Source organism: Phycisphaeraceae bacterium, from assembly GCA_015709595.1.
Taxonomy (GTDB): domain Bacteria; phylum Planctomycetota; class Phycisphaerae; order Phycisphaerales; family SM1A02; genus CAADGA01.
Window position 1 is genome coordinate 2,015,713 of sequence record CP054178.1, and the last position, 57,671, is coordinate 2,073,383.

Annotated in this window: 47 protein-coding genes and 1 tRNA gene (2 of these 48 only partly in view); 21 read left to right on the forward strand and 27 right to left on the reverse strand. The window is 67.5% G+C overall.

Going from position 1 to position 57,671, the window contains the following annotated elements; all coding sequences use genetic code 11:
- Together HRU76_08465 and HRU76_08470 are read right to left on the reverse strand one after the other, a co-directional pair.
- Positions 1-862, reverse strand: partial view of a TolC family protein gene (locus HRU76_08465; protein ID QOJ17614.1) — the 5' portion only. Its footprint begins 536 nt before the window's first position; only the first 862 of its 1,398 coding nucleotides appear in the window; it begins with the start codon at positions 860-862; the stop codon falls past the left edge of the window.
- Positions 863-996: 134 nt separating this feature from the next.
- The gene (locus tag HRU76_08470) at positions 997-1,428 is read right to left on the reverse strand and encodes a hypothetical protein (GenBank protein QOJ17615.1); all 432 of its coding nucleotides are present in this window, start codon (positions 1,426-1,428) and stop codon (positions 997-999) included.
- 240 nt (positions 1,429-1,668) lie between these two features.
- Here HRU76_08470 and bamD point away from each other — a divergent pair, with 240 nt between their 5' ends.
- The 4 genes from bamD (at position 1,669) to HRU76_08490 (ending at position 13,629) form a co-directional block, all read left to right on the forward strand.
- Positions 1,669-9,780, forward strand: a complete 8,112-nt coding sequence (bamD, locus tag HRU76_08475; GenBank protein QOJ17616.1) for an outer membrane protein assembly factor BamD — start codon at positions 1,669-1,671, stop codon at positions 9,778-9,780.
- Positions 9,781-10,035: 255 nt separating this feature from the next.
- Positions 10,036-11,145 carry a pyridoxal-phosphate dependent enzyme gene (locus HRU76_08480; GenBank protein ID QOJ17617.1) on the forward strand — a complete coding sequence of 370 codons (1,110 nt, stop codon included), beginning with the start codon at positions 10,036-10,038 and terminating at the stop codon, positions 11,143-11,145.
- A 45-nt stretch (positions 11,146-11,190) separates the two neighbouring features.
- Positions 11,191-12,966 carry a DUF885 family protein gene (locus tag HRU76_08485; protein QOJ17618.1) on the forward strand — a complete coding sequence of 592 codons (1,776 nt, stop codon included), beginning with the start codon at positions 11,191-11,193 and terminating at the stop codon, positions 12,964-12,966.
- A 75-nt stretch (positions 12,967-13,041) separates the two neighbouring features.
- Positions 13,042-13,629, forward strand: coding sequence for a nucleotidyltransferase family protein (locus HRU76_08490; GenBank protein QOJ17619.1), 588 nt, complete (start codon positions 13,042-13,044; stop codon positions 13,627-13,629).
- Positions 13,630-13,733: 104 nt separating this feature from the next.
- On the opposite strand, the gene odhB is transcribed toward HRU76_08490, so the two are convergent.
- The 3 genes from odhB to priA all read right to left on the reverse strand — a co-directional run bounded on the left by odhB (position 13,734) and on the right by priA (position 20,489).
- Positions 13,734-15,035: a 2-oxoglutarate dehydrogenase complex dihydrolipoyllysine-residue succinyltransferase gene (gene odhB, locus HRU76_08495; protein ID QOJ17620.1), complete on the reverse strand. Its 1,302-nt coding sequence runs from the start codon at positions 15,033-15,035 to the stop codon at positions 13,734-13,736.
- 48 nt (positions 15,036-15,083) lie between these two features.
- Positions 15,084-17,909 carry a 2-oxoglutarate dehydrogenase E1 component gene (locus tag HRU76_08500; GenBank protein ID QOJ19143.1) on the reverse strand — a complete coding sequence of 942 codons (2,826 nt, stop codon included), beginning with the start codon at positions 17,907-17,909 and terminating at the stop codon, positions 15,084-15,086.
- A gap of 198 nt (positions 17,910-18,107) precedes the next feature.
- Complete coding sequence (gene priA / locus HRU76_08505; GenBank protein ID QOJ17621.1) at positions 18,108-20,489, reverse strand: primosomal protein N'; 2,382 nt, start codon at positions 20,487-20,489, stop codon at positions 18,108-18,110.
- A 70-nt stretch (positions 20,490-20,559) separates the two neighbouring features.
- Here priA and carA point away from each other — a divergent pair, with 70 nt between their 5' ends.
- From carA to HRU76_08525, 4 genes are all read left to right on the forward strand, one after another.
- Entirely contained in the window at positions 20,560-21,762 is a 1,203-nt protein-coding gene (carA, locus tag HRU76_08510) for a glutamine-hydrolyzing carbamoyl-phosphate synthase small subunit (GenBank protein ID QOJ17622.1), read from the forward strand.
- 356 nt (positions 21,763-22,118) lie between these two features.
- On the forward strand, positions 22,119-24,992 hold the full coding sequence (locus HRU76_08515; protein QOJ17623.1) for a hypothetical protein: 2,874 nt from the start codon (positions 22,119-22,121) through the stop codon (positions 24,990-24,992).
- Positions 24,993-25,155: 163 nt separating this feature from the next.
- Positions 25,156-25,515 (forward strand): STAS domain-containing protein, encoded by a 360-nt coding sequence (locus HRU76_08520; protein ID QOJ17624.1) that lies wholly within the window; start codon positions 25,156-25,158, stop codon positions 25,513-25,515.
- A 47-nt stretch (positions 25,516-25,562) separates the two neighbouring features.
- The gene (locus HRU76_08525; protein ID QOJ17625.1) at positions 25,563-25,973 is read left to right on the forward strand and encodes an ATP-binding protein; all 411 of its coding nucleotides are present in this window, start codon (positions 25,563-25,565) and stop codon (positions 25,971-25,973) included.
- 92 nt (positions 25,974-26,065) lie between these two features.
- Here the strand turns inward: HRU76_08525 and HRU76_08530 are convergent, their stop codons facing one another.
- The 8 genes from HRU76_08530 to HRU76_08565 form a co-directional block, all read right to left on the reverse strand.
- On the reverse strand, positions 26,066-26,365 hold the full coding sequence (locus HRU76_08530) for an FHA domain-containing protein (GenBank protein ID QOJ17626.1): 300 nt from the start codon (positions 26,363-26,365) through the stop codon (positions 26,066-26,068).
- Positions 26,366-26,508: 143 nt separating this feature from the next.
- Positions 26,509-26,940, reverse strand: coding sequence for an FHA domain-containing protein (locus tag HRU76_08535; protein ID QOJ17627.1), 432 nt, complete (start codon positions 26,938-26,940; stop codon positions 26,509-26,511).
- 19 nt (positions 26,941-26,959) lie between these two features.
- The gene (locus HRU76_08540; GenBank protein QOJ17628.1) at positions 26,960-27,346 is read right to left on the reverse strand and encodes an FHA domain-containing protein; all 387 of its coding nucleotides are present in this window, start codon (positions 27,344-27,346) and stop codon (positions 26,960-26,962) included.
- Positions 27,347-27,626: 280 nt separating this feature from the next.
- The gene (locus HRU76_08545) at positions 27,627-28,166 is read right to left on the reverse strand and encodes an MGMT family protein (GenBank protein ID QOJ17629.1); all 540 of its coding nucleotides are present in this window, start codon (positions 28,164-28,166) and stop codon (positions 27,627-27,629) included.
- 33 nt (positions 28,167-28,199) lie between these two features.
- Complete coding sequence (locus HRU76_08550) at positions 28,200-28,838, reverse strand: hypothetical protein (GenBank protein ID QOJ17630.1); 639 nt, start codon at positions 28,836-28,838, stop codon at positions 28,200-28,202.
- A 78-nt stretch (positions 28,839-28,916) separates the two neighbouring features.
- Positions 28,917-30,176 carry a serine hydroxymethyltransferase gene (locus tag HRU76_08555; protein ID QOJ19144.1) on the reverse strand — a complete coding sequence of 420 codons (1,260 nt, stop codon included), beginning with the start codon at positions 30,174-30,176 and terminating at the stop codon, positions 28,917-28,919.
- Between the two features lie 310 nt (positions 30,177-30,486).
- Positions 30,487-31,635, reverse strand: coding sequence for a hypothetical protein (locus tag HRU76_08560; GenBank protein QOJ17631.1), 1,149 nt, complete (start codon positions 31,633-31,635; stop codon positions 30,487-30,489).
- A 246-nt stretch (positions 31,636-31,881) separates the two neighbouring features.
- Positions 31,882-32,379 carry a DoxX family membrane protein gene (locus HRU76_08565; GenBank protein QOJ17632.1) on the reverse strand — a complete coding sequence of 166 codons (498 nt, stop codon included), beginning with the start codon at positions 32,377-32,379 and terminating at the stop codon, positions 31,882-31,884.
- A gap of 183 nt (positions 32,380-32,562) precedes the next feature.
- Here HRU76_08565 and HRU76_08570 point away from each other — a divergent pair, with 183 nt between their 5' ends.
- From HRU76_08570 to HRU76_08580, 3 genes are all read left to right on the forward strand, one after another.
- Entirely contained in the window at positions 32,563-33,411 is an 849-nt protein-coding gene (locus HRU76_08570; protein QOJ17633.1) for a hypothetical protein, read from the forward strand.
- An 81-nt stretch (positions 33,412-33,492) separates the two neighbouring features.
- Complete coding sequence (locus HRU76_08575; protein QOJ17634.1) at positions 33,493-34,314, forward strand: DUF1579 family protein; 822 nt, start codon at positions 33,493-33,495, stop codon at positions 34,312-34,314.
- Between the two features lie 38 nt (positions 34,315-34,352).
- Positions 34,353-34,440, forward strand: a tRNA-Leu gene (locus HRU76_08580).
- Between the two features lie 108 nt (positions 34,441-34,548).
- On the opposite strand, the gene HRU76_08585 is transcribed toward HRU76_08580, so the two are convergent.
- Entirely contained in the window at positions 34,549-34,929 is a 381-nt protein-coding gene (locus tag HRU76_08585; GenBank protein ID QOJ17635.1) for a hypothetical protein, read from the reverse strand.
- 168 nt (positions 34,930-35,097) lie between these two features.
- On the opposite strand from HRU76_08585, the gene HRU76_08590 reads away from it, so the two are divergent.
- Positions 35,098-35,913 carry a YggS family pyridoxal phosphate-dependent enzyme gene (locus tag HRU76_08590; protein ID QOJ19145.1) on the forward strand — a complete coding sequence of 272 codons (816 nt, stop codon included), beginning with the start codon at positions 35,098-35,100 and terminating at the stop codon, positions 35,911-35,913.
- 63 nt (positions 35,914-35,976) lie between these two features.
- On the opposite strand, the gene HRU76_08595 is transcribed toward HRU76_08590, so the two are convergent.
- From HRU76_08595 to nosZ, 7 genes are all read right to left on the reverse strand, one after another.
- Positions 35,977-37,365 (reverse strand): cytochrome c oxidase subunit 3, encoded by a 1,389-nt coding sequence (locus HRU76_08595; GenBank protein QOJ17636.1) that lies wholly within the window; start codon positions 37,363-37,365, stop codon positions 35,977-35,979.
- A gap of 22 nt (positions 37,366-37,387) precedes the next feature.
- Positions 37,388-37,936 (reverse strand): nitrous oxide reductase accessory protein NosL, encoded by a 549-nt coding sequence (locus tag HRU76_08600; GenBank protein ID QOJ17637.1) that lies wholly within the window; start codon positions 37,934-37,936, stop codon positions 37,388-37,390.
- Positions 37,933-38,811, reverse strand: coding sequence for an ABC transporter permease subunit (locus tag HRU76_08605; protein QOJ17638.1), 879 nt, complete (start codon positions 38,809-38,811; stop codon positions 37,933-37,935). The genes HRU76_08600 and HRU76_08605 overlap by 4 nt, the downstream gene beginning before the upstream one ends.
- A complete protein-coding gene (locus tag HRU76_08610; protein QOJ17639.1) occupies positions 38,804-39,727 on the reverse strand; it encodes an ABC transporter ATP-binding protein in 924 nt (307 codons plus the stop codon). The genes HRU76_08605 and HRU76_08610 overlap by 8 nt, the downstream gene beginning before the upstream one ends.
- Complete coding sequence (locus tag HRU76_08615) at positions 39,724-41,076, reverse strand: nitrous oxide reductase family maturation protein NosD (GenBank protein ID QOJ17640.1); 1,353 nt, start codon at positions 41,074-41,076, stop codon at positions 39,724-39,726. Before HRU76_08615 ends, HRU76_08610 begins: the two co-directional genes overlap by 4 nt.
- 8 nt (positions 41,077-41,084) lie before the next feature.
- The gene (locus HRU76_08620) at positions 41,085-41,813 is read right to left on the reverse strand and encodes a cytochrome C (protein ID QOJ17641.1); all 729 of its coding nucleotides are present in this window, start codon (positions 41,811-41,813) and stop codon (positions 41,085-41,087) included.
- A gap of 75 nt (positions 41,814-41,888) precedes the next feature.
- Entirely contained in the window at positions 41,889-43,922 is a 2,034-nt protein-coding gene (nosZ, locus tag HRU76_08625; protein ID QOJ17642.1) for a Sec-dependent nitrous-oxide reductase, read from the reverse strand.
- 371 nt (positions 43,923-44,293) lie between these two features.
- Between nosZ and HRU76_08630 the strand changes: the two genes are divergently transcribed.
- A complete protein-coding gene (locus HRU76_08630; GenBank protein QOJ17643.1) occupies positions 44,294-45,748 on the forward strand; it encodes a tyrosine phenol-lyase in 1,455 nt (484 codons plus the stop codon).
- Positions 45,749-45,805: 57 nt separating this feature from the next.
- Complete coding sequence (locus HRU76_08635; protein ID QOJ17644.1) at positions 45,806-46,282, forward strand: Rrf2 family transcriptional regulator; 477 nt, start codon at positions 45,806-45,808, stop codon at positions 46,280-46,282.
- Positions 46,283-46,321: 39 nt separating this feature from the next.
- Here the strand turns inward: HRU76_08635 and nrfD are convergent, their stop codons facing one another.
- From nrfD to HRU76_08655, 4 genes are all read right to left on the reverse strand, one after another.
- Complete coding sequence (gene nrfD / locus HRU76_08640; GenBank protein ID QOJ19146.1) at positions 46,322-47,536, reverse strand: polysulfide reductase NrfD; 1,215 nt, start codon at positions 47,534-47,536, stop codon at positions 46,322-46,324.
- 86 nt (positions 47,537-47,622) lie between these two features.
- Positions 47,623-47,964: a cupin domain-containing protein gene (locus tag HRU76_08645; protein QOJ17645.1), complete on the reverse strand. Its 342-nt coding sequence runs from the start codon at positions 47,962-47,964 to the stop codon at positions 47,623-47,625.
- A gap of 15 nt (positions 47,965-47,979) precedes the next feature.
- Positions 47,980-48,981: a 4Fe-4S dicluster domain-containing protein gene (locus HRU76_08650; GenBank protein ID QOJ17646.1), complete on the reverse strand. Its 1,002-nt coding sequence runs from the start codon at positions 48,979-48,981 to the stop codon at positions 47,980-47,982.
- Entirely contained in the window at positions 48,974-49,597 is a 624-nt protein-coding gene (locus tag HRU76_08655) for a hypothetical protein (protein ID QOJ17647.1), read from the reverse strand. Before HRU76_08655 ends, HRU76_08650 begins: the two co-directional genes overlap by 8 nt.
- A gap of 165 nt (positions 49,598-49,762) precedes the next feature.
- Here HRU76_08655 and HRU76_08660 point away from each other — a divergent pair, with 165 nt between their 5' ends.
- The 5 genes from HRU76_08660 to HRU76_08680 all read left to right on the forward strand — a co-directional run bounded on the left by HRU76_08660 (position 49,763) and on the right by HRU76_08680 (position 54,537).
- Positions 49,763-50,095, forward strand: coding sequence for a hypothetical protein (locus HRU76_08660; protein QOJ17648.1), 333 nt, complete (start codon positions 49,763-49,765; stop codon positions 50,093-50,095).
- Between the two features lie 50 nt (positions 50,096-50,145).
- A complete protein-coding gene (locus HRU76_08665; GenBank protein QOJ19147.1) occupies positions 50,146-52,539 on the forward strand; it encodes a molybdopterin-dependent oxidoreductase in 2,394 nt (797 codons plus the stop codon).
- 267 nt (positions 52,540-52,806) lie between these two features.
- Positions 52,807-53,406 carry a nitrate reductase cytochrome c-type subunit gene (locus HRU76_08670; protein QOJ19148.1) on the forward strand — a complete coding sequence of 200 codons (600 nt, stop codon included), beginning with the start codon at positions 52,807-52,809 and terminating at the stop codon, positions 53,404-53,406.
- Between the two features lie 122 nt (positions 53,407-53,528).
- On the forward strand, positions 53,529-54,062 hold the full coding sequence (locus HRU76_08675) for a 4Fe-4S binding protein (protein ID QOJ17649.1): 534 nt from the start codon (positions 53,529-53,531) through the stop codon (positions 54,060-54,062).
- Between the two features lie 154 nt (positions 54,063-54,216).
- On the forward strand, positions 54,217-54,537 hold the full coding sequence (locus HRU76_08680) for a hypothetical protein (GenBank protein QOJ17650.1): 321 nt from the start codon (positions 54,217-54,219) through the stop codon (positions 54,535-54,537).
- A 76-nt stretch (positions 54,538-54,613) separates the two neighbouring features.
- Here HRU76_08680 and HRU76_08685 read toward each other — a convergent pair whose 3' ends face one another.
- Complete coding sequence (locus HRU76_08685) at positions 54,614-55,441, reverse strand: hypothetical protein (GenBank protein ID QOJ17651.1); 828 nt, start codon at positions 55,439-55,441, stop codon at positions 54,614-54,616.
- A 332-nt stretch (positions 55,442-55,773) separates the two neighbouring features.
- On the opposite strand from HRU76_08685, the gene HRU76_08690 reads away from it, so the two are divergent.
- Together HRU76_08690 and HRU76_08695 are read left to right on the forward strand one after the other, a co-directional pair.
- Entirely contained in the window at positions 55,774-56,511 is a 738-nt protein-coding gene (locus HRU76_08690; GenBank protein QOJ17652.1) for a hypothetical protein, read from the forward strand.
- 36 nt (positions 56,512-56,547) lie between these two features.
- On the forward strand, positions 56,548-57,012 hold the full coding sequence (locus tag HRU76_08695; protein QOJ17653.1) for a hypothetical protein: 465 nt from the start codon (positions 56,548-56,550) through the stop codon (positions 57,010-57,012).
- Between the two features lie 6 nt (positions 57,013-57,018).
- Here HRU76_08695 and HRU76_08700 read toward each other — a convergent pair whose 3' ends face one another.
- Positions 57,019-57,671 carry the 3' portion of a PrsW family intramembrane metalloprotease gene (locus tag HRU76_08700; protein QOJ17654.1) on the reverse strand. 112 nt of this gene lie beyond the right edge of the window, so 653 of the gene's 765 nt are visible here — the last part of the coding sequence; its start codon lies beyond the right edge, outside the window; the stop codon is at positions 57,019-57,021.

Here is a 57,671-nt window from a genome sequence, read left to right on the forward strand (position 1 = left end):
CCTTCAACGTCTGCAGCGTGGGGTGTTCGATGAGCGAGCGCGTCGCGTCCATCGGGAGCGACTCCGGCGCCGGCGGCTTCGGCAGGTCGCGCGCCGGGGACAACGTCACGTGCGGCGCCAGCCCCATCAACTGGCGCAGGCGCAGGGCTGCGAGGGTCAGCGACTCTTCCATCGCGTTCAGGTCGTTGACGAGCTTCATTCGTTCGATGTGGAACAGCCGTGCCGCGGTGCGAGTCATTTCGCCCGCCTGCTCGATGCGGTCCACGATGGCGATGAGGGCGTCGAGTTCCGCCTGATACGCACGGGCCGTCTCCACCTGGTGCTCCATCGCGGCCCGCTCCACCCACGTCTCGCGGACCATCATGCGCGTCTCCCACTCGCGCTCGGCGATGCGGTGGAGTTCAACGGCGTGCCCGGCGTCAGCCAGGGCGATCTCCGTCTTGAGCCGGCCGGAAACGGGCAGTGTGAAGGAGATCGAAGTCATGAACATCCACGGGTTCGCCATCCCGCTCACGATGCGGGTGACGTCCATGGCGAGCACCGGGTCGTCCCACAGTCCGGCGTGGGCGGCGCTTGCGGCGGTCACTCCCGCGCGGGAGCGCGCCACGCGCAACTCCGCGTTGCCGAACAGCGCCAGGGCTTCGGCCTCGGCCAGGTTCAGGCCGTCATCAAGCGTCCACGCCGCAGGGGTGTCGGCCGTCGCGGCGATGCGCGCCGCGAATGACGCCAGCGTGTCGTTCGTGGGAACCGAGTTCAACCAGGCGGCATAGTGGCGCTCCAGCTCCGGCGGGCTGGGCTGGTACGTCTGGCAGCCGGTCAGGGCCGCCGACAGCAGCGGAATGAGAAACCAGCGAATGGACACGGTCGCACTCCCAAGGGGTTCGAGCACATCAACTGCCTGCCTTGTTGTCCGTCGAACGCGCGGGTCCGAGCGCACGATGGCGGCGCATCGACAGCGTCGTCCGAACAGGCGAGGGTCTCGCGTGGGAGTGAGAGCTAGATGAGCAGGCGCGTGGCGCGCACGATGGGCGCGTGCAGGCAGCCGGCGTGACTCGTCTCGCGGATCAGGCGAGATGCCGCCGGCGACTGGGGCGGCGACGCGACAAGCACCCAGGCCGGCAGGCAGGAGGCGTCGGCCTTGACCAGCCGGGGGGCGTCGATGGCGCCATCCGCCCGCATGGGTTCATGCGGCAGATCGACATTCAGGCAGCCGTTGCAGTCATCGTGACAGGGCGTGGCGCAGGCCAGCGAGACCACCGGGGCCGCGACCTCGCGGGGGCAGCACGCTTCGTGGCCGGTCGTCGCCGTTCCGACGTGGCACGATTCCGCCTGCGGGATGCACAGGACGCCGCCGGGATGCAGCATCACCGCCACCGCTCGCATCGAGAGCGTCGTGAGCAGCAGGATGGCCGCGAGTGTCCTGCTCATGGTCCTTCAATGATACATCGGATGACGAGGTCGGGTTATTCCGTGTCGGGGTCTTCGGGCACGTGATGGACCAGCGAGGGGCTTGATGGATGGGACAGGCGGTCCCATCACCGACGGCCTTCATTGACTTTATCGGCGGTTCTTACACGGTTGTGACTCAGAAGAGGCGGTTTCGGTCGTAATGATGGTGGATGCCGCGCCTTCGTGGCTGGTTGTCGGTTTCTCCGCAGGAGAGGTGTCATGGCGACTTCCCCGAGTCGATTGGTCATCGTTCTGGCGGCCTTGCTTTCGTTTTTGTTCTGCGCACAAGTGCTTGCAGCACAAGAGTTTCAGGATTCCGCCGAGATCATCCATCTGCGCCAGACGATGCGTCAGGGCGATCTGGAGCAGGCCGTGACGGCCGCCGACGCCGCTCTTGCCGCCCGTGTGCGCGAGCAGGATGAGGCCCTGCATCTCAAGGCGACCGCCCTGTTCCACCTCGGTCGATTCGCGGATGTGGTCGCCGCTTGTGATGAGCTCCTGACCACACACCCCCGGTCGACGTGGATGCGAAAATCGCTGTTCCTCAAGGCCCAGGCGCTGACGCAGCTGCGCCGCCACGAGGAGGCGGAGCGTCTCTATGAGCAGGAGGCCGAGCGGCTGCTTTCCGCCTCGCGCAAGGAAGAGATCGCCGCGATTCTCACGCGGTTCGCCGATGACCTGGCGATTGATCCCGACGCCAACGACCCCGGCGCGCCGCCTGCCGACCGGGCGAAGTCCATCAAACTGTATCGGCGCGTGCTGGGCATGGAGATCGGCCGGGGGCTGCGCGACGAGGTGCTCTTCAAACTCGCCTCCACGCAGTACGACGCGTCGGACTTCGGCGGCGCGGTCAACTCGCTGCACCAGTATCTTGACGAGTTCGATCCCCAGTGGGCCGGTCCGGTCGGCTCGGTCCAGCGGGCGCGGGGTCAGAAGCGGGAGAATCCACCCCCGGCCGGCGCGCACGTGCTGGAAGCACGCTATGTCCTCGGCAAGTCGCTCCTGGCGTCGGGCGCCAACGCCAACGCGCGTCAGGAGTTCGAGGATCTTCTCTCACTCGCACGTGCGGTAGAGGTCGAGAAGGTCGGCGACGTGGACTCAACCACCTTCCTCGCCAACGTCTCGTGGCAGATCGTGCGCACCCACGACCTGGCGCAGGCGACGGGCGATGACCTGGAGCGCGGGCTCAAGGCGGCGCGGGAGTTCCTGGCGGTCTACCCGGCCCACCCCTACGGCGTCGAGGCGGCGTGGCTGATCCCCCTTGCCCTGCAGCGCCACGGGCGGCTCGATGACGCCTGCAGGGGGTACGAGGCGTTCATCACCAGGACCAGCCACCGCCTGCCGGACGGCGCGGCGGCGACCGACGTGCTGCCCCGGCATGGCAAATCGCCGGCGCAGCTTCAATCGGAGTGGGAGCAGCAGGCCACCTTCCTGCTGGGCGAGATCCGCCTGCAGCAGCGGCAGTTTGAACCGGCGTCGCAGTGGTATCAGCAGTATGTCACGCGATTCCCCAACGGGCCCCGGTGGTCCGACGCCCAGCGACGGCTGATCGATGTGGAGTATCAGGTGGCGCTGGACCGCATCGAGAAGCGTCAGTACGCCGAGGCCGAGGAACTGCTTGGAGCGTTCCTGTCTCGGCATCCGCTGGATGACCGCGCGCCCCAGGCGGTGTTCATCATCGGCCAGATGCACGCGACGGAAGGCGATCGACTTCACGCCATCGACTCGGTCGGACCGATCGGCGTCGACGCCGGGCCCGATGACACAACCTCGCGCGCCGCGGCCCGAGCCGAGTACCAGCGGGCCATCGCGGAGTGGGGACGGCTGGTCAGCAAGTATCCGGAACGCGAGGAGTCCGGCCTGGCGCTCTACCGCACGGGCGTGCTGCTGGAGGAGAAACTGGGCGACCTGGAGGGCGCACTGGACGCCTACCGCCGGCTGACGTGGAGTTCGTGGGTCGGCGAGGCCCGCGCCCGCATCGCGCGCATGACTGAGAAGCAACTCACCCTCGCCACGCCGCGCACCTGGCGCACCACCGAAAAGCCGATGGTTTCGCTGCGTACCCGCAACATCGAGAAGGTGACAGTGCGCCAGTACTTCCTCGACGCCGAGGCGTACTTCCGCAAGACGCACTCCACCACGGGCGTGGAAGCCCTGGACATCGCGCTCATCGAGCCGGATCGCACCTGGGAGGTCGCCATCGACGGCTACGCCAAGTACCGCCCGCTGGAGCGTCTGATCGAGGTTCCCTTCGACGGTTCAAGGCCGGGCGTGTGCGTGATCAACGTGTCCGAGGAGGACTTCGAGGCCACCACGCTGGTGATTCGTTCGGATATCGACTTCGTGGTGCGCGGCGGTCGGCGCGAGGCGATTGTCTTCGCCCAGAACATGGTGACAGGCAGGCCCGTCGAGCAGGCGCGGGTGCTGCTCTCGGACGGGTCGCGCGTCTTCGCCTCGGGCGAAACCGGCGCGGACGGCGTGTGGCTGGCGAGGCACGACGACCTGGGCGGGGTGCAGGATCTGCGCGTGTTCGCCGCGCGGGAGGGGCACATTGCGTCCAACGCGCTTGATCTGCGAAATCTGCGCGTCGCCAGCGGGCTTTCGCCGCGCGGCTTCATTCACACCAGTCAGCCGGCGTACAGGCCGGGGCAGGTGGTGCAGGCGCGGGGTGTGATCCGCGAGGTGCGCGACGGCGCCTACCACGCGCCGCACGGCGCCGAGTGGGTGGTGGCCGTCATGGATTCCGCCGGACGGCTCATCCACGAGCAGGTGGTCACGCTGTCGAAGTTCGGCTCCTTCAGCATCGAGGCGCCCATCAGCCCCGCTGCGCCGGTGGGGGAGTACACCATCACCGCTCGTCAGAAGGAAAAGGGCGAGTGGACGGCCTCCGTCGCCTTCCAGGTGCAGCAGTTCCAGTTGCCCAAGGTGCTTCTGAGCGCGGAGATCGACAAGCCCGTGGCGTACCGGGGCGACATGGTCACCGCGACGTTCGTCGCCCGCTACCCGTGGGGTGAACCGGCGAGCGATCGGCCCATCACGATCCATCTGCCCGACGGCCGGGTTCTGGCCGATCGAACGAATGCCGAAGGCCGGGCGAGCGTGCGCTTCGACACGACGGGGATGAGCGGCGACCGCGCGCTCGTGTTCCAGGCCACGCTGGATGGCGAGAACGTCGCCGCGTCGGGGTACGTCATGATGGCGACGTATGGATTCCGCATGGCGGTGAAGCCGCGCGTCGAGGAAAGCGTCATCGGCGAGCCGTTCGACGTTTCGATCGAAACGGTCTCGCCGGACGGCAAGCCGATGAGCCGATCGGGCACGCTCTTCGTGCTGCGGCGCGTGACGCCGCCGGTGAACCCGGTGCTGGCGGGCGTGCCGTGGCTGAGCCCGCCGGGCATCGTGCCGGCGGAGATCACGGTGGAGGAGCATCGCTTCACCACCGACGCCGCCACCGGCAAGGCCACGGTGCGGCTGTCGGTCCGGGAGGCCGGTGAGCACGTGCTGCGCGCCTCCGGCGAGGACCAGTTCAGGCAGATGGTGACGACGGAGGCGTCGATCCGCGTCGCCGGGTCGGATGATGCAACCCGTCTGCGCTTCTTCGCGGAGTCCGACGCGATGTCGGCGGGTGGTTCGCCCGTGGTGCGGCTGCACAGCATGATCGACAAGGGGCTGGCCCTGCTGACGTGGGAGGGTGAGTCCATTCTGTCCTACCGCGTCGTGCCCGTGCAGGCCGGGCACAACGAGGTGCGTTTCGATGTCGGCCACGACCTCTACCCCAACTTCGCACTGACCGCCAGCGTGATGGATGGAGCGCGGCTGCACTCGGCGCGCAAGACCTTCACGGTGGAGCGCGGGCTGCGCGTGAAGGTGCAGCCGAAGCTGGGCATGTACCCCCCCGGATCGACGGGACAGGTGGAGATCACGGTCACCGATCAACAGGGGCGTCCCGTGGAGGCGGAACTGGCCATGGCGCTGTTGGATGAGACGCTGCTGGCGGTGCATCCCGACGGCACGCCGCCGATTCAGGCCTTCTTCCAGAGCGGGGTCACGCGATTCGCGGACTTCCGCGCGGCGTCAAGCAACGGTTTCCGCTACGACGCGATCACCACGCGGGTCATCAAGGCGTACCTCGAGGAGGCCGACCGCCTTGTGCAGACGGAGCGACGACAGGAGGAGCTGGCGCGCGCGGGGGAGTCGCTGGAAGCGCTCAAGAGCGCGGCGCCGGCCGCCCCGCCAGCGGGACGGCCCGCGCGAGGCGGCGTCACGGGCGGCGGCTCCGGCGCCCCCGGAGCCCCCGGCGCCGCGGATGTGCTGCTCGTCGGTCGGGCGTCTGACGCGCGCCTGGGAGAGCGAGAGGCCAGCCGTCTCCTGCGGCTCGATGTCAACGCGGAAGGCGGACCACCGATGATCGGCGGGTTCGCGGGCGCCGACGATGCCGGCGGCATCGTCGCGCGACGCGACGTGGACGCCGCCGGCTGGTGGAATCCCTCGATCATCACGGACGCGCAGGGCATGGCGGTGATCGACTTGGCGCTGCCGGAGCGCGCCTCGTCGTGGCGGCTCATCGCCCGAGGCGTCACCGTCGAGACGCTGGTGGGCGAGGCGACCGGCCAGATCGTCACGCGCAAGGATTTCTTCGTGGAGATCAAGACGCCCCGTGCCGTGCGTGAGGGCGATCGTCCGCGCGTGCTGGCCCGCGTCCACAACCTGACCGAGTACGCCGGTCGCGTGGAACTGACGATGACCGTCGCCAGCGGGACGCGCACCATCGCGGAGCAGCGACGGTCGATCGAGATCACCAAGGGACAGGGGGGCGAGGCGCTCTTCGAGCCGTTCGAGACTCCCGCGGCCGGCGAGTTGGAGATCACGGTGGCCGCCCGCGCCGGGGCGCATGGTGACGCGGTCAGGCGAGCGCTCGCCGTGCTTCCGTGGGGCGTGGAGTACGCCTCGCACGGAGGCGGCGTGACCACGGGTAGCACCTCGGTGGCAGTGACCTTGCCGCCGGGGCTGCCGTACGCCTCGCGCTGGCTGATGGTGCAGGTCGGCCCTGATCTGGATCGCATGCTGCTCGACCTGGTGCTGGGCGGATCGTTCACACCCGCGCCTCGTCGTGAGGCGGAGCATGCGGGCGTGGCGTTTCCGCGATCCATGCCGATCTGGGGCGGCTTCGAGGGCTCTGAACTGCTCGCCGCCATCGCCGGTCTGGAGTACGCGCGGGCGGTGGAGGCGCCGGCAACGGACCTCGACCGACTGAACGCCCGCGTGCGCGCCCTGGTGGGGGCTGTGGTGGTCAGTCAGCAGGGCGACGGCGGCTGGGCGCTCACGCCCGGCGCCAGTTCCGACTGGTACGCCAGCAGCATCACGTACTGGGCGCTGTCGCGGGCGATGCGCGCGGGCGTGACGGTGCATCTCGACACGCTGGCCAGAGCCGAGGCGTACCTGCTCTCCGCCTACCAGCGCTCCGAGGCGGCTGACAACGAGTCGAAGGCCGTCATCCTGCACGCTCTTTCCGCAGGCGGCAAGGCGGACTTCAACCTCGCCAACGCGCTCTACCGCGAGCGGCAGACCCTGCCCCCGATGGCGCAGGCCTACGCGGCGCTCGTCTTCGCCAATCTCGACCGGCTGGAAATCGCGGCGGAGATTCTTCAGTTGATCGAGGCCTCGGGGCGGACGGTCGCCGAGCAGGGGCGCACGCTGCGATCGTGGTCGGCGCCCCGGGGACGTTATCCGTGGCTCCATCAGGAGGTGGAGACGACCGCCATCGTGCTGGCGGCGCTGATGCGCGTGAAGCCCGGCTCGCCGCAGGTGCATGAGGCGGCGCAGTTCCTGCTGCATCGGGCCGGGTGCGATGGACTCATGGGCGGGCGCGAGCGCGGCGTGGTGCTCAGCGCGCTGGGGGGCTACTTCCAGGCGGGCCGCTTCGCCTCCGATGATTATGTGCTCACGGTGACCGTGAACGATCAGCCGGTCGGCACGATCGCGCGGCGAGGCGCGGGCGGTATGGTCACGATCGACGTGCCCGCGCAGGTCCTGCGCGACGGGGCCAACACCGTGCGCTTTGACCTCAACGGCCGGGGCCGGTACGCCTACGCGGCGACGTTGCGCGGGTTCTCGTCAGAGTTCCGCGACAACCCCGGCGCGGGGCTTCCGCAGGTGGAATCGCGTCGATATGTCCACGCGCCGCTCACCTATCGCAGCGCACCCATCAATGCGGCGAGTTCATCGCCCGTCAAGCGCATCGAGGTCGGGCAGCGCGTGGTGGTGCGCGTGGACATGCAGAACCTGCACAACCCGCAGCCGCTGGTGGTGGAGGAGCCGCTGCCCGCGGGCATGACCTACGTGGAGGGGTCGCTGTCGGGCGGCAGCGTCTCGCGCGTGGAGCAGCGCGACGGTCGGCTGGTGCTTCACCTGCCGGGCGGCGCGATGATGCCGGACTTCTCGTACGAACTCGTCGGCTTCACCACGGGTGAGTACCGCGCGGCGCCCACGCAGGTGCGGGCGGCTCTGGACCCGTCGCGCCTGCGGCTGGGCAAGGTCGATGCGCTCAGCGTGCTTCCGCCGGGTGAGAAGTCGGATGACCCGTACCAGATCAACGATCATGAGCGGTTCGTGCTGGGCAGCGCGCTGTTCAACGACGGGCTGCTGGCGGAATCGCTGGAATATCTCTGGCCCCTCTTCGATCGACCGCAGAAGTACAGCGAGCGCGAGGTCGCCCGCATGCTGCTGTGGATTCACACCGTGGAGTATCTCTTCGACCCGGCCCGCGTGGTGAGCGCGTTCGAGATTCTCACCGTGCGCCACCCGGACCTGACGATTCCCTTCGACCGCATTCTCGCCGTGGGCCGGGCGTATCGGCATCTCGGCGAGTTCGAGCGCGCGGCGATCGTCTTCCGCGCCACCATCGACTCGAGCTTCCTCAACGATTCCATGGTCAGCGCGGTGCTCGAGGACGAGGGCCAGGTGCTCGATTCCATCGACTTCCAGGAGTCGCTCTGGTGGCAGTACCCCGACACGCCGGAGGTGGCGGCGAGCGCCTTCGCGCTGTCTCAGCAGTTGTACGCGCTGTCGCAGCGCGCTTCGGAGTTGGCAAAGGTCGCCCGACGCGTACGCGTGCCGGGACAGGCGGGGGCGAACGCCGCGGCCGATCGCCCCACGCGCGTCTCCCTGCTCACCGGGGCGGTGCGCCTGCTGTCGGACTTCCTGACGCGATACCCCGCCAGCCCGCTGGCGGATGACGCCGCCTTCAGCATGGCCAACGCCTTCCTGGATCTCAGGGACTACGACGCCGTGATCTCCCTCTCGCAGTCGTTCGCCAGGCGCTTCCGCGAAGGCGAGTTCGCGGGCGGATTCCAGTACATGACCGCGCTGGGTCACTTCTGGAAGCGGGATTACGAGCCGGCATTGGCCGCCGCGCGGGTGGTGGCCGACGGGGAGACCGCCGACCGTGACTTCGCGCGGTACATCCTGGGGCAGATTCATCACGCCCAGGGACATCCGGCCCAGGCCATCGAGTGGTACAACCGGGTGCGAGCGCTGTACCCCGACGCGGCGGAGGCCATCGACTACTTCGAGCGCAAGCGGCTCTCGCTTGATGAAGTGACCATCCGCAGGCCGGGCGAGAAGGTGGAGCTTCCCATCCGCTACCGCAACATCCGCGAGGCGGACGTGCAGGTCTACCGCGTGGACCTGATGAAGCTGTATCTGCGCGAGAAGAACCTCAGCCAGATCACGCAGGTCAACCTGGCGGGCATCGAACCGATGGTCTCGACGCGCCTGTCGCTTGGCGACGGCCGGGACTACCTGGACAAGGAGCGCGTGACGCCGCTGGAGCTGAAGGACGAAGGGGCGTACCTGGTCATCTGCCGGGGAGACGATCTCTTCGCCAGCGGACTGGTGCTCATCACGCCGCTGCGCATCGAGGCGCAGGAGGACGCCCAGTCGGGCCGCGCCCGCATCAACGTGATCGACGACGTGAAAGGGAACCGTCCCGCGGGGGTCCACGTGAAGGCCATCGGCAGCGCGGACAGCGAGTTCCGCTCCGGCGAGACCGACCTGCGCGGCGTGTTCATCGCCGACGGACTGCGCGGGCGCGTCACCGCCATCGCGCGGGACGAGTCGGCGCGGTACGCCTTCTTCCGCGGCGAGACGTGGCTCGGCGCGCCGGAGGATCGCGGTCGCGTCCCCGTGCAGCCAGCGCCGCAGCCCCAGAGCGTTGATTATCAGGGCAACCTGCGACTGCAGAACGACGCCCTGCAGCGTCAGAACCAGATGGAGTGGGACCAGCTCCGTCGCCAGCAGCCCGCTGGCGTGGAGGTGCAGCGGGCCAAGTGATGGGCCGCGGTTCAGGGAGTCCACCGATTTGGCGTGTCACGGCTCTGAGAGCCGTGCGGGTGTCATCCCGCGTTCGAGTGGGCGGCGCCCTTCGGTGGAGCATCGAATCAGGACTTGAACACAGGGCCCGCCTTGCACCGCCGGCACGCGCCACGGCCGAGACGGCCGTGGCACACTGGGGTGCACGGAAGTGACTTCTGGCTGGCAGCCGGGGAAGATTGGCCACGCGGCGCATGCCGCGCTGGTGGGAGCACCATGACCATCATCGAATCGGGCGTTTCGTTCACCGACATTCTCGCCGCGCGGGATCGCCTCGCGTCATACGCCCATCGCACGCCGGTGATGACCTGCCGCACCGTGGATGAGTTGGCGGGTCGTCGTGTGTTCTTCAAGTGCGAGAACTTCCAGCGCGTGGGAGCATTCAAGTTCCGGGGGGCGTGCAACGCGGTGATGAAACTGCCCCCGGAGATCGCGGCGCGGGGTGTGGTGACGCACTCGTCCGGCAACCACGCCCAGGCGCTGGCGCTGGCGGCGAGGTTGCGTGGAATCGCGGCGCACATCGTCATGCCGCGCACCGCGCCGGCCGTGAAGAAGCGGGCCGTGGCCGGCTATGGCGCAATGATCTACGAGTGCGAACCGACGCTTGCCGCCCGCGAGTCCGCCGCGGCGGAGGTGATCGCCCGCACCGGGGCGACGCTGATTCATCCGTACGACCACCCGGACGTGATCGCCGGGCAGGGGACGTGTGTGCTGGAGTTGATGGAGCAGGCATCGGCGCTTCAAGGCATCGAGGGACCGAGCCATCAAGGCATCAAGAACATGAGCCGCGACCGTGAGGGAGCGTCTTTCCCCTCACCCCCGGCCCCTCTCCCGGGGGGCGAGGGGCGCGGGCTGGACGCCATCATCGCGCCGGTGGGCGGCGGGGGGCTGATGTCGGGCACGTGCCTCGCCGTCCGTGGGTGTCAGTCATCAACCACCACCCGCCAGCCGATCCGCCTCTTCGGCGCCGAGCCCGCCGGGGCGGATGACGCGGCGCGCTCGCTGGCGGCGGGGCGGCTGATCCCCCAGACCGGGCCGAGGACCATCGCCGACGGGCTGCTCACCTCGCTCAGCGAGCGGACGTTCGGCATCATCTCGACGCACCTGGAACGGATCTTCACGGTCACCGACGACGAGATCATCCGCGCCATGCGACTGGTGTGGGAGCGGATGAAGATCATCATCGAGCCGTCCAGCGCGGCGCCGGTGGCGGCGATCCTGTCGGAGGCGTTCCGGTCGCTCGACGGGATCGATTCGATCGGCGTGATCCTGTCGGGGGGGAACGTGGACCTGGATCATCTCCCATGGGCCGTGCCCCGATCGTGATCGCGGCGGCGGCGATTGATGTGATATCCTGCGGGCATGGGCCAGATGACCAAGTTCCGTGGCCGCGGCTGCGCGGTCGTCCCGAGCATCCTGTGGATCGTGCTGGCGTCGGCGCTGATGGCCGCCGTGCCGCCGCAAGCGAAGGGCGATGACCTCGATGCATCCCTCTCGCCGATGCGGGCGCTCGTCGAGCGGTATGCGACAGACCTGAAACTGCTCGAACGCAAGTACCCGGTGCCGATGTCCGGCGAACGTCGTGAACGCCTGGCGGCATACTTCGCATCGTGGCGCGAGCGGCTCGACGCCGTCGAGTTCGAGCGACTCGACCGCGCCGGTCAGGTTGATCACGTGCTGCTGTCGTACGAAGTCGCCCGCGCGGCAAGGGAACTCGAGCATGAGCAGCGACGCCACGAGGAAGTTGCGCCGCTGCTGCCGTTCGCGCCCACGATCGTCGGCCTGGAGGAAGCGCGGCGGCGGATGGATCCGCTCAACCCGAGCGAGGCGGCGACCACGCTCGCGGGACTGACCGAGGCGATCGAAGCGGCGCAGAAGCACTGGACGGAGCGGTCCAAGCACGAAGGTGGGTCGGGAATCAAGCCCACCGCCGCCAACCGGGCGGCCCGCCTGGCGGAATCGCTGCAGCGCACCCTGCGAGAGTGGTACCGGTACTACGACGGCTACGACCCGCTCTTCACCTGGTGGGCCGCCGAGCCGTACGCCGACGCCGAGCGGGCGCTGCAGGGTTACGCGCGGTTCGTGCGCGGCACGCTGGCGGGGGTCGGCGCGGATGACGGGGACGCCATCATCGGCGATCCGATCGGGCGGGAGGCGCTGATCGACGCGCTGCGGTTCGAGATGATCCGCTTCACGCCCGAGCAACTCGTCGAGATCGCGCGGCGCGAGCACGAATGGTGCCTGCGCGAGATGAAGAAGGCCGCGAACGAACTGGGGCACGGCGAGGACTGGCACGCGGCGCTGGAGCACGTCAAAACGCTGCACGTGCAGCCGGGCGAGCAGCCAGAGTTGATCCGCAGGCAGGCGCTGGAGGCCATCGAGTTCGTCGAATCGCGCGACCTGCTCACCGTGCCCGACCTGGCCAAGGAAGGGTGGCGGATGGAGATGATGTCGCCGGAGCGGCAGAAGGTGAGCCCGTATTTCCTGGGGGGCGAGTCGATCATCGTGTCCTACCCGACCAACGCCATGAGCCACAAGGACAAGCTCATGTCGATGCGCGGCAACAACCCGTACTTCTGCCGCGCCGTGGTGCATCATGAACTGATCCCAGGCCACCACCTGCAGGGGTTCATGACCGACCGTTACAGCACGCACCGGCAGCTGTTCCGAACGCCGTTCTGGATCGAGGGCTGGGCGCTCTACTGGGAAATGCTGCTGTGGGATCTGGACTTTGCATCCACGCCCGAGCAGCGCATCGGCATGCTGTTCTGGCGCATGCACCGCTGCGCCCGCATCGTGTTCTCGCTCTCATTCCACCTCGAACAGATGACCGCGCAGCAGTGCATCGACTACCTCATCGAGAACGTGGGCCACGAGCCGATCCACGCCGAGGCGGAAGTGCGGCGGTCGGTGAGCGGTGACTACGGTCCGCTCTACCAGGCGGCGTATATGCTCGGGGGGCTGCAGTTCCGCGCCCTGCACAAGGAACTGGTCGCGTCAGGGAAGATGACGAACCGTCAGTTTCACGACGCCATCCTGCGTCTCGGCCCGATTCCGGTGGAGATGGTGCGGGCGTCGCTCATGCCGGATGTTCCGCTCTCCCGTGAGTTTGAGCCGTCGTGGGGGTTTTATGAGGGGATTGAGTGAAACGATCGCCAGCCCGGAGTACGGAAGCGTTTCCGAAATGCTGGTGTCAACATCCCGCCGCGTAGAATCCTTGGAATGTCCCTCACCTCCTACCGAGCATTCGTGATGGCGGTGGATCGCGTCGAGCGTCGATTGCGGGAAGTGACCGGCGCGCTGGGGCGCGAGGGCATCCCCTACGCCGTGGTGGGCGGCAACGCGGTGGCGGCGTGGGTGAGCCGGGCCGACCCGAGCGCGACGCGGACCACCAAGGACGTCGATCTCCTCGTCAACCGGCGCGATCTGGAACCCATCACGCGGGTAATGAAGACGCTCGGATTCGAGCGCGAGGACCTGCGATCGCTGGTGATGTTCATCGACCCCGAGGAGCCGAGCCGCAGGGCGGGCGTTCACCTCATCTGGGCTGGCGAGTTGGTCCGCCCGAGCTACGCCTGCCCCGCGCCGATGGTGAGCGAATCGGTGACCGATCCGCAGGGGTTCTCGGTGCTCGATCTGCCCGCGCTGGTGCGGATGAAACTGACTTCGCTGCGCGACATCGACCGCGTTCACATCGCCGACCTGGCGCGAGTCGGGTTGATTGACGAGTCGGTCCGTGCGTCGCTGCCGGACGCCCTTCGTGCGCGGCTCGATGAGATCGTCGCAACCATCGACGACGATCAACCCTGACTGTCAATGCTGGCCGGCGGCCACACTGACCGCTTGCGACACCGAAGAGCCCCCACCCCGGCCCTCTCCCGAGGAAAGAAGGAGTATCAGGTCGCGCAGGCGCCTCACACATCAAACATCATCCGCTCGGGGTGCTCGATGCACTCCTTCACGTGGACGAGGAAGCCCACCGACTCCGCGCCATCGACAATGCGGTGGTCGTACGACAGCGCCAGGTACATCATGGGCCTTAGCGCGATCTGGCCGGGGTGGTCGGGGTCTTCCACGGCGCGCTTCTTGATGGCGTGCATGCCCAGGATGGCTGACTGGGGCGGGTTGAGGATGGGCGTGGCCATGAGCGAGCCGAACACGCCGCCGTTGGTGATGGTGAACGTGCCGCCCTGCAGTTCGTCGAGCGTGAGTTTGCCGTCGCGGGCCCGTGCGGCCAGGTCTCGCACCGCCTTCTCGATGTCGGCGAAGGAGAGCAGGTGCGCGTCCCTGATGATGGGCACCGTCAGCCCCTTGTCCGTGCTCACCGCGATCGACAGGTCCACGTAGTTGTGGTGGACGATCGAATCCTCCTCGATGTAGGCGTTGATGCGCGGATACTTCGCCAGCGCCGAGCAGGCCGCCTTGACGAAGAAGGACATCAGGCCCAGCCCCACGCCGTGCTTCTTCTCGAACTGCTCCTTGAAGCGCGAACGAAGCGCCATGACGTTGGTCATGTCGGCTTCGTTGAAGGTGGTGAGCATGGCGGTGGTGTTCTTGGCGTACACCAGCCGCTCGGCGATGCGCTGCCGCAGCTTGGACATCTTCTCGCGGGTGTCGGCGCGGTTCTCCGAGCCGTGTGCGACGGGACGTGTCTCCGACCCGTGCGCGGCGGCGGGCTTCACCTTCGGCTCGGCGATGGCCGCGACCGGCGTCGTCTTGGCGTTGAGAACATCGTCCTTGGTCACACGACCGCCCGGGCCGGTGCCGCGCACGCCGCCCAGGTCGATCCCGCGCTCCTCGGCGATTTTGCGCGCCACGGACGTGGCCCGCACGCCCGCATCCGGCTCGCCGTTGGCGACGGCAACGGCGCTGGACGACGCGCTCGGCGTGGATGAGCCGGCGGCGACAACGGCCGTCGCGGCCGCGCCCCCCACGGCCCCCACGCCACCCACACTCGCCGCGCCTGCCCTGGGCTTCGCCGCCGCCGTGTCGATCGAGGCGACCACGGCGCCGATGGGCAGTTCCGACCCCGGCGCCGCGATGACGGTGATGACGCCGGCGTCGGCGGAGGGAACGTCAGTCGTGATCTTGTCCGACTCGATCTCGTAGAGCGGTTCGTCCTTCTCCACGTAGTCACCCGTGGACTTGTGCCACTTGGTGAGCACCACTTCGGTGATCGACTCGCCGAGGGACGGAATCGTGACATCGACGGGCATGAGCGGGGAGTCCTTTCTGTCGCCGGATCACCGGGTCCGTTGCTTCGTTCATCGCGCCGCGGAGATCGCGTGCGGCTCCGACGCGCCGGCGCCGGTCTTGGCGGCGATCACCGGTTCGGTGGGGGCAAGCGCACGGGCCAGGATGTCGGCCTGCTCCTCGGCGTGCATCTTGCTGGAACCCACCGCGGGCGAGGGGCTGGCGTCGCGCCCCACGTAGCCGACCGACACGTTCAGTTCCTCCCGCAGGGCGGCCTCGACGAAGCGATACGCGCCGCCGTTCTTCGTCTCCTCCTGCACCCACAGCACCTCGCGGGCGTTGCGGTAGCGCGCCAGGATGTCGCGGAGAACCTGGGTGGGGAAGGGGTAGACCTGCTCCAGCCGCACCAGCGCCACGTCCGCGCGTCCGGCGGTCTCCCGCTCGGATTTGAGTTCGTAGTAGATCTTGCCGGAGCAGAGGATCAGTCGCGTCACGTCCGCGGGACGGCTGATCGACGGGTCATCCAGCACCTCGTGGAAGCGCCCGGAGACCAGTTCCCGCACGGGGCTGACGGCCTCCTTGTGGCGGAGCATGCTCTTGGGCGTCATCACGATGAGCGGCTTGCGGAAGGGCCGCTTGAGCTGTCGTCGCAGCAGGTGGAAGATCTGCGCCGGCGTGGTGGGCTGCGCCACCTGCATGTTGTTGTCGGCGCAGAGCTGCAGGAAGCGCTCCAGCCGCGCGGAGGAGTGCTCCGGCCCCTGTCCTTCGCACCCGTGGGGCAGCAGCAGCACCAGCCCGGAGTGACGCTGCCACTTGAACTCGGCGGAGGCGATGAACTGGTCGATCATCACCTGCGCCCCGTTGGCGAAGTCGCCGAACTGCGCTTCCCAGATGATGAGCATCTTGGGGTCGGCCAGCGAGTAGCCATACTCGTACCCCACGCACGACTGCTCGGAAAGCGGGCTGTTGTGGATGCAGAACTTCGCCTGGTTGGGCGCGATGGCGTTGAGCGGCGTGTGCTGACGACCGGTGCGCGTGTCGGTGAGCACCGCGTGTCGGTGGGAGAAGGTGCCGCGCTCCACGTCCTGCCCAGTCAGGCGCACGGCGTGGCCCTCGAGCAGCAGCGTGCCGTAGGCGAGCAGTTCGCCCATGGCCCAGTCGAGGGGCGCGTCCTCCCCCACCGCGGCGCCGCGCTGCTGAAGGAGTTTCGCCAGTTTGCGGTGGGGGTTGAATCCCTCCGGCACAGCCCCCAGAGCGGCGCCGACCTGCCTGAGGGACTCCAGCGGCGCGGCGGTCGGGGCCGGTTCGTGCGAATAGGCGTTGGTCAGCCCAGACCAGATGCCGGAGAAGGGGTCAACGGCGGGATCGACCGGCTTCTCCTTCGTGCGCGTCTGGGCCACGTCCATCTCGGCGCGCATTTCCTCGCGCAGGGCGTCGCTCTCGGCGCGGGACATGACGCCTTCCTTCGCCAGCCGCTCGGCATAGACCTCGGCCACGGGGATCTTCTTCTCGATGCGCTCGTACATGAGCGGCTGCGTGAAGGCGGGCTCGTCCGCTTCGTTGTGCCCGTACTTGCGGTAGCACCACAGGTCGATGACCACGTCATTGTGGAAGGTCTGGCGGTACTCGAGGGCCAGCCGGGCCACGAAGGCGCAGGCCTCCGGATCGTCGCCGTTGACATGGAAGATGGGCGCCTCGACCATCTTGGCGACGTCGGTGCAATAGCGACCGCTGCGGCCGTCCTCGGGGTCGGTGGTGAAGCCCAGCTGGTTGTTGATGACGATGTGGATGGTGCCGCCCACGGTGTAGCCGCGCAGCGACATCATGTTGAAGCACTCGGCCACGATGCCCTGCCCGGCGAAAGCGGCGTCGCCGTGCATCAGGATCGGCACCACCTTATCACGCTGGGCTTCATTCCTGCGAAGCCGTTGCTTGGCGCGGCATCGGCCCAGCACCACGGGGTTGACGAACTCCAGGTGCGAGGGATTGCTGGCCATCGTCAGGTGGACCGAGTGTCCGGTGGAGGTGACGCGGTCGCAGGAATACCCCCGGTGGTACTTCACGTCGCCGCCGCCCTCGACGTAGTCCTCCACCCACGTTTCCTCGAAATCGGTGAAGAGCTGGTCGTAGGAGCGATTGAAGATGTTGACGAGCACGCTGGCGCGGCCGCGGTGGGCCATGCCCAGGGTGTATTCCTCGACGCCGTTGAGCGGGCCGAGTTCGACGATCTCATCCAGCATGGGGATGAGCGACTCGCCGCCCGACAGCGAAAACCACTTCTTACCCTTGTAGCGGGTATCCAGGAAGACCTCCAGCGCCGTGGCCTTGAGCAGCGACCGCAGGAAGCGGACCTTGTGCTCCTTCTCCACCGCCGGTCGGTTGCGGACGGTCTCCATGCGCTTCTGCAGCCAGCGGCGCTGCTCGCGGTCCTGGATGTGCATGTACTCCACGCCGATGACGCGGCAGTACGTGTCCTCCAGCACCCGGATGATGTCCTTGAGCCGGGAGGGGTTGTCGATGGGCAGGTGGCCGGGGTCGAAATATTCCTCCAGGTCGGCGTCGGTCAGCCCGAAGGACTCGAGCGTGAGCTGCTCGGGGAAGGGGCGCTCCACGCCCAGCGGATCAAGCTGGGCGGCCAGGTGCCCGATGTCGCGGTAGTGGTAGATGAGCGAATCAACGCGACCCTGCTTGGTGTGGGCCACGTCGATCGACGACCCCGTCAGCCGCCCGCCGCCAATACCGGCGGCATCGGGCGCCGGACGCTCGCCGGCGGCGCGCACGCCGAGGTCGAATCCCTGGAAGAACTGCCTCCAGGGCTCATCGACGCTCCCCGGATCGGCTGTCCAGCGTTGATACTGGGTCTCAATGAACTCGGCGTTCCATCCGTTGACGGACATGTCGGGCCGCTCGATGGGCATGATGAACTCCGCGCCACGCGGGGCGCTGCTTCCTGATGAGCGATTCTAGTCGATTCCTGAAAAAAGACGACGCTGGGGAGAACCTGTCGGTGGCGTGCCGGGATGAGGAACACAGGCGGGACGCCCGTGCCACTGGACGCCTCCGCCATTGGACGCCTGGACCGCTGATCCCTTGGGTCACAGCAGCGCCACGGGGTCCACATCCACTGCGGTGCGGGCGTCCGCCACCAGCAGCCCGGCGTTGCGGGCGTCGGTCAGCAGGCGTTGCAGCGTGCCGGGCGATGAGGCCAGCACCTCCACCTGCTGCCGGTGGAAGCCGGCGATCCGCGAAATCGGGCAGGGGGATGGGCCGCGCACCCGAACCCCTTCCGGAGCGCGGCTGCGCAGATGAACCGCCAGGGCGTTGGCGGAGGCGACCGCCTCCGCCAGGTCTTCATCCCGCACCACAATGCGGGCCAGTCGAGTCGTCGGCGGCAGCCCATTTCGCTCGCGGATGGCCAGTTCCGCCTTGGCGAAGCCCTCGTAGTCGTGCCTGGCTGCCAGCCGGATGGGGAGCGCGTCCGGCTGGAAACTCTGCACCACCACGCGTCCCGGCTCGCTCCCTCGACCGGCCCGTCCCGCCACCTGGCTGACAAGTTGAAACGTCCGCTCGGACGCCCGGAAGTCGGGCAGGTTGATCGAGGTGTCGGCGTTGATGACCCCCACCAGGCGCACGCCCGGAAAATCCAGCCCCTTGGCGATCATCTGGGTGCCGACCAGCACCGTGATCTCGCGCCGGGCGAAGCGTCCCAGCACGTCGTGGAACGATGATGCGCCGTGCATGGTGTCCGAGTCCACGCGCACGATGTCCCGCCCGACCGTCAGCGAGGGCAGCATCGAGCCCAGCTCCTCCTCCACGCGCTGCGTGCCCAGTCCGAAGTTGACGATCTTCCTGCCGCACTGCGGGCAGTCGCGCGGCAGGCGCTGCTCGCTCTGGCAGTGATGGCAGCGCAGGTAGCCGCCCGCGGGAATGCTCAGGTCGCGGTGCATCACCATCGGGGCGTCGCACTGGTCGCATTCCATGATCCACCCGCAGCCGTGATCCGGGCAGGCCACGTAGTTGGCGAAGCCGCGCCGGTTGAGCAGGATGATCGCCTGAAAACCCTCATCGACGGTGCGGCGGAGCTCCTGCTCCAGCAGCGGTCCGATCAGGTGAACGTGCCGGGAATCACGACGCATCCGCATCTGGGCGCGGAAGTCCACGATCTTCACCGAGGGCATCATCGTGCCCGGCACGCGCGTGGGAAGCCGGTGCAATGTGAAGGCGCCGCGCACGGTGGCGTTGTGCCATGATTCCAGCGACGGCGTCGCGCTGCCCAGCACCACGGGACAGCCCGCGATCTGACCCCGCCGGATCGCCACGTCCCGGCCGTGGTACCGCGGGAGTTGGTCCTGCTTGTATGAACTGTCGTGCTCCTCATCGACGATGATGAGCCCCAGCCGTGCATCAGGAATCGGCGCGAAGACCGCCGACCGCGCCCCCAGCACGATCTGGGCGTGGCCTTCGGCGACCAGGTTCCACTGCTGGTTTCGCTGCGCGGCGGTCAGGCCCGAGTGCAGCACGGCGACGCGGTGGTGCAGGAACCGGCCGATCAGCCGCCCGCCCGTCTGGGGCGTGAGCGCAATCTCCGGCACCAGCATCAGCGCCGTCTTGCCCGACGCAACGGCTTGCTCGATGAGACGAATGTAGACCTCGGTCTTGCCCGAGCCGGTGACCCCCTGGATGAGATGCGTGGAGAAGCCGCGCGGCAACACGGCGCCGATCGAGTCGATGACCCGCTGCTGGTCGGGGGTGAGTGCGTCAGGAACGAACCGATCCACCGCCGCGTCAGCCCAGCCGGCCTCGATCGCCGTGCGCGTCGTGCGGGTGAGCAGTCCCCTGTCGATCAGGGCGCGAATGGGCGCGATGGACTTGAGCCCCGCGCGATCGGCCAGCGCGTGCATTTCGATGGGTCGCTCCCAGGCCGGCAGAGTCGCCATCGCCTCGATCACGCGACGCTGATGCTTCGAGAGCCGGGGCGATCGCGCCGGCTCGTCCGATGGGCGCCCCGCATCGGCGCTCGATGACGGCGAGGGCAGATCGACAAAGTGCCTCGTGACCCGCCCCACGTCTTTCTTCACCGCCCCAGGCAGCATGGTGGCGAAGACCATGCCCAGCGGCGTGCAGTAGTAGGCGCTGAGCCAGCGGGCGAGGTCGCTCAGTTCCGACGGGAGTCGATGGCTCCCCGGGGCGCGCGACAGGATCGACTTGTATCGCGTCGGCGCGGCGGATTCGCCGTTTCCCAGGCGATCGGGGTCCGATTCGATCCCGGTCACGTAACCGACCGTGGGTTTGTCGCCCCGACCGAGTGGAACCATCACCCGCTCACCCGGCGACAGGTCGGCCAGATCGGGCGGGATGGCGTAGGTCAACCCGTTGGGATAGCGGTCGATGCCTCGCTCGACGACCACCTGGGCGAAACCCGCCGGCGGCAGGTCCGCCGCGCTGGTGAACAAGGATGGAGCAGCATCACGCGGCACGGGAGCACTGTATCGTCCTGCGTCGTTTTCGATTCCTTTGCGTGCCGCCCCCGGCTACCATCAACCTTTGATGAACAAGCCCACGACCGATCGGCCCGCCGCCCGCCTTGCACTCGAGGACGGTACGGTGTTTCACGGCGCCGCGTTCGGCGCCTGCCAGTCTCCCCACAGCCAGACGGGCGAGGTTGTCTTCAACACCGCCATGTGCGGCTACCAGGAAGCCCTGACCGACCCCAGTTATTCAGGGCAGATTCTCACCATGACCGCCACGCAGGTGGGCAACTACGGCATCTCGCGGGAGGATGTCGAGAGCGGCAAACCCCAGGTTGCCGGGTTCGTGATCCGGGAGCTCAGCCGGGTTCCCTCGAACTATCGGTCGTACACCGACCTCTCATCCTGGCTGGCGGAGCATGGCGTGATCGGCATCGAGGGGATCGATACGCGCGCCCTCGTGCGCCGGCTCCGCACCAGGGGAGCCATGCGAGGCGTGATCTCCTGCGACCCGACCAGGACCGACGCCGACCTGGTGGCGATGGCCAACGCCGCCCCCGTGATGAGCGGGCAGAACCTTGCTTGCGTGGTCAGCCCCAGGGGCCGGGGCGAATGGGGCGAGGGGCTCGGGGAATGGACTGGCCGCGTCGCCACGGATGCTCCCCCGGGAGCGTTTCACGTGGTGTCGCTCGACTGCGGGGCCAAGCGAAACATCTATCGCCACCTGGCGGAGCGGGGCTGCCGCATCACGATTCTCCCATTTGACACCCCGCCAGCCCAGATTCGGGCACTGAAGCCCGACGGGTTGTTCATCTCGAACGGTCCCGGCGATCCCGAGGCGGTGGAGGCGACCGTCGCCACGCTGCGGGAGATCGCCGGCGAGGTGCCGACCTTCGGTATCTGCCTGGGGCATCAGTTGTTAGCGCTGTCGATGGGGGCGCGGACCTACAAGCTCAAGTTCGGCCACCGCGGGGCCAACCAGCCGATCCGAAACCTGATGACGGGTCGGGTGGAGATCACCAGTCAGAACCACGGGTTCTGCGTCGATCCTGATTCGCTCCCGCCTGAGACGTGCGAGGTAACCCACTTGCACCTGAACGACGGCACGGTGGCGGGCTTCCGACACCGGACCAGGCCGATTTTCAGCGTGCAGTACCACCCGGAGGCCTCTCCCGGCCCGCATGATTCCGCGTATCTGTTCGACTGCTTCATCGAGATGATGCGGACGGGGCGCCCGTTGGATGCGCACACCGTGGATCGTCTTCAGGCCCAGCCGGTCTGACGCCAGCCGGGTCGCCGCCGTCGTCCCCCGTTTGACACGGAATCCGTCCGTAACGGTCCCGGTCTTGGCCGGGGTGGTGTTCCGCGCAATCTGTGCGGCGGGGAGAACGGAGAGGCCGATCTTCAGCCGGGTGACCTTGCGTGGCAGGGACAGAAAGCGTCAGGAATCGGAATCTTGGGGTCGCCGACCCCCTTGCGTTCGTTTTCAGGCGGCTGTAGTCTGTGGTCTTGTCCCGTGAAGGGTGGGTGAAGTTTCGGCAGGCGTCGCACCGTGGCGAGCCGCCGGAAGCACCCCACGTGTGTTCATCGTGCGATGCGACCAACGCCCCGGTCATCGCGAAACTTGGAGAGGTACGCATGAATCTGCTGGAGAATCGCCACCGCCTTCCCGCGTTCATCGTCGGCCTCGGCATGGTGACGGTCGCCACCCCTGCGTGGGCGGCGCCGGCGACCGTCATGCCGGGCTTCGAGCCCACGGCGTTCGCCCAGGACGAGCCCATGACCGACGAGCAGCGTGGACAGGCCGCCCTGGCGCGTGCTCGTGAGCACATGCAGGCCGGTCGTTGGAGCCAGGCGGCGGATGAATACCGTGCCGCGCTCACCTACCTGCCCGGCAACGAGGAGGCCGTGACAGGGCTCAACACCGCGCTGTCCCGCATGGACCAGGGCGGCACCACGCAGGATGTGGAGCGTGACATCCTCACGCAGAAGGCGGCCACCATCGCCGAGTTCGACGGCGCGATGGCCAACGCCCGTCAGCTCCTGGCCGGCAACCAGTTCACCCAGGCCAAGAACACGGTGCTGGCGGCGCAGGTGCGCCTCAACCAGAATCGCGCCCTGCTGACGCCCGGCGAACACGCCGAGCGCATGGAGGCGGCCCGCGCCCTGGTCGCCCAGATCGACAGCGCCGAGGCCACCTATCGCCAGGCGGAGCAGGCCCGGATCGCGTCCGACCTGGAGCGTCAGCGCCAGGAGGCCGCCGAGGCCGATCGTCGTCGTCGCCAGGAGCAGATCTACCAGAACCTGACCCGCGTGCGCGAGCTCCAGCTGGCTCGCAAGTACGATGAAGCGCTGCAGGTCATCGACCAGGTGCTTTTCCTCGAGGAAGACAACCCCGTCGCCTTGGCGCTGAAGGACGCCATCCAGACCGCCGCCCTCTGGCAGGACTTCCTGGCTGGCGAGCGCGAGCGTGAGTTCAACATCTCCTACCAGTTCCAGGAGAACCGGCTGGCGGTCGTTCCGCCCCGTCCGAACTTCGGCCCGGGCAAGAAGTCCACGACCGGCATCATGGTCTACCCCGAGGATTGGCCCTCGCTCTCCATCCGTCGCACCACCGACGCGGGCTTTGTTGACAACGAGCCCAACCGGCGCGTGGCGGCGGCCTTCGAGCAGGTGCTTCCGGTCGTCGAGTTCCAGGGCCAGACCTTCGCCCAGGTGCTTGACTACCTGCGCAACGTGACGCAGTCCAACATTCACCCCGACTGGAAGTCGCTGGACTTCATCGGCGTGTCGCCGAACGACCGCGTGAACCTGGCCGCCCTGCGCAACGTGACGGCGCAGACCGTGCTGACGCGCGTGCTGGATCAACTGGGCGATGACATTCAGCGCCCCCGTTACGCCGTGCGCGACGGGATGCTGGTCATCTCCAGCGAAGACCAGCTCCGCAAGCACGTGGTGACGCTGACCTATGACATCCGCGACCTGCTGTTCGAGGTGCCCTACTTCGACAACGCGCCGGTCATGGATCTGGACGCGGTTCTGAACGGCGGGGCCGCGACCCGCGCCGCCAACGCCACACGCAGCAGCGCCATGGCCAAGGCCGGGCTGGGCACGGGCGTGAGCGGCTCGTCCGAGGCGTTCGGGTCCGAGTCCTCGCGCAACGGCAACGTCTTCCGCGAGGGCGGCAAGGACCCCGAGCGGCGCACCCGCAAGGAGATCGTCGACGGCATCATCTCCACCATTCAGCAGCACATCGACGCCGACTCGTGGAAGGACTTCGGCGGCGACACCGGCGTGCTCCATGAGCTGGGCGGCAACCTGGTCATCACCCAGACCCCGCGAAACCACCAGCAGATCGAAGGCCTCCTCAGCCAGCTGCGCGAGATCCGTTCGCTGCAGATCAACATCGAGTCGCGGTTCCTCACGGTGGACATGAACTGGTTCGAGAAGATCGGGTTCGACTTGGACCTGTACTTCAACACCAACAAGACCATGTTCAACCAGGCCCGTGCGGTCGATCCGCTCTTCCAGCCCGGCGACTTCTTCGATAATCGCGGCCGGCTGAAGGATCCGCTGGTCTTCGATTCCTTCACTCGGACCAATCAGTTCGCGAACCAGGTGGCGCACGGGGCTCAGTTCGGCATTCCCGACCCCACCAACCCCTCCAACATCATCTACGTGACCGGCCCGGTCGGTCCGCCCATCCGCAACACCAAGGGGTGGTCGCCCTTCGGCATCACGCAGGATTCACTGAACCTCGTTGACCTGCTGGGCGGCTTCGGCGCTGACTCCTTCGCGGGCACCGTGCTCACGGGCAACCCTGCGGTGTCGATGGGCATCCAGTTCCTGGACGACATCCAGGTGGACCTGCTCATCGAGGCCACCCAGGCCGACAAGCGCTCCGTGGTGCTCACCGCGCCGCGCCTTTCGCTGTTCAACGGCCAGCGCGCCTGGGTGCTGGTCGGCACGCAGCAGGCCATCGTGACCTCGCTGGTTCCCGTGGTGGGCGACAACTCCGGCGCCTTCTTCCCCATCACCAACACGCTCACCGACGGCGTGGTGCTGGACGTTGAGGCCGTGGTGTCCGCCGATCGTCGTTATGTCACGCTGACCGTCATCACCGGTCTGCGCAGCATCATCTCCATCGACACCCTGGAGTTCTCCGGCGCCGCGGGCGGCGGCGGGCAGATCGGCGGCGGGCAGGCCAACACCTTCACCGGGTCGATCTCGCTGCCCACCGTGGAAGTGGCCCTCATCAACACCACGACCACCGTGCCGGACAAGGGCACCATGCTGATCGGCGGCCAGCGCCTGGTGCGCGAGGTCGAGGTGGAGACGGGCGTGCCGATTCTCTCCAAGATTCCGTTCATCAACCGCTTCTTCACCAACCGCGTCACGTCCAAGGATGAGAGCACGCTGCTGATTCTCATCCGTCCCGAGATCATCATCCAGCAGGAGAACGAGGATCTGCTCTTCCCCGGTCTGGCTGACAACCTGGGCGGCGCCTACTGATTCAGTCAGGGTTCGTTGAACGATGCCCACAGGGGGCGGTCGAAAGACCGCCCCTTTTCTTTCTCAGCGTCTGCTTTCAGGGCTACCATGTTGCCCGGATCGCGGGCGGAAGGTACGCTTGCGCACACGGACCACCAGCAGTTCACAACGGAGTGCCCCGCCCATGCAATCGTCCGGTTCACGGCTTCACGTCACCGAGCAGAACGGCGTGACGAAGTTCGAGTTTCTGGACCGCAATATCCTGGACGAGGCGAACATCCAGCAGATTGGCGAGGACATCTGCCAGGTGATTGATGCGCAGCCGCGGCCCAGGATTCTGATCTCCTTCAAGAACGTGGATCACCTGTCCTCCGCGGCCCTGGGCACGCTGATCACGATCAACAACAAGGTGCGCGCCAAGGACGGGCAGCTGCGCCTGGCGGAGATCGATCCTCAGATCTATGAAATCTTCGTCATCACCCGTCTGAACAAGATGTTTCACATCCACGAGACGTCACCCGAGGCGATGGCCAGCTTCGCGTGATCCGCGCGCCTCGCGACCCCTCCGACATGCATTCGAGCACGCGTCTCATGTCGCCCGATGCCGCGCGCCTGGTGCTGCCCTCAAGGCGCGACGACGTCGAGGCGGCCCTGCAGCGCATCATGCGCGACGTGGAGTGCTGCGGCATGGGCCGCGCCGAGTGCTTCGCCGTGCGTCTGGCGCTGGAGGAGGCCCTCTCCAACGCCCTGCGCCACGGGAACCAGAACGACCCAGCCAAGCACATCACGCTGGCGTATCGCGTCACCCCGGACTCCGTCGAGGTCGAGGTGGAGGACGAGGGCTCCGGGTTCGTGCCCGATGCCGTGCCGGACCCGACCCTGGATGAGAACATCGTGATTCCGTCCGGGCGCGGCCTGATGCTCATGCGCGCCTACATGTCGGAAGTGTGCTACAACGACCGCGGCAACCGCGTGTACCTGCGATACAACCGCTCCGGCTGAGCAGCGCGCGTCAGGATCGGGAAATCCCTGAGGCGCACGTCATGCACGGGCGGCGCGCCATGTCACTCGAACCGTCGCTGGAATCGAGCCGGTCAGAGTCCCGCGTCGAAGAACTTCAGCACCGCCGGGCCGACTTCGATCTCCACCCCGTCCTCCACGCGGACTTTTTCGACACGGCTGCCGTTGACCTTCATGCCGGCCTTGGAGCCGAGGTCGCGGACGATCAGGTCATCGCCCTCGGCCTCGATCGAGCAGTGCTCGCGCGAGACGGACTGGGCGTTGATGCGGATGTCGCACGACTCGTCGCGGCCGACGATCACTTCCTGCTTATCGCCGAGGGCGAACTGCCGAAGCACTTCCCCCTTGCGAGAGCAGACATGAAGCTCGTACATTCCTTGTTCTCCGTGATGAGCGAACGGAGCGTCAAGCGTGGATCGAGGCGCTCCCGGGAACCCCGGCGTCACCCCATTGTGCCACACGAATCCCGTTCTGACAAGGACTTAGAGCACACTTCGGAGAAACCCCCAACTCATCCTCACGATTCTTCATCGGTCATGGGCAGAAAGTCGTCCGGCTCACTGAGAAACGCGGAGGTCCGGGCTGACGGGTCGCCATCCGCGTCGTTCTCGATCGTCGCCTCCTCGATGAAAGGCGGGAACTCAGCAACATCAATGTTATCGGACTCAATCCGCAGCCGTACGCCGCCCACACGAGCCGTTCGGCCCGGCTTCAGTCGCTTCCACCGCACCCGCTCACCATCCACCACGGTTCCGGTTCGCGAGCCGGCGTCCGCGATGCACCAATCCTCACCCTCGCGGTAGAGCACGCCGTGCAGGCGAGACACCGCGGGGTCATCAATCACCAGGTCGCGCTCGAATCCCCGGCCGAAGGTGAGTTTTCGTCGCCCGAACAACTCGATGCGAGCCAATGTTCGATCCGATTCGTCGGTCATGACGAGGATGGGCATGGCCGTGCTCCACACCGGGCTATGCAACCGCCCGGAACGACTCGCCGACCCATGTGGCGGCGGCGTCCGACCACGGGGCGTCCGACGCCGTCGCCGCGCCGATGAGCCACGCGTACACCCGTCCGATGCGGATGGGACGATCTTCCTGCATCACCGCCCGATCCACGGGCCGCTCATCGTCATACATGCCGCGAGCCGCGCTGAGGTTGATGAGCATCCAGCGGTCGCCCTCACGCACCAGCACGGCGTGGTGGCGGCTGGCGTCCGCTCCGCGCAGGCGGATATCGCACCGATCGGAGCGTCCCAGCGTGAGCACATCCCGCCCCGCGAGATTGACCCGCAGAAGCGCCTCGCCTTCGAATGTTGAAATCACCAGTTCCGGCATGGCGGACCCCGGATGATGCATCGAACCGATTGGCCGTCCGGTTGAGCCGGGAAGCGCGGGGCCGCTCGAAATCCGATCGCCCGTCACGATTCCCCGGATCACGCATGGAAAAAGGGGCGGCGGCCGACCCGGAAGGATCGACCCCGCCCCACCGGAGGGCGCGCGGTGGACTCGACCGCGCGGAAGAGAGCACTTCCCCGCTATGCACGTCGTCGTGAGCGGGCGGTTTCCCCACCCTCACCAATGCCGGTGCGCAACGGACCTTGCGCCGCGAGCCGTACTCAATGGCGAGATTGATCCGTCACGGGAAGAGCGGGTCGATCGGCGCCGCCTCCAGGCGCAGCAGGGCGGCCTTGAGCGCGAGCGCGGCGCCGCCGTCGTCGGACGACCCCGCGAAGCCGTGCAGACGACCGTCCGCCGCGACGACGCGGTGGCAGGGAATGATGACCGGCAGCGGGTTGCGCCGCATCGCCTGACCCGCCACGCGGGCGCCGCCCGGGCCGAGTCCGGCCTCGGACGCCAGCCGCGCGTACGACCACGTCCGCCCGCGCGGGATGCGGCGGCAGGCCTCCCAGCAGGCGCGGTAGGCGGGCGGCCCGTCGGGCGTGGGCACATCGTCGAAGCGGACCGACTCGTCGCCGGCCAGCGCGCGGCGCAGACGATCCGCCACGTCGAGCAGCGCCGCATCGGCGCCGGTCGGCATGCCGCGGCCGGCCGCGTTTTCGTCGTCACCCGGCAGCAGCCAGCGGGTGCGAAGCGAGCCGTCCGGCGCGGGACGAACCTCGAGCCGGCCGATGCTCGCCTCGACGATCATGGCGTCCGATGCGGTCTGCTGCGTCATCACGGTGCCGCGCGCCTTTCGCGGATGCCCGCCTCAGCGATCCTCCGCCGGCACGAGCGCGGGGGCGCCGGCCTTCACCTGGGCGCGGCGTGACAGCGTCACCCCATGCATGATGTACAGCACCACCACCACCGCCCCGATGGCCAGCACGAGCGTGAGCGTGAGGCGGCGATTCGACTCGCTGAAGGCCCTGAAACTCTGCGGCGCGGGCTTGTCGAACACCACGCGGTCGGCGGCGGCGTCCTGCTCCTCGAAGTCGTTCTCCACGCGCACGGTGTAGGTGCCGTCGGCGGGAATCCGCACGTCCCACAGGGGCCTGCCATACACGCGCGTGGTCGGAAAGAGCGTGCGCGGGCCGTAGTTCTCCGGATCGTCCTGACCCACCGATCGGTGATGAGCTCGCACCCGCTCGCCGTTGGCGTCGAGCACGAACAGATGCACGTGCCGACCGTCGGGCGGCAGCGTGTCCAGCGGCGACTCATAGAACACCACGTGGTCGCCCGCCGCGAGATCAACCGTGTACGGCTGCCCCAGCGGCACCTTGACGCCCGCCCGCATCCAGCCGTCGAGCCGCAGGTTGGAGAAGATCAGCACGCCCGCGCCGCCCACCATCAGCACCAGCAGGGCCAGCACGGAGAAGATCGTGATCGGGCGGCGTGCGGCGGTCGGCATGGGGCGGCTCCTCACGAGGTCAGGCGATCCGCAGTATAACGTGCCGCGCGGGACGGCTCATTTCAGGGCCGGCTGTCCTCAGTGAAACAGCGGAAACCGCGCGCCCAGCGCCCGCACGTCCTGCCGCACGCGGGCGCACTGGGCCGGGTCGCCGTTCGATCCCATCACGCGGTCCAGCAGCGCCGCCACCTCGCGCATCTCGGCTTCCTTGAAGCCCCGCGTGGTCAGCGCGGGGGTGCCCAGCCGCAGGCCGCTGGTCACCATGGGCGGGCGCGGGTCGTTGGGAATGCCGTTCTTGTTGACGATGATCCCCGCGGATTCCAGCCACTTCTCCGCGTCCGCCCCCGTCAGGTTGGCGTCGCGCTGACGCAGATCGACGAGCATCAGGTGGTTGTCCGTGCCGCCCGAGCAGAGCCGGTAGCCGAGCTTCACGAGAGCGTCCGCCAGCGCCCTGGCGTTCTTCACGATCTGGCGGCAGTAGGTCTTGAACTCGGGCTTGAGCGCCTCGCCGAAGGCCACGGCCTTGGCGGCGATGATGTGCATCAGCGGTCCGCCCTGGCTGCCGGGGAAGACCTTGCGGTCGATCTTCTTCGCCCACTCCTCATCATCGGTGAGAATCAGCCCGCCGCGCGGCCCGCGCAGGGTCTTGTGCGTGGTCGTCGTCACGATGTGCGCGTGGGGGAAGGGCGAGGGATGCTCGCCCGCCGCCACCAGCCCCGCGATGTGCGCGATGTCGGCCATCAGCACCGCGCCCACTTCATCCGCGATCGCCCGAAAGCGCGCGAAGTCGATCACCCGCGGGTACGCCGAGTAGCCGCAGATGATCATCCTGGGCTTGTGCTGGCGCGCCAGCGCGGCGATGGCGTCGTAGTCGAGCGTCTCGGTGGCCGGGTCGAGGTCGTAATCGACGATGGTGTAGAACGTGCCGGAGAAGTTGGGCTTCAGCCCGTGCGACAGGTGCCCGCCGGACTTGATGGGCAGCGAGAGAATGACATCGCCGGGGTTGCACGCCGCCATGAACGCGGCGATGTTGGCGTTGGCCCCGCAGTGCGGCTGCACGTTGGCGAACCTGCAGCCGAAGAGTTTCTTGGCCCGCTCCCGCGCGAGATCCTCCACGCGGTCGTGATGCACGCACCCGCCGTAGTACCGCTTGCCGGGGTAGCCCTCGGCGTACTTGTTGGTCATCCACGTGCCCATGGCGTGCATGACGGCGGTGGAGACGTGGTTCTCACTGGCGATCAGTTCAAGTGTCGTGGCCTGCCGCTCGGCTTCGTCGGCGATGATGCCCGCCGTCTCCGGGTCCTGGGCGCGGAGCAGGTCGAGCAGGGATTCGGACATGGGGTCGAGCCGCGTGTGTGCGGCGGACCCCGCCCCGGTTGACGCGGACGAAGCGGGTGTGATGGTGGCGGATGATGTGTGGGGGGTCATGGTGGGGAATGGTATGGTGAGTGTGCGACGTGCGGCGTGGGCGATGGGTACGGCGGCTTGAGCGAAAGGCGGGATGGTGCGGTTGTGAAGGTCAGGGTGGCGCGGGCAGCGGGTGGTGAGCGCAGTGGCGTCCCCAGGACCGCGTGAGGTCGGCGCGACCCCCTGCGGCGATCGGCGGCGAGTCGGGCTGAATGGAGGGCGGCTGGGTCATGCCCGACGCTCAGGAACCATACAGCAAACGGCCGGGCAGGAGGGAGCGGATCAGCCACTGGCCGACATCGGGGAAGAACTGGGCGACCAGCAGCGCCGCCGCGATGAACGTCAGCAGCGCGAGGATGATCGCCACGGCCAGCGCGTGGGGCAGTCGCAGGTACCGCCGCGCCGCCGCCCACCACCAGAGGATGAATACAAGCCACGGCAGCGTGAGCGCGGCGTGGTCGGTGAGCGTGAGGAAGAGGTTGTTGGCGCCGCCGTTCCAGATCGCCGCCCCCAGCAGGGCGATGCAGGCAATGACCGTCATGCTGGGAATCCACAGCGAGTACGCCGCGATGCGGATGAGGTGAACCGTGCGCACCCGCTTGCGTCCCAGTGTGACGGGGAGGAGCAGCATGGCCAGCGGCATGATCAGGCAGCCGGCGAGGAGCATCCCGAGCAGGATGGCGGCGCGCGGGCCGTGGCGGGCGACGGTCGAGAGGCGAGTCCACCGAAAGTCATTCCGAAACGCCATCGACCAGAGATCGCGCGGGGCGGTGTAGGCGAATGGCCTGCCCAGACTGTTCACCTGCCCGGATGACGTTCGTCCGATGGGGCGAAGAATCGCTTCGAGGACCGCCTGAGTCGGGGAAATCGAGACGCTGTAAGTATTCTTGCTCTGGGCAACGATTTGCAGCGCCTGGATCTGTTGCTGCACTCGCTGCTGGTCCCTTGCTTGCATATCAGCCGGAAGACTTGTCAGGTACGACTGATAGGCGGGCGATTGAACGTACGCCTGAACTTTCGCCAGTTGTGCAGCCGCCGCCGTCGGGTTTGGCAGACTCGCCACATGGATCTGACGAACCGTCAGCGCCAGCGTCGTCTGAGTCGTCACATACGCCAGCAGCAGGGGGAGCAGAAGAAAGAGCACGTACACCGCCAGCCGCCGCCAGCGGATGTTGTGCGTCATGCTCAGCCGCCCCCAGAACCGCCACGGGCTCGTCGATCGCCGCAGCGTGGCCAGGCACGCGCGCGGCACGCGCCAGCGCGAGGGCGTGAACTCCACGCACCACAGCGGCTCGTACTTCTCCGGCATCAGCACGTCCGGCCACGACAGCATCAGCCCGCACTCACTGCACACGCCCGTGAGCGGGCAGGATTCGGTCCACGTCGCCACCGTGCCGCGCAGGTCGTAGCCGCAGCGCGGGCAGCGGGTGGTGAGCGTGGGGGCAGGGGTGGGGGGGGCGGGAGTGGGGGGGGCGGGAGTGGGGGGGGCGGGAGTGGTGGGGGCGGGTCGTGATCTGTCGCCGGCCGATGCCGATGGGAACGGAGTCGGCGGCGGCGCATGACTTGCCGCATTTGGCCCGGACTGGCGTTCCCCGTGTGCCATGCGGCGGCGATTGTACCGCACGCCGCGCCCGTTTCACGCCTTGGCCGACGCGATCGGCGGCGGCTTCGGACCCGACTGTTCCGGCAGGGGCCGGATCGTCGCGGCGATCGCCAGCGCCGCCAGGAAGATCGCCAGGTCCTTCAGCAGGTACTGGCCCTCCGGCGTGGGTGCGAGCGGGAACTGCTCGAAGCAGCGCGTGGGGAAGATCAGCAGCGCCAGCACGATGCCCGGCAGGCGGATCGCCAGCAGCAGCACCGACAGCCGCAGCAGCGAGCGGATCATCAGCGACACGCCGATGGCGACCTCCCACCAGCCCAGCAGCGGCACCATCACGTCCGGCGGGCCGAACCAGATGGTGTGGGCGATGATGGAGGTGGTCGTCTCCACGCCGAAGGGCTTGAGCAGCCCGAACCAGATGAACAGCACGCCCAGCGAGATGCGGTGGGCGTCGTGGCCGAAGCGGTGGAGCAGGCCGTGCAGGGCGCGGTCGATGGTGCCGGCCCAGGCGCGAAGGCGTCGATGGGATGCCACGGGGGTCTCCTGAGGCGGGCGGGTGACGCCTTCAGTATCGCGTGGAGTTGGAGCCGGGGCGAGCGGCCGCGTGAAACGATCGGCCCCGGCGGGCGAAGAATCCACGGCGGAGCGCCGATGCGGGCCATCGGCATCAGGAGCCGGGGTTCGGGCTCATTCCGAAAGCGTCCAGGAGAACGAGCGTTGGAGCGTCCTTGGAAGAACCGGAGCGGCTGGGTGCGCCCCAGCGCGGCGCGAGCGACATCGCGACTGGCGGCGGCCCTGGTCGCCGCGTCCGTCCTGCTCACGGGCTGCGCCGATCCGGAGTACGACACCTCCACGCCCGAGCGCACGCTGGCCGCCATGCAGCAGATGGTCAAGGACGGCCGCACCGACCTGCTCAAGCGGGTGATCCACATCGAGCCCCGCGACATCACCTTCGCCGACACGGTGACCGAGGCCAGCGCCATCGAGGACGTGATCGACAAGACGGGCGACCTGCTGGGGCGGCTCTACCGCGTGTCGAGGAAACTCAAGGAGCGCTACCCCAACGACATGGTGGATGAGGCCAACTTCGCCACCACGGGCGGCATCGGCATGCTGCTGGGCGCGGGGGTGGAGAAGACGCTGAGCGAGTTCCTCAAGAATCCCTTCGCGTTCATCGACGACCAGCGCCAGCGGCTGACCGTGATCGACATGGGGGACGGCACCGCCGCCCTGCTGTGGGACGGCGAGCCGCCTTTCGGCGGGCTGGGGCTGCAGATGGTCGAGACGCGACAGGGGTGGAAGATCGACATCCCCGTCGATCTGCCGCCCATCAACCGCTTCCGCCCCGAGACGCGCGAGGAGTGGGCGGTGCTGGCCAACATGATGCTCGCCTTCGAGCGCTCGCTCAAGCACTTCGAGGACAAGCTGGACCGGGGCGAGTTCGGCTCGCTGGCCGACGCCAGCGGGCAGGCGGGGCGGATGCTGGGCGAGTCGGCGGTGGTGCAGGGGCTGATTTATTCGATGATGAAGGGCAAAGGTCCGGATGAATCGAAAGCCGGCGGCTGACTGAACACGTTACACTGGGCGCGCAGAGGGCCGGGCCGCCTCGCCCCGTGGGCGATCGGTCCGGCCGTGGAGTCGCCCGTCATGGCCAGAAACCCCGCATCCGTGCTTCCGCGTGTCGGCGTCATCGTTCAATCATTCCGTCCCGGTTCGGCGGCGTTCGCCGGGACGTTGGCCGCGATGCTGCTGGTCGCCGCGGCGGGGTGGCAGGATGGCGGCGGCGCGACGGGGGGCGGCGGCGGGGGGGCGGCGCCGCCCGAGATCGCCCAGGAGAAGTCGCCCGCCAGGCCCGATCGCCGCAACCCGCGGCAGATCCGCCGCGACCAGGGTGCGAGCGAAGGCCCCACCATGGTCGCCGGCGGCATGCCCCTGCAGGACGATCAACTCGAGCAGTACGCGCGGCTGGAGCCGCTCGTCGGCGAGTTCACCTTCACCGGGCGGAACTGGTTCCGTCCGGACGCCGAGCCGCGATCGTTCCAGGGCGCATGGCGCAACGAATGGGCGCTGGACGGCTGGTACCTTCGCATGGAGTTCACCATCGAAGGGCGGCGGCCGTCCACGTCCGTCGGCATGCTCTGCTACGAGCAGCGCGCCAGTCGATGGGAGGCGGACTTCTATTCCAGCAGCGGAACCGTGCGCACACGGCGCACCGGCAACTTCGACGAAGAGACGCATCGCGTGCTGACGATGATGGCCAGGTCGTCGAGCCGCGCTGAGTCCGACCCGGCGGATCAGAAGATGGTCATCGAGATCATCGACGACGATACCTTCACCTACACCGGCTGGGTGCTCAACCGCGAGACGGGCGAGTGGTGGAAGAACTTTACGTTGACGGCGAAGCGGGTGGAGCCCGGCGCGACGGAGGCGTCGCCTGGCGGCGGCGCGTCGGCGGCGGGCGGCGGCTGATTCGACGCCCGGTGGTGAGCCATCCGTACAATGCCCCGGGGCCTGTGGCGGAATCGGCAGACGCAGCGGACTTAAAATCCGCGGGTCGCCTCGGCGACCATGTGGGTTCGACTCCCACCGGGCCCAGTGCGGATCGGCTCGTCACCGAAGCATTCTGCCCTGACGCGGCACGGGCATTCGATGGAACATCGCCTGTGGGCGGGGTGGTGACTTCCGCCAACACCGCTTGATTCGTCAGGGGCCGGGCGAAAGCGCCGGTCGTCGCCAGGTGAAGTCGGGATCCTTCTCCAGCGCCTTGGCGGCCAGTTCGATGCAGCGACGGCAGATGCACGCATCAGGATGCGCCGGGCTTTGCCAGCCGGGCTCATCGGCGCGGCCCAGCGCCTCGCGGTCGAAGCCGGACTCGAGGCACATTGTGCAGTGATATCCAGCCGGCGCCGAGCCGATGTTCCGCAGCACCACTTCCGCATAGGCCACGCTCAGGCACCGGCCGCACAGGCATGATCCCTGGTGACCCTCGATCAGCGGCAGGTCGGCGCTCCACTGGCGATGGCAGAAGTCGCAGAGCACGTCCTCCATGCGGACGTTGTCGGGATCAGTGCCTGGGCGGCGCATGACCGGAGCATACGGCGTCGCTGGCGGCGCGGCGAGCGGTGACGCGCCGATGCCGGGTGCTCCCTTGCTCCCCGCGCCGCGCACTCGTATGCTCTGTTCATGCCGAGGATGGAGCGGAAGGAGCATCGCGTCATGGAGGACGTCACCCGGAGCCGATCGCCCGTCTCGATGGTCGCCCCTGCGGCGGAAGGCCCCGGCCCTCACGCGACGCTGGCCGACCGGTATCGGTTCGTCAGACAGCGAATCGCCCACGCCGCCCAGCGCAGCGGTCGGACGGCGGATCAGGTCATTCTCGTCGCCGTCACCAAGTACGCCGGGTTCGACCAGATCCGCGAGCTGATCGAACTGGGGCATCAGGATTTCGGCGAGAACCAGGTGCAGAACCTGCAGAAGCGGGTGGCGCTGGTGGATGAGTTTCTGGCCCGCTGCCGGGAACTGGGCGGACCTCGCACCGCCAACGTCCCGGACAGGGTCCGCTGGCACATGATCGGGCACCTGCAGCGCAACAAGGTTCGGAAGGTGGTGGACCTGGTGCGGCTGATTCACTCCGTGGATTCGCTGCGGCTTCTCGAGGAACTGCACGCCTGCACCGCCAGGCGCGAGGAGCCGATCGAGGTGCTGGTGCAGGTGAACGTGGCCGGGGAAAGACAGAAGTTCGGCGTGGCGCCGGCGGCGGTGAAGCACCTGGTCGACCAGATCGACACCATGCTCGGGCTGCGCTGCCGCGGACTCATGTGCATGGCCCCGGTCGCCGATGATCCGCGGACGCTGCGGCCCGTGTTCGAGCGCTGCCGCGAGATCTTCGAGGACATCCGCCTGACCGCCGCGGGAACCGACCGGTTCGATATCCTCTCGATGGGCATGAGCGGGGATTACGAAGTGGCCATCGAGTGCGGCGCCAACATGGTGCGCGTGGGGAGCGCGATCTTCGGACCGCCGCGCGCCCCCGAATCGGATGATGTCGATTCGGCGGAGAACCACTGACAGGCCGATGGCGCCGCGGCGTCCGCACACCGCCTGCTTGCTTCGCCTCATCCGGGCGACTGCTCAGATCAGATACAGCAGCGGGAACAGGAAGATCCAGATGAGATCGACCAGGTGCCAGTACAGCCCGCCCAGATCGACCTGGGTGAAGCGATGCGGACCGTATCGACCGCGGACGGCGCCGATGAGCAGCCAGCCGATCACCAGCATGCCCACGAGCACGTGAATGCCGTGCAGCCCGGTGGTGAGGAAGTAGATGTTGAAGTAGAGGTGGGCGTTGGCGGGGCGGGTTGGATCCTCGGTGTGATGCGCCACGGGCTGGATGAGCGGCTGCACGCGCTGGGCGCGGAATCGCGGCGAGATGCCGCGCGGCCCCTGGGCGGCGTTGGGAATAGATGATTTCGGGATATAAAACTCCGTTGACTGCGCCGAAGAAGAGGCGGCGCCGGAAGCCGTCGCCTCGCCCGCCGTCGCCCCGGCGGGCGGCGCGGATGGCTCCGCTTCCGCTCCCTCCGCAGCGCCTTCGGTTGGCGCATCGGGCTCGGACGGCGCGACCGGTTCGGGCGCCTTGAACGTTCGGATGTACGCCACGATGTGTCGAAGATCGTCGTCCTTGAGCGTCGGGTTGCCGCCCCTGGGAGGCATCTGTAGCCCCGTGGTGTTGAGTTTGTCGAAGGGCATGCGGCCGCCCTTGATGAACTTGACAAGCTCCTCGTCGCTCTGGGATGCAATGAACTCGCTGCCGCGAATGTCCTTGCCCTGGCCCACGATGCCCTCGCCCGCCACGCCGTGGCAGGAGCGGCAGGTGGCCATCCACAGCGATTCGCCGGTCTTGGCGCTGAACTGGGGCGGCGGCGGAGGCGGCGGCGCGGCCTGATCGCCTTCCACCTCGTTCGCGGACGGGGCGGGCGGCTCCACGTGCGGCGGCGCGTAGAACCCGCGACCCCACACGAGCCCGTCGTGAATCTTGTGCGAGTATTCCACGTACTTGATGCCCATGAACACGCCGCCCCCCAGCAGCGTCGCCGCCAGGCACCACACCAGCGGCCTGCGCTGTCCCCGCTGAGCAAAGGAGACGGCCATGGCCATCGTCATGCTGCTGACGATCAGCACCACCGTGTTGGTGGCGCCGAGCCACGTGTCGAGGAACTGGCTGCCGTAGGCGAAGACCTCGGGATGGTTCCCCCGAAGCACGGCGTAGTAGCAGAACAAGCCGCCGAACAGCAGCAGTTCCGTGGCGAGGAAAATCCACATCCCCAGCTTGGCGCTGGAGAACTGCTGGCCCAGCGACTCGAAGTGGTGCGCCAGTCCGGGGGCGTGCGCGTCGTCTACCGTTGCGGCGGCCGCGCCGTCATACTGGTGTCGGTGAACGGGGCAGCGCGAGAGCGAATCCGCGGGCCGATGCTCCGGCTCGGGCGGAGTCGCGGATGAGGGAGTCATGAACGCGGTCATGGCGATCTCCTGAAGCGGCGAGTCATTCGTGGTCGCTGGCGGACGGCGGCTCCTTCCGCAGCCGCGCGACCAGCGTGGCGAAGTCCATGTGAACGCCCGGGGTGACCAGCGCGGCCTGCTCCGCGGCGGCGCGGTCGGCGTAGGCGGCGGCTCCGAAGGCCATGGGCGTGATGATGTCGGGCGAGAACAGATACGCAGCGCGCGTGGCGTCGAGCCACTGGCCGCTGGAGGCGTCCGTGACCCAGCGGGCCAGCATCAGGGACTCATCCTGCCACTGCCCGACGATCAGGCAGCCGATGTCGTCGAACAGCAGCATCTCGCGTCGTCCGCCCTGCTCGATCAGCATTGCCGCCGCGAAGCGCGAGTCGCTCACGATCATGCCGCACTCGGCGCAGATGTCCTGCCCGTAGTGGATGGTCGGCGGTTCAATCGGCGTCTCGCGCTGGCACCCGGCGGTCACCGCGCCCGCGAGTGCGACCACGCACACACCGATCACCGAGAACTGAGAACCGAGAACCGACAACCACCCCCCGTCGGCCGACAGCCGACCGCCGAAAGCCCGATTCCTCATGATCCACCTCGTCGAATGAAGATGGCCGCACTGAGCCCCAACGGCGCGATGATCCACGCCGCCAGCACCCCGCCCAGCAGCAGCGAGAGTTGGTTGCCCCATGCCTGCATGGCGTAGAGCCCGGCGGGTCCGAGTACGTCCAGCGAGGCGTGAACGCTCTCGAGCGACGCCATCTTGAACACCTGCATGGGGTTGAGCAGCGACAGCCGGAAGAGGTCGGTGACGTGCAGCTTGAAGATCATCGCGCTGCCCATCAGCCCCAGGTCGCCGAGGAAGACGAACGTCAGCCACAGGAAGATGGCCGCCCCGTTGGCGGACGAGGCCCGCCGCGCGATGGTTGACACCAGCATGCCCACGCTGAGCATGGCCAGCCCGAGGGCGTAGGCCAGTCCGACCAGCCGGGCGAAGTTGAGCGCGTCGTCCGTGCCGCTCTTCCAGGCGATGACCGCCGCGCTGGCCCCGAAGCCCAGCGCGATGGAGGCGAACAGCGCCGCCGCCAGCCCCAGGTACTTGCCCAGCAGCACTTCCAGCCGGCTCACGGGCTGGGCCAGCAGGTAGGCGAGCGACCCGCGCTCGCGCTCCGCGGCGAGCGACGCGGCCCCCGCGGTGAGCGCCATCAGCGGCACGATCAGGATCACGAGGTTGATCAGGCCCGCGGCGGTGCGGCCGAAGCCCGCGAAGCCCGTCGCCCCCGTGCCGACGAGCGACAGGAACGACAACCCGAGCGAGAGCGCCACGAAGGCGATCGTGTACAGGATGAACCAGCGGTTGCGCAGGGCGTCGCCGACCTCCTTGCGGGCGATGGTGAACACCGCGCGCGGAGCGACGGGCCAGTCGGACGCCCCGGCTCGAATCGTGGCGGCGAAGTCAGACATGGCGGTCTCCTTGAGCGTGATGGGATGCGGGCGCCGGCGTCGAGGCGGCTGAAGGCAGACGCCCGTTGCCGAGCAGTTCGAAGTCCTCAACGCGGATGCGTGTTTCCGCCAGGGCGTGGATCGGTCCCGCCTTCGCCCGCGGGTTGACGACGACATGCACGCCGCAGCCGTTGCGCGAGGCCTCGAAGCCGCGGCGGCTGAGCGCGGCGGCGGCTTCCTCGATCTGCCCGTCGGCGACGAAGACCTTCATCAGCAGGTTCTCGGCGATTTCCGCGGCGGCGTCGGGCTGCCCCTGTCGCACCACCCGGCCTCGCTCCAGCATCAGCACGCGATCGGCCAAGGCCCGCACTTCGGCGTAGTGGTGCGAGGTGAAGAGGATGGTCTTGCCCCGGTCCTTGAGCGACTTGAGCAGCGACATGAAGCCGCTCTGGGCCTCGGCGTCGAGGTTGGACGTCAGTTCATCGAGAATCAGCGCCGGCGGGTCGGCCAGCAGTGCCGCGGCGAGCGCGAGCCGCTGTTTCATGCCGCCGGAAAGCTCGCGCACGCGCTTGCGGGCGTGGCCTTCCAGTCCGACCTCCCTGAGAACCACGCCGATGCGCTCACGAGGCGTGCGCTTGAGTGAGGCGAGGAATCCCAAGGCGTCGGCGGCGCGAAGGTCGTCGTGGAAGGCCAGTTCCTGCGGCACGTAGCCGATCATGCGCCGGGCCGCCTTGCCGCGCCGCCGCACGTCGAAGCCGGCGACGGAGATCGAGCCGCGAAAGCGAATCAGCCCGAGCACGCAGCGGATGATGGTGGTCTTGCCCGCGCCGTTGGGGCCCCAGAGCGCCACCGCTTCTCCCTGCGCGATGGTGAGCGAGAGATCATCCACCGCGGTGAAGCGACCGAATCGCTTGGTCAGGTGGTCGAGTCGGATCATGACGCCGCTCCTTCCAGGTTGCGGGTGCGAGTCAGCAGCAGCACGCATGCGGCGCCGCCCAGCAGGACGAGTGCGACGACGGCCATGGCGCCCGGCGCTGCCTTCCGTGCGGCAAGTCCCTCAAGCCGGACTGGCTGCATGAGCGGCGCGGCATCAGCGAATCGCGGGCGGGGCCGCACCGCCGGGAACGCCCGGGCCGCCAGGTCAATCGCCTGCTGCGCCGGACTATGCAGAAACAACCGCATCATGGGCTCGCGCTCGATCAGGTTGTCGAAGAGCGAGGCGGCCTCGTAGGGCAGGTCGCCCAAGCCGTCGCCATTGAGGTCGAACCCGGCGTAATCACTCCAGTAGTTGCCCCTGCCGTTGATGGTGAAATCGTTGCCGCCGAAGTCGCCCGTGCCGATCACCGCCACCTGCTGCAGGTTCTCGATGAAGGCGTTGTCGGTGAATCGGTTGCGCTTGACGTTGGGCAGGAAAGCCAGACCAATGTCGTTGTATGCGAATACGTTGCGAGCGAAGTCGTCATACACGCCGATGGCGTGCGGTGAGTTGTCCAGGTACGCGCCCACGCGGTTGGCGACGAAGGCGTTCTCCTCCGCCACGATGCGCTCCATGTCCTTCAGACCCAGCCCGTAGCCGCTGGGTCCGCGGTTGCGGGAGAAGACGTTGCGCCTGAGCACCAGGTCGCGGCTGTACATGAGGAACGCGCCGACGGAGTTGTTCTCCAGCACGTTCTCCTCCAGCACGTTGTTGTCGGTGTACATGAAGTGCATGCCGTAGCGGCAGTCGGAGACCGTGTTGCGCCGCAGCGTCACATCGCTGGAAAACCACACCACCACGTCTCGTCCGCGCGTGACCAGGTTGCCCTCGATGAGCGTGCCCGCGCACTGCCACAGCCGGATGCCGTCGCCCCGGCGGGCCACGTCGATGTCCTTGCCCCCGATCACGCAATCGCGGATGACGCTGTCGGGCGCGTTCTTGAGCAGCACGCCGAACAGCACGTCGTCGAAGATGACGTCCTGAATCACCAGGCGCTCGCCGCTGCCGAAGACGCCGGCGTGCTCGCGATCGAGCGTTTCGCCCGTGCCCCGCAGCGTGAAGCCGCGGATTGTCACGTCCGCCGCCGCGATGCGGAGCACGTGGCCCTTGCCCTCGGCGTCCAGCACGGGACGATCCTGGCCGATCAGCGTGAGCGGCTTGGTGATGCTGAACATCCCCCGGTGGACGCCCGGCGGCACGGAGATCACGTCGCCCGGAGCGGCGGCGTCGATCGCCTGCTGCAGGTCAAACGCCTGACCCGGAGCGTCCCCGCCGGACAGCATCGCGGCGGCGACGGCGAGTTGGAGCATCAATCGCTTCACTGGGTCACCGCCTCCCGCTTGACGGTCGGAGCGATCACGCCCCGCTTGGCGCCGCAGGCGCAGTCGCCGCACTGACAGGCGCGGCGGCGCGCATCGAAGATCGGCTTGTACGCCCGACGGTGGAGCCAGAGCGCCACCAGCACGATGGCGGCGGCGCCCAGAGCCATCCACCAGCCGGGCCCGGCCGCCGCCACGGTCTTGAACTGACCCACCATGCCGGTGCCGAGCACCGGGGGCACGAAGGGCTTGATGGAGGTCGAGAGCGGGGCGGCGGGATCGAGATTCATCCCGAAATGCCGCATCCACAGGTAGAGGTCGAGCAGGAACCCGCCCGGGAAGAGGATCGCCGGCGCCGCCAGCAGCGCCGCCCATCGGCTGTGGATGATGATGCCGCCCAGCACCAGCAGGGCGGTGGCGACGATCATCATGGCGCTGGTTTCTCGCTCCAGCTGGGCCGCCTCGTTGAGGGGTCGCATGCCGATGTAGTGATTCAGCCCGTCGATCTCGGCCACGTCGCCCTCAAGCCGGTTGAGATAGGCCTGCACGAAGAGCCCCTTGGGGTACTGCGGGGCGTGCAGGGTCATCCGCCAGTAGGGCTGGAAGTAGGACGCGACCAGCAGTCCCGCCGCCGCCAGCAGCAGCATGGCCGGCAGGATGAATCGTGGTCGGAAGGTCTGGTTCCACCGCAGGCGCGGTCCGAGGATGCTCCAGGCAAGACGGCTCATGATGGACTCCCGCAAAGGGTGATGGTGGAAAGAGGTGGCGGGCGGTGTTTCACGCCCGCCGCCCGAAGGAGAAGGTCACTGCGGCTTCACGAGGAAGTAGCCCAGCATCTCCAGGTGCAGGGCGGAGCAGAACTCGGAGCAGTAGAAGGGGAAGGCGCCGGCCTGGGTGGCCTCGAACTCGATGGTCACGGTCTCGCCCGGCTCCAGACTGGCGGTGATGTTGTAGCCGGGGATGGCGAAGCCGTGAGTCGCGTCCTTGGTGCGTTCCACGTTGGTGATGCGCCAGATGACATGGTCGCCCAGGTTCACCTCCACGCGTTCGGGCTTGAAGTGGCTGCGCACTGCGGTCATGTAGATCTCCACGGTCGAGCCGTTGCGCACGATGCGCTCCTTGCCCGGCATCGGCGCGTTGGGATCAACTGACTGGGTGTGCGGGTTCCAGCCGATCTCGGGATAGACCTCCCAGGTCTTGAGCTTGTCCGCGCGAATCATCTGGGAGTAGTGCGGTTCGCCCAGGCCCACCGGCGCGTCGTAGATGACCTGCATCTTGTCGCCGGTCTGGGAGATGTCGATCAGCTGGAAGTTCTGCGGGAGCAGCGGTCCGGTGGGGAAGAACCGGTCGATCGACCACTTGTTGAACGCGACGAGGTACTTGCCGTCCGGACTGACGGTGTCGCCCTCGGCCGCGCCGAGGTGGCCGACGTTGTACTGCACGGGCACCTTGGCCACGAGGGACCAGGGCTTGTCGGGGTTCTTGCCCGCGTAGGGGCCGCCCAGCGTCCAGCGGGCGATGGCGGAATCAAGGAACAGCGAGGTATAGGCGTAACCCTTGTCATCGAACTGGGTGTGGAGCGGTCCAAGCCCCAGCTCCACCTGCGCCTCGACCACGTCCTCCAGTTTCAGGATCGGCACGCCGTACACGTCGCGGTCGAACTTGCCCGCGGCGATGGCCTTCTGGATCTTGTCGAAGGAGTAGACGGTGACGTGGGGATCGAGCTTGCCGGAGACGACGATGTACTCGCCTCCGGGGGTGATGTCCACGCCGTGCGGACTCTTGAGCTCGGGGGCGAAGAACAGGATGCCCTCGTCAATGCAGGTCTGCAGGGAGAGAACGTTGAACCCCTTGACCTTCGTCGCCTTGCCGGCCTTGAAGACCTGCTCGGCCTTCTTCCAGTTGATGATGTGCAGGTAGTCGGTCTCGTTCTGGCTGGCGCCGGCCTCGAAGTAGTTCTTGTCGTTCACCGTGGCGCTGCCGGTGGCCAACTCGGTGTTGATGGAGTTGCCGAAGATCCAGCCGTCGCTGACGCCCTTGCCGGCGTCAAAGAGGTCCTGCCAGTAGGGGGGCAGTTCCAGGGCGAAGGACTGATCCACGTCGATGCGGCCCTTGGCGCGGTCGAACTTCCACATGGTCACGTTGCCGCGGTAGGACTTCTGGTAGTCCTCGAGCGGCGCGTAGTCCCATCCGAGCGGCGTGCCGTACTGCCCGCCCTCGATGATGTATTCGGTGTTGGGCGTGACGAACGTGCCGCCGTGGTCGTTGATGGCGATGGGGTTCTTGACGATCTGCTTGGTCTCGAAGTCGCGCAGGTCGATCACGGCGACGCGGGCGTTGGCCTTGTCGCCGATGAAGAGCCACTGGCCGTCGAACTCGCCGTTGGTCTCGCTGATCGAGGGATGATGGGTGTCGGCCCAGCGGATCTCATTGTTGCGGGCGTTGCCCTGGTCGAGGATCTCGTTGCCCACGCCGTAGCCCCAGCCCTGCCAGGGCTCGGGGGTGAAGACGGCGATGACCCGCAGCAGGCGCATCGACGGTACGCCGTACACCAGCACCTGCCCGCTGTGCCCGCCCGAGGCGAAGAGCAGGTAGTCGTCGATTCGGCCGCTGGGCATGTAGGTCTTGAGGGCGGCGGTGATGTCGTCGGGCGTCAGGTCGCGGGCCTTGGCGATGGCGGCGGCGTCGCCGCTGAGCCCGCCCGCGCTGGCGGCGCCTCCGGATGTCTTTCGGGCGGTGTCCACCTGTCGGATGTCCGGGCTCGACCCGGACTCTCCGCCGCCGCAGCCGGTCAGCACCAGACCGCCTGCGGCCAGGATTGCGAGATGCTTCTTCATGGCGTTTCTCCACGGGGTGAGAGGGCTGAAAGCCGGCGACGCCCCGCCCGGGCCGGTGCGAAAGGCCCCTGCGGCCTTGGCAGGGGAAGTGGTGGGGGCTGGTCGGGATGTCGCCGGTTGATGATGCATGACGGAAGATTCATCGACCAAATCTTGATAAATGGATAGACATATCCACTATACGACGATAGGATAGGAGGCGTCAACCGTTGACGCCGGGAATTCGTGAAGGAAATCACAAAGCAGGGCCAAAACCGCGATTCCAGGGCTGAAACCGGGGAATCTTCCCCGATGGCCCATCCGACCGTCGTCCGAACCCTGTCCGACCCGCACCACTCCGTCGACCTCGCACGCCCCTTGAGGACCACGCCATGATCCGACGCGACAGACGTTCCTGGGCCGAACCCTACCGCATCAAGATGGTGGAGCCGCTGCGGCTCACGACCCGCCGCCACCGCGAGGCGGCCATCGCCGAGGCGGGGTTCAACACCTTTCTCCTTCGCAGCGAGGACGTCTACATCGACCTGCTCACCGATTCAGGCACCAACGCCATGAGCGACCGGCAGTGGTCGGCCCTGATGCTGGGCGACGAGGCCTACGCCGGCTCCGCCAGCTACTACCGGCTGGAGGCGGTCGTCCGCGAGCACTACGGCTTCAAGCACCTGATCCCCACCCATCAGGGTCGCGGCGCCGAACACCTGCTCAGCCAGCTCTGCATCAGGCGGGGGGACGTGGTGCCCGGCAACATGTACTTCACCACCACCAAGTTCCACCAGGAATACGCGGGCGGTCGATTCGTGGACGTGAGCATCGACGAGGCGCACGACCCCGCGTCGCTCCACCCCTTCAAGGGCAACGTGGACCTGGCGAAACTGGAGCAGGTCATCCGTTCGGCCGGTCCGGAGCGCGTGTCGTATCTGTCGCTGGAGCTCAACGTCAACATGGCGGGGGGGCAACCGTGCAGCATGGAGAACATCCGCGCTTCGTGCGACCTGTGCCATCGTTACGGCATCCCCGTCTATCTCGACGCGACTCGGGCCATCGAGAACTGCTACTTCATCCAGTTGCGCGAGCCGGGGTACGAGGGACGCGACCTGAAGGACATCCTCCGTGAAATGTGCTCCTACGCCGACGGCTGCACCGTCTCGGGCAAGAAGGACTGCCTGGTCAACATCGGCGGCTTCCTGGCGGTCAACGACGATGACCTGGCCGAGCGGGCCCGCAACCTGTGCGTGGCCTTCGAGGGGCTGCATACGTACGGCGGTCTGGCCGGGCGCGACATGGAAGCCATGGCCGTGGGCATCCGCGAGTCGGTGGAGTTCGACCACATGCGCGCCCGCGTGGGGCAGGTGGAGTATCTCGGCGAACTGCTGCGCGGCGAGGGAGTGCCCATCGTGCTGCCGATCGGAGGGCATGGCGTGTTCATCGACGCGGCCCGCTTCCTGCCTCACATCCCCCGCGAGCAGTTTCCGGCCCAGGCGCTCTCCGCCGCGCTGTACGTGGAATCGGGCGTGCGTTCGATGGAGCGTGGCGCGGTGTCGGCGGGCCGCGACCCGGACACGGGGGAGAACATCTACCCCTCGCTCGAGCTGGTGCGTCTGACGCTGCCTCGGCGCGTCTACACCCAGGCCCACATGGACGTGGTGGCCGAGTCGGTGGCGGCGCTGTTCGGAGCGCGGGAGAACGTGGTGGGGCTGCGAATCACGCACGAGCCGAAGCACCTGCGATTCTTCCAGGCACGGTTCGAGCCGGTGCGCGGCTCGAAGGTGCTGATCGGCGACGCCCAAACCGTCCCTGCCGCCCCCGAGCCGGAGTGGGCCATCTGAGCCCCGCTACGATGGACATGATCATCCGGACATCCTTCATGGACTGAGAGGTGACACGTGATCACGCAGACCGCCGAGTACGCCCTGCGGGCCGCCGCCGACCTGGCGACGCATCATGGACGACCCCGGACCTCGCAGCAGATGGCCCGTGCCACGCACGTACCACCCGATTACCTCTCCAAGGTGATGAAGGAACTGGTGCGCGCGGGGATCGTGCGCTCCCAGCGCGGCGTCAACGGCGGCTTCTCGCTCCTGCGCGATCCGGATGACCTGCCGGTCTACGACGTCATCAACGCCGTCAACCCCATTCAGCGCATCCGTGAGTGTCCGCTGGGGCTGCGCGCCCACGCCAGGGGCAATCTCTGCCCGCTGCACCGACTGCTGGATGACGCGATGGAGAAGATCGAGGCGGCCTTCAAGGGCGTCACGCTGGGACAACTGGCCCGCCAGGCCAAGCAGCATGGGAAGAACGGCGATCCGCTCAGCCGACCGCTGTCGCTGACGGTGGATCGGGCCATGCGCGCGGCGTCCTGATGGGCGTCATCAGCGTTCGATGCGACGCTCGATCAGCGATCAGTTGGCCCCACCGGCGGTATTCCCGCCGGCGTTTCCGCCGAACGCGGTCAACTGTCCCGACAGAATCGGGATCGCCACCTTCAGGGCTACGGTGTAGACCATCAGCCCGAAGGCCCAGATGCCCGCAGTGACCTTCCATTCGGTCAAGCTCGGCGTGTACTCCACCACTTCGTGGAGCGTGCTGGGGATGAACCCCGGCACGATCAGACCCATGCCCTTCTCGATCCAGCAGCCCATGAAGGCCAGCGCCGCCGCGATGATGACCACGCGGGCGCTGCGCATGGCGGCGGGGTGCAGGAACAGCACCGCGGCGACCACGTTCATCACGATCGCGGACCAGATCCACGGCACCAGCGCCGACTTGCCGTGCAGCCCGAAGAACAGATACACCGCTGAACTGGTGTGGGCTCCGCCCGTGTAGAACTCGGTGAAGATCTCCGAGATCAGCAGCAACAGGTTGATGAGAATGGTGACGCGGACAATGTTGACCAGCGTCTGGATGGGCCGGTCATGCACGTCCATGCCGACGATCTTCTTGAGCACCAGCAGGGTGACCATGATGAAGGCCGGACCGGAGACGAAGGCCGAAGCGAGGAAGCGGGGGGCCAGCACCGCGCTGTTCCAGAAAGGCCGCCCGCCCAGCCCGCAGTAGAGGAACGCGGTGACGGTATGGATCGAGATCGCCCACACGATCGAGATCATCACGAAGGGCACGTACCACCTGGGGTTCGGCTGCCGCCCGAGGAACCGCATGTAGAGCATGTACCCGCAGATGTGCAGGTTGAGCAGCAGGTAGCCGTTGAGGACGATCACGTCCCAGGTGAGCATGGAAATGGGAAAGTTGAACCGCCCAATCACCGGGAAGAGGTGCCAGAAGCGATCGGGACGACCCAGGTCCACGGTGACGAACATCAGGCACATCACGATGGCGGCGATCGCCAGCAGTTCGCCGATGATCACGATGTCGTGCATGCGGCGGTCGTGGTACAGGTAGGCGGGAATGACCATCATCACGCCGCCAGCCGCCAGCCCCACGATGAAGGTGAAGTTGGCGATGTACAGCCCCCACGAGACGTGATCGGTCATGTTGGTGACGATCATCCCCTGCGACACCTGGCTGGCCCAGGCGTGAGCGCCCACCAGGGCGATGGCGGTGAGCAGCGTCATCCACGCATAGAAGAGAGGCGGTCCGTCCGTCGCCAGCACCAGCATCCGGTACAGGAAGCGAGGGTAGTTCGTCCAGTGACGCGGACGCTCCTCCAGCGCGGGGGACGGCGTCGATCTGGTGTCGGCGGCGCTCATGCGGCGTCACCTTTCACCAACGTCAGCAGGAAGATCGTCGGCTCCACGGCCTTCAGCGCGTGCAGTGCGTTGGGCGGCATGAGCAGCCAGCTTCCAGGGCGCATGTCGTGCGACGCGCCATCGACGGTGAACGTCAGCCGTCCCGTGATGATCTGCACCGTAGCCACGAAGGGCGCCTTGTGGTCGCTCATCTCCTGCTCGGCGTCCATCGAGAAGAGCACCTGACGCAACGAGGGCGTGTTCACCAGCGGCTTGCTCACCGTCGCGCCCGGAACCACCGGACAGAGGTCGGGCAGCAAGGCGGCGTGGACGGCGTGCGTGTCGAACGTGGGCTTCATGGCGTCACGTATGGTTCAGCGGTCGAAGAAGTAGAAGAACGACGGCAGGGTGCCCAGTTCCTCCTTGAGCACGTACACCCGCTTGTGCTCGAGGATCCAGTGCAGTTCGGAGTTCGGGTCGTTGATGTCGCCGAACACCCTGGCCCCGGTGGGGCAGGCCTCCAGGCAGGCGGGCGCGCGGCCGACGCGGGTCCGGTGCAGGCAGTAGTGGCACTTCTCCATCACGCCCTTGGGGCGCAGACGATTGGAGAGATACCCCTGGTTGGGGTTGATCTCGTCGGGCGGGATGACCGGCTCGGTCCAGTTGAATCGCCGGGCGTGATAGGGGCACGCCGCCTCGCAGTAGCGGCAGCCGATGCACCAGTCGTAGTCCACCACGACGATGCCGTCATCCTCCTTCCACGTGGCCTCCACGGGGCACACATGAACGCAGGGCGGGTTGTCGCACTGCTGACACTGCACCGGCAGGTAGTACTTGCCCGGCTGGGGCACCTCGTGGGTGTACGTGGTGTTGCCCTTCTCCATGTCCAGCGAGCCCTTCTGCATCTCGATGACGCGGATGTAGGACTGCTTGCTGGCCCGGTCGTGGTTGTTCTCGCGGTGGCACGCCTCGACGCAGCGCCCGTTGCCGTTGCACTTACTCAGGTTGATGGCGTAGACGAACTTCGTTCCAGGGATGGGCGGCGGGTCGCTGATTGACACCCGGACGCCGGTTCGCTCCAGCGTCCGTCGCTCGATCCGGGCGAAGACGGCCTGCTTGTCCTCCGGCGTGAGCTCCTTGTAGTGGCGCTGCAGGAACTCCTCGAGCGTGAGTTCCGACGCCACGTCCAGCAGGGGCGACAGCGCGTGGGCGAACGCACCCAGCCCGAGCATGGCGCCCGCGCCCTTGATGACCGTTCGACGGGACACCTGCCCCAGTACGGGCAATGACACCGTCTGGGTGGTGCCGGCGGCGGCGCGACGCTCCGCCTCGCGCGCCCGATCGTCCGCATCACGGCGAATCGGCGTCTCACTCATGCCCGACGCCCTCCCCGGTGAGGAACCGATCGCGCGGCTTGAAGGTGGGAATCATCCTCGGGAACTGCGGCGCGTGTGGGTCATGGCAGTCGATGCAGTTGTTGCGCGTCCGCGGCCCTTTTCTGCGATCCCAGTAGCCGGTCATGCCGCCGTGAATGCCGTGTTCATAGTCCCGCGCCTGCGGTCCGTGGCACTGGGCGCAGAGCGTCATGACGTCGGGGTATTCGAGCCGACGCCCGTCCGCCAGCCGCAGGGCGTCGTAGTTGCCTGGGTCGTGGCATGAAAGACAGGTGATCGATCCGTGCCGGAAGGTGAGCCCCTGGTGAAAGAGGTCAAGGTCCGCCCCCGAGGCGTTGTCGAAGTTCGGCTCGCGCGAGGCGTGGCAGGTGGAGCAGGCGATGGTGATCTCGGCGCCGCTGGCGTCGAACACGCCCGTGCCCACGCGCGGCGGGCCCGCAGGGCGGCGGATGAAGATCGGATGCAGTTCAACGTCCTGCCGCGAGGCGGCCTGTTGATCGGCGCGATCCGTCATCGCGCTGTCGGACGTCTCTCGCGAGCACCCGGCCGCGAGCGTGCCGATCAGCATGATCGCCAGGATGGCGTCTCGTGAGAGCATCGTGGGCGTGGACCATCGAGTTCGGAAGTTCGCTCCAGTGTACCGAATGGCGGAGCATATGGGGAGCGCCCGCCGTTTCGATCCGGGAAACTTTCGCATCTTGCACGGTGTGTGTGAGACCGTACACTGGGTTCAGGCGCGACGCAGCGCGCTCAAGGGTGCTACATGCCTGTCAGCGGACTGGTTGTGACGCTTTCTTCCGACGCCGCGCTCGCGGACCAGGCGCGGTCGTGGCTGCGCCGTCGTCCGGAGGTGGAGCTGGGGGAGCGACAGGGGCTGCGGCTGCCTCTCGTCACCGAGACGTCATCCGCCCTCGCCGCTCACACTCTGCACGACGCCATCCGTGCTCTGCCGGGCGTGGTCGGGGTGGATGTGACGTTTGTCGCGTATGACGATGAGATGAAGTCGCCGGGGGACCGGGCGCATGCGCCGCCTGTCCCACGGTCAGTTGCCTGCGTTCCGCCCGGCTCTTCGAACGCCACGGAGGTTGAGCCATGACCGCCACGCTGATTCCCCAGGATCGTCGCGCCTTCATGAAGCACGCCGCCATGGCCGCCGCCAGCGCGGCCGCCGCGGGGGCGAGCGCGAAGGCGGGGGGCGCCTTCGCCCTTCCGCTCTTTGACGGCGGGCAGGCGTCGGGCGGCGTGACGTGGGACAAGGCCCCCTGCCGCTTCTGCGGCACGGGCTGTCACGTGCAGGTGGGCGTGCAGGACGGCAAGGTCGTCGCGATTGCGGGCGACATCAACGCCGAGGTCAACAAGGGGCTGCTCTGCGTCAAGGGCTATCACGTGGGGCTGGCGATGTACGGTCCTGACCGGCTGACCCATCCCATGCTGCGCCGCAACGGCGTGCTGGAACGGATCACCTGGGATGAGGCCATCGACATCATCGCCCGGCGCATCATGGCCAACCCCGCCGCCTTCGGCATGTACGGCAGCGGGCAGTGGACCATCGGCGAGGGCTGCGCCGGCAATAAGTTCATGAAGGCCGGGCTGGGCAGCAACCACCTGGACGGCAATCCCCGCTTGTGCATGTCGTCGGCGGTGACGGGGTTCCTTTCCACCTACGGAGTGGATGAACCGGCCGGCTGCTACGACGACCTGGACCATTGCGACGTGCTCATCATGTGGGGCAACAACCCCGCCGAGATGCACCCGGTTCTGTTCTCGCGCGTGGTCGATCGCCGCAGCAAGGGTGAAGAGGTCACCCTCATCGACATCGGCACGCGGCGCACGCGCACCACCGACCACTGCCAGCACTATCTGGAGTTCAAGCCCAACTCCGACCTGGCCGTCGCCAACGGCATCGCGCATCTGCTGATCCAGCGCGGGGCGTACGACAAGCAGTTCGTCGAAAAGCACTGCAACTTCCGGCAGATGAACCCCGAGAAGCCGGACGACATGTACGGCATGCCGATGACCTTCGACGAATACGCCGCCGCGGTGGCGTCGTATACACCCGAGCGCGTGGAGGCGATTTCCGGCGTGCCGGCGGAGAAGATCGTCCTGCTCGCCGATCTCTTCAGCCGGCGCGATATCCGCATCACCTCGCTCTGGTGCATGGGGATGAACCAGCACACGCGGGGCACGGCCATCAACTGCCTGGTGCATGGAATCCACCTGCTTTCAGGGCACTTCGGGCGGCCCGGTGATGCGCCAACCTCCCTCACCGGTCAACCCAGCGCGTGCGGCACGGTGCGCGAGGTGGGCACGCTCTGCCACCTGCTGCCGGGCGGGCGCGTGATCGCCAACGCCGAGCATCGGGCGCAGGCCGAGCAGTTGTGGAACGTGCCCGCCGGTCGCATCAACCCCAGGCCCGGCTATCACACGGTGCTGCTCTTCGAGAAATTCTGCACGCCGACGGACCAGGGCGGCGACATTCAGACGCTCTGGGTGCAGGTGACCAACCCCGGGCAGACGCTGCCCAACCTGCACAAACTCTTCCGCGCCAAGAAGAATCTCGAGGACAAGTTCCTCATCGTCTCCGATGTCTACCCCACCGCGACCACCGAACTGGCCGACCTCGTCCTGCCCAGCGCCATGTGGGTGGAGAAGAACGGGATGTACGGCAACAGCGAGCGGCGGACGCAGCAGTGGTTCCGCATGGTCATGCCGCCCGGCGAGGCGCGGGACGACTGCTGGCAGACCATCGCCGTGGCCCACCGGCTGCTGGAGCTCGGCCACGAGGGCATGAAGGGCTCGGATGGCGAGTTCATCTTCACGGTGCGCGATTCCTCCGGTGCGACTGTCCCGATCTGGGACTGGAATCACTACTACGACGTCAATGTCGATGAGCACCTCTTCGAGGAGTACCGGCCGTTCACGCGGCTCAAGCACAAGGATCTGGCGCCGTACCGGGAGTACGTCAAGGCCCGCGGCCTGCGATGGCCGGTCGTCGAGCAGCCGGATGGCTCATGGCGCGAGACGCGCTTCCGCTTCTCGGGGTTCGACGACCCGTACGTGGAGAAAGGGCGCGAGTTCCAGTTCTACCACTCCGTCACCAAGGACGACCGGGCGCTCATCTGGTTCCGTCCGTACGAAGACCCGCCCGAGATGCCGGACGAGGCGTACCCCTTCTGGCTCTGCACCGGGCGCGTGCTGGAGCACTGGCACACCGGCTCGATGACGCGGCGGATTCCGCAGCTCTCCCGCGCCATGCCCCGCGCCTACGTGGAGGTTCACCCCGAGGACGCCAAGCGGCTCAACCTGCGCAACGGCGACCTGGTGGTGGTCGAATCCCGCCGCGGCTCGATGACGCTTCCCGCGTGGATGAACGGGCGAGGTCGCCCGCCCGAGGGGACGGTCTTCGTGCCATTCTTCGATGAAACCAAGCTCATCAATGAGGTCACGCTGGACGCCCACGACCCCTTCTCCAAGCAGCCGGACTACAAGAAGTGCGCGGTGCGAATCCGCCGGGCCGACCTCCGGGCGGCGAAGGGGTGAGGCATGAGCCACGAGCCACCAGAAGACAACCCCGGACGGCTTGATCCCGTGACGGCCCGGCATCGCCCGTCCGCGAACGGCGCGGTGCGGATACCGCCCCGAGCGCTGCACCTCATCGTCATCGCGGCTGTCACGCTGGCGGGTGCGGGGTATCTGTTCGGACTTGGTCAGCCGGTGCGACCCGAGGGCGTCGCGCACCCGTTCGAGTCCGCGGGGCCAGCCGGCGCCGGCGGGGGCGACGCGGTGCCCGCCGTCACCTACGCCGACATGGCGGCCCGGCGCATGGGTCCGAACCAGGGGTGGCGCTCCGAACTGGCGTCGCTGGTGCAGCGGCAGGTGACGTACACCGACGACGAAAAACGCGACCCGACGCTGCGGGCGGCTTCGCTCGCCGATCGCGCTGCGCGGCGGGCCTACAACGGCGCTCCCCCCACGGTGCCGCACACGGTGGATCAGCTTTCCGCCGCCGCGTGCATGGCGTGCCACCAGGAAGGAACGCGCGTGGATGCGCGGCTGGCGTCACCCATGCCGCACCCGTTTCTGGCCAACTGCACGCAATGCCACGTGGAGGACCGAACTTCAGCCCCGGTGAGCCCGGTGATCGTGGAATCGCTGTTCCAGGGTTTGCCCGCGCCGTTCCAGGGCGAGCGGGCCTGGCCCGGCGCCCCACCGACCGTTCCGCACTCCACCTGGATGCGTGATGACTGCCTCAGTTGCCACGGGCCGATGGGCCGTCCCGGCATGATGACGACCCACCCGGAGCGTCAGAACTGCCTGCAGTGCCATGCGCCATCCGCCACGCTGGATCAGCGCCCCGCCTCCGATCCGGTGCAGTTTCTGCGCGACCTGAGCGAGCGGGAGTGGTGAGCGATCAGCCGCCCATCTCGCGGCGCGACTGGCTGCGCGGCGCGTTGCGTCGCCGCGGTGAGTCGGGAGAAGGTGGTCGTCGCGAGTCGAACGACTCAGGACGTGCGCCTGTCCATCGCGGGATGGATGAATCGCGCGAAGCGAATCCGCCGGGGGGCCGCTTCCCTCGCACATTCCCGATCCATCGTCCGCCGGGAGCCATCGAAGAATCGTCCTTCCTGACCGAATGCACGCGATGCGAGGCATGCATCGAGGCCTGCCCGCACGATGCGATCGTGCTCGCCCCGGCGCGCTACCGCGGGGCGGCCGGCACGCCCATGATTGACGCCGCCTCCGCTCCGTGCCGGATGTGTCCGGACACGCCCTGCATCGCCGCCTGCGAACCGGGCGTGCTGCGGGGTGATCTGGGGCCGCGCGGCCTGGTGATGGGCGAGGCCCGCATTCATGCCGATGACTGCCTCGCATTCACCGGCTCATTCTGCACGGTCTGCTCCGAGCAGTGCCCGGTTTCGGGGGCGATCGAGGTGCGCGAAGGAAAGCCGCGCATCATCGCCGAGGTCTGCACCGGCTGCGGCGTGTGCCATCACGTCTGCCCCGCCCCGATCAACGCGGTGATGCTGCTGCCGGCCTCGCCGCGGCCGCCGAGGCCGGGGTGAGGAAGTGAAGCGCGGAGCGCGGGGAGATAGAAGTCAGCCATCAGCCGGAGGCATCAGGCGTCAGGTACCGGGCGCTCGGCGGAACCGAGGATCGAACCCTGAGAACCAAGTGCCAACTCAGCACTCCGCACCCTCCCTCAATCCTCTCCCATTCATGGACGCATCCTCACCCAACCCGCCCCTGCCCGTGCTGCACGAGGCGATTCTCAGCGCCGAAGAACTCGTCCGGCTCTTCGATGATCTTCAACGGAGTGCGGCCATCGAGCGCGTGACGATCAGGTCCGCGGGAGCGCGGCGAGCCGAGTCCTCGGCCATTTCACTGGACGAGGCGCGCACCTTGTTCGCCTCGGGCGATGCCGCCGCGGTGCAGGTGCGATACGAATACGACGGCGCGGCGTGGTGCGACACGATTCTGCGAACGCCGGGCGGAGCGCGGATTGTCCGCATGAAACAGGCGCTCGATGGACCGACGTGATGACCCGGCGGAAACGACAACCGACCGGCGCCGGGCCGGTCGGTTGCCAGAGAGTCATCAGCGTCAGGCGAGGCGATCAGCCGCGGCGACGGCGCGTCGAAACCAGCCCGGCCAGGCCGAGCAGGGCGACGGCGCCGGGCGCGGGAATCTCGGAGATGAACGCCGCGGCGCTGAACGTGCCGCTGCCGGTGAAGGGCGAGGGCAGCGTGCGCAGCAGGGCGCCGCTGTTGATGTCGTACACGTAGAAGTTGGGCTGCGTGGTGTTGGGGCCGTCGGTGACGTAGTAGGCGATGCCGTTGTGGGTGGCCAGGCCGTCAATGTCGGTCTCGCCTCCCGGATAGGGGGCGCGGAAGAACTGATTCTGCGCGTTGGTGTCGATCTCGTACAGCCCCGCGCCGCCTGTATCGCTCAGCCCGTAGAGCTTGCCGTTGGTGGCGTCCACGTCCACGCCGCCGAAGTCGAACGCCGAGGAGTACTGGTAGATGAGGGTGGCCTGGCGCGTGACGGGGTCGATCTCGTACACGGCTTCGGTGGCGATGTTGCGGGTTCCCAGCAGCTTGCCGTTGCGGAAGCCGAGACCGACGAAGTTCACGGCCCCGCCGTTGTAGGTCATGGAGCCCAGGTTGGTGGGGGTCAGGCCGCTCATGCTGAATGGCGAACTGTACAGCGTGCCGCCGTTGTTCCAGTAGAGGGTGTTGGTCTGCGGGTCGTAGGCCATGCCCCAGGGCTTGGCTTCAGTCGTTGAAGACGAATACAAGGGTGTGGCGACCCCCGTGTTCACGTCCACGTGATAGATCGTGGCCACGCCGGACTGATCGTTGCCGACGATCAACTGGGCCTGAGCGCCCATGCCGAGGGCGGCCAGGGGCAGGGTGGTCATCAGTGCAAGTGTGGTCGTACGCATGTTGCCTCCTATCCGCGAAAGTGCCTCAGTGAAGGGCTCTCGATATGGCGCGGAACCTGTTTCACCACGCCGAGGCGTGCGTGAACGCGTCGTTTCGGCGCGAATGTCGATGAGCCCGGAACCTCGATCACCGGCAGAATAAGGCGAATTGCGGGGATTTCAAAGCAAAAAGGGGCGAAAAAACCGCCTCCACCAGCCAGTGGAATCAGCTGTGTGCAATCTGGCAAGCCCACTGTTCCGGTGGCCGTTCACCGGCGCAACTTCCTACACTCTCTGACTTGTCCACGTTCGCCTGCTCTCGGCGGCCACGGACGCCGCAAGGATTGCTTCCGATGTCATTGACTCAGCATCTCGCCGCCGCGTCGTTTCTGGTGTTCGCGTTCCTTTCGGGCGGGTGTGATCGGTCGCCCGCGGGCGACGCCGGCATCAGGGACAACGGGGCGCGCGTGTACGCGCTGGAGCCGGAAGACGCGCCCGTTCAGGGTGATGTCGCCCGCGCGAGCGGCGAAAGGGCCTCGTCAGGGGAAGCGGAACGGACGCACGCCGACGCCGGTCGTCCGGTCGAACCGCAGCCGCCCGGTGCGCGTGGAACCCCGGGCGGCGAAGATCCGGCCGGTACGCGCCGCATTTCCTTCAGCGGGTTGAGCGCGCCGGTTCCTCTCTCCTGGGAGCCGGAGCAGCCCGGCTCCTCCATGCGTGCGGTGCAGTTGCGCGTGGCGGGCGTGGATGGCGCGGGCGAGGCGCGACTGGTCGTCTTCGTGGGCATCGGCGGCTCCAACGAGAGCAACATTTCGCGCTGGGTCGGTCAGTTCCAGGGCGAAGGCGGCCAGCCGGTCACGCCCCGCGTCGATGAAATCACGGTTGGTGACCTCCGTATCACCACGGCGACATTGTCGGGCACGTTTTCCGGAGGCATGGGCGTCGGAGAAGGCGGACCCGGCATCATGATGGTCCAGTCCATCGTGGAGAAGCCCGGCGGCGAGAAGGTGTTCATCCGCCTGCTCGGTCCGATCGCGACGGTGGAGGCGGCTCGTCCGGCGTTCGAGGCGCTGCTCCAGGGGATTCGTTGAGGCCAAGGCGGATGCCGCCTGAGGAGATCGAGGGACATGCACACCCCGCCGATTCAGCCATCCGCCGCCGTTTCGCCTTCGGAAGCTGCGGCGGACGAGCAGCACCTGAAACTGCTGTCGCTGTTCTACTACATCATGGCGGGGCTGTCCGCGCTGGGCGTGTGTGCGGGCGGCATCTATGTCTTCATGGGCTGGTTCATGGCGGAAGGGATGCGTCGGGACACGACGCCCGACCCGAACGCCCCGTCGCCGGAGTTCTTCCTGTGGTTGTTCAGTGGTCTGGGGGTGGGCGTGATCCTGGTGTCGCTGCTGCTGGGGCTGCTCTACTTTCTCGACGCCCGTTGGATCAGCCAGCGAAGGCACCGCACGTTCACGTATGTGCTGGCGGGGTTCTCCATGCTGAGCATCCCCGTCGGAACGGCCCTGGGTGTGTACACGTTCATCGTGATGAATCGTCCGGGCGTGAAGGCGCAGTACGAGCGCGCCGCTGGATTGCGCTGAGACCTCTCAGGCGCCCGTCGGGTCGTTCTTGCGGGTCATCAGCAGCGTGATCGGCCAGCCCCAGAGCTGCCTGACGCTGTGCGGGTCGAACACCCGGCGGGACCAGTCCGAACCCACGACCACCAGCATGCCGTAGAACAGCAGCCCGAACCCCATCAGCCCCACCGCCGCCAGCGTCTGGTGCCATTCCATCTTTCCCTTCGGCCCGGCGGTGAACGCCAGCCAGTCCCACAGAAAATGAATGGTCAGCGAAACGGCCAGGCATCCTGCCAGAACTCGGGGCCACCGCGCCATCTTCATGCGCGCCATGCCTACGCCGAACCCTGTGATGCCCCCCAGCACCAGATGACCGGCGTATCGCACGAACTCGGTGGCGGGCGGCAGGGCGCTCAGCGGCGTGCGCCACAACTGCAGGTATGACATCGACTCCTCGATCGCCATCCCCAGGCCCACGATGGAGCCGTAGATGATGCCATCCATCGGGTCGTTGAAATGCCGCGGAATGAGCCAGGCGATGAGGGCGACGAGCAGCAGCCGGGCGCCCTCCTCGTGCGTGGAGGCCACCGCCGACACCACCACGTTGTGCCATTCGGCGGTTCGGAACAGGTCGATGGTCCACTGCTCGATGTCGCCCAGCAGCCACATGACGCCGAATCCCG

Bases quoted from the DNA above. Each gene is read 5' to 3' on its own strand.
- HRU76_08470 (QOJ17615.1), bottom strand. From the start codon at position 1,428: ATGAGCAGGACACTCGCGGCCATCCTGCTGCTCACGACGCTCTCGATG.
- bamD (QOJ17616.1), top strand. From the start codon at position 1,669: ATGGCGACTTCCCCGAGTCGATTGGTCATCGTTCTGGCGGCCTTGCTT.
- HRU76_08480 (QOJ17617.1), top strand. From the start codon at position 10,036: ATGACCATCATCGAATCGGGCGTTTCGTTCACCGACATTCTCGCCGCG.
- HRU76_08485 (QOJ17618.1), top strand. From the start codon at position 11,191: ATGACCAAGTTCCGTGGCCGCGGCTGCGCGGTCGTCCCGAGCATCCTG.
- HRU76_08490 (QOJ17619.1), top strand. From the start codon at position 13,042: ATGTCCCTCACCTCCTACCGAGCATTCGTGATGGCGGTGGATCGCGTC.
- odhB (QOJ17620.1), bottom strand. From the start codon at position 15,035: ATGCCCGTCGATGTCACGATTCCGTCCCTCGGCGAGTCGATCACCGAA.
- HRU76_08500 (QOJ19143.1), bottom strand. From the start codon at position 17,909: ATGTCCGTCAACGGATGGAACGCCGAGTTCATTGAGACCCAGTATCAA.
- carA (QOJ17622.1), top strand. From the start codon at position 20,560: ATGAACAAGCCCACGACCGATCGGCCCGCCGCCCGCCTTGCACTCGAG.
- HRU76_08515 (QOJ17623.1), top strand. From the start codon at position 22,119: ATGAATCTGCTGGAGAATCGCCACCGCCTTCCCGCGTTCATCGTCGGC.
- HRU76_08520 (QOJ17624.1), top strand. From the start codon at position 25,156: ATGCAATCGTCCGGTTCACGGCTTCACGTCACCGAGCAGAACGGCGTG.
- HRU76_08525 (QOJ17625.1), top strand. From the start codon at position 25,563: ATGTCGCCCGATGCCGCGCGCCTGGTGCTGCCCTCAAGGCGCGACGAC.
- HRU76_08530 (QOJ17626.1), bottom strand. From the start codon at position 26,365: ATGTACGAGCTTCATGTCTGCTCTCGCAAGGGGGAAGTGCTTCGGCAG.
- HRU76_08535 (QOJ17627.1), bottom strand. From the start codon at position 26,940: ATGCCCATCCTCGTCATGACCGACGAATCGGATCGAACATTGGCTCGC.
- HRU76_08540 (QOJ17628.1), bottom strand. From the start codon at position 27,346: ATGCATCATCCGGGGTCCGCCATGCCGGAACTGGTGATTTCAACATTC.
- HRU76_08545 (QOJ17629.1), bottom strand. From the start codon at position 28,166: ATGACGCAGCAGACCGCATCGGACGCCATGATCGTCGAGGCGAGCATC.
- HRU76_08550 (QOJ17630.1), bottom strand. From the start codon at position 28,838: ATGCCGACCGCCGCACGCCGCCCGATCACGATCTTCTCCGTGCTGGCC.
- HRU76_08555 (QOJ19144.1), bottom strand. From the start codon at position 30,176: ATGTCCGAATCCCTGCTCGACCTGCTCCGCGCCCAGGACCCGGAGACG.
- HRU76_08575 (QOJ17634.1), top strand. From the start codon at position 33,493: ATGGCCAGAAACCCCGCATCCGTGCTTCCGCGTGTCGGCGTCATCGTT.
- HRU76_08585 (QOJ17635.1), bottom strand. From the start codon at position 34,929: ATGCGCCGCCCAGGCACTGATCCCGACAACGTCCGCATGGAGGACGTG.
- HRU76_08590 (QOJ19145.1), top strand. From the start codon at position 35,098: ATGGTCGCCCCTGCGGCGGAAGGCCCCGGCCCTCACGCGACGCTGGCC.
- HRU76_08595 (QOJ17636.1), bottom strand. From the start codon at position 37,365: ATGACCGCGTTCATGACTCCCTCATCCGCGACTCCGCCCGAGCCGGAG.
- HRU76_08600 (QOJ17637.1), bottom strand. From the start codon at position 37,936: ATGAGGAATCGGGCTTTCGGCGGTCGGCTGTCGGCCGACGGGGGGTGG.
- HRU76_08605 (QOJ17638.1), bottom strand. From the start codon at position 38,811: ATGTCTGACTTCGCCGCCACGATTCGAGCCGGGGCGTCCGACTGGCCC.
- HRU76_08610 (QOJ17639.1), bottom strand. From the start codon at position 39,727: ATGATCCGACTCGACCACCTGACCAAGCGATTCGGTCGCTTCACCGCG.
- HRU76_08615 (QOJ17640.1), bottom strand. From the start codon at position 41,076: ATGCTCCAACTCGCCGTCGCCGCCGCGATGCTGTCCGGCGGGGACGCT.
- HRU76_08620 (QOJ17641.1), bottom strand. From the start codon at position 41,813: ATGAGCCGTCTTGCCTGGAGCATCCTCGGACCGCGCCTGCGGTGGAAC.
- nosZ (QOJ17642.1), bottom strand. From the start codon at position 43,922: ATGAAGAAGCATCTCGCAATCCTGGCCGCAGGCGGTCTGGTGCTGACC.
- HRU76_08630 (QOJ17643.1), top strand. From the start codon at position 44,294: ATGATCCGACGCGACAGACGTTCCTGGGCCGAACCCTACCGCATCAAG.
- nrfD (QOJ19146.1), bottom strand. From the start codon at position 47,536: ATGCTGGTGCTGGCGACGGACGGACCGCCTCTCTTCTATGCGTGGATG.
- HRU76_08645 (QOJ17645.1), bottom strand. From the start codon at position 47,964: ATGAAGCCCACGTTCGACACGCACGCCGTCCACGCCGCCTTGCTGCCC.
- HRU76_08650 (QOJ17646.1), bottom strand. From the start codon at position 48,981: ATGAGTGAGACGCCGATTCGCCGTGATGCGGACGATCGGGCGCGCGAG.
- HRU76_08655 (QOJ17647.1), bottom strand. From the start codon at position 49,597: ATGCTCTCACGAGACGCCATCCTGGCGATCATGCTGATCGGCACGCTC.
- HRU76_08660 (QOJ17648.1), top strand. From the start codon at position 49,763: ATGCCTGTCAGCGGACTGGTTGTGACGCTTTCTTCCGACGCCGCGCTC.
- HRU76_08665 (QOJ19147.1), top strand. From the start codon at position 50,146: ATGGCCGCCGCCAGCGCGGCCGCCGCGGGGGCGAGCGCGAAGGCGGGG.
- HRU76_08670 (QOJ19148.1), top strand. From the start codon at position 52,807: ATGGCGGCCCGGCGCATGGGTCCGAACCAGGGGTGGCGCTCCGAACTG.
- HRU76_08675 (QOJ17649.1), top strand. From the start codon at position 53,529: ATGGATGAATCGCGCGAAGCGAATCCGCCGGGGGGCCGCTTCCCTCGC.
- HRU76_08680 (QOJ17650.1), top strand. From the start codon at position 54,217: ATGGACGCATCCTCACCCAACCCGCCCCTGCCCGTGCTGCACGAGGCG.
- HRU76_08685 (QOJ17651.1), bottom strand. From the start codon at position 55,441: ATGCGTACGACCACACTTGCACTGATGACCACCCTGCCCCTGGCCGCC.
- HRU76_08690 (QOJ17652.1), top strand. From the start codon at position 55,774: ATGTCATTGACTCAGCATCTCGCCGCCGCGTCGTTTCTGGTGTTCGCG.
- HRU76_08695 (QOJ17653.1), top strand. From the start codon at position 56,548: ATGCACACCCCGCCGATTCAGCCATCCGCCGCCGTTTCGCCTTCGGAA.